Here is a 57,671-nt window from a genome sequence, read left to right as displayed (position 1 = left end):
TGGATCGGCTCAACCACAATCGCACAGGTGTGATCATCAATAACCGCTTTAACCGCTGCCAGATCGTTAAAAGGTACATGGACAATATCTGCCGGTTTAGGACCAAAACCGTCAGAGTATTTCGGCTGCCCACCGACAGATACCGTAAACAAGGTACGGCCGTGGAAAGCATTATGAAAGGCAATGATCTTGCTTTTGTACGGGCTATGTTTGGACGACGCGTAATAACGCGCCAGTTTAAACGCCGCTTCGTTGGCTTCCGCGCCGGAGTTGGCAAAAAACACGCGATCGGCAAAGGTGGCATCAATCAGCTTTTGTGCCAGACGCAGCGCAGGTTCATTGGTAAACACGTTACTTACATGCCACAGAGTCTCACCCTGCTTATGCAACGCTGCCACCAGCGCCGGATGGCAATGCCCCAGAGCCGTGACCGCAATGCCGCCAGCGAAATCAATATACTCGGTGCCCTGCTGATCCCACACGCGACTGCCTTTACCTCTGACCGGAATAAACTTGGCTGGTGAATAAACCGGCAAAATTACCCGATCAAATGCATCACGACTTACCGCTGTTTTTTCTGTCATTGCCCATCTCTCCTTTGCGCGACCGCGACTACCAGGAATTCACACTCGCCATGAATGTGAAAATATAATCACAAAATATGCATAAAAAATCACTCGCAGGCAAATGGAAATCGCCCTTTTGATGTAAGTAATTTTTAATGCGTTAAATTTTAAGGAAATTGTCGAGCAGCTGATGCCCTTGTTCACTGAGAATACTTTCCGGGTGAAACTGCACGCCATGCAGCGGCAACTGTCGATGAGCTATGCCCATGATTTCGTCAGGTCGGTCGGCGTCGCCGGTCCAGGCAGTGATGGCAAAACAGGAGGGTAACGAGTCGGGTTTGACCACCAGCGAATGATAGCGAGTGACCGTCAGCGGATGATGTAAACCGGCAAACAGCCCACTGCCATCGTGCTCAATAGCCGAGGTTTTGCCATGCATTACCTGGCGCGCGCGCACTACTTCACCACCAAAGCTCTGAGCCAGCGCCTGATGTCCCAGGCAGACCCCCAAAATAGGCAGGCTATCGGCAAAATGGGCAATGGCAGCAAGGGAGATCCCCGCCTCATTGGGCGTGCAGGGTCCGGGCGAGATAACCAGCTGCCGCGGGGCCAGCCTGGCGATGTCGCTCAGTTGCAGCTCATCGTTACGTTTTACCAATACGTCGGCACCTAACTCGCAAAAATATTGGTAAAGGTTGTAGGTGAAGGAGTCATAGTTATCGATCAACAGCAGCATGGTTTTCCGGGTCAACAAAGTTTGCATTGTGCCGGATCATGCTACCGACTTTCAGCGGCGACAAGCAGAGTTTTGCTGTCAACCCGGCTGCCCGCAAAATAACGCGAGCAGCCTTGTGGCGTCAACCTGGAGGATCGTTATGGCAGAACCTTGGCAGAGAGCAGCACAATCGGCGTTGAAGGAACGTTTTGATAAGGCCCGACGTTATCGGTTTTAACCGAAGAGATCTTATCTACCACATCCATGCCTTTGACGATTTTACCAAATACAGCATAACCAAAGTCGCGCTGACCGTGGTCAAGGAAGGCATTATCAGCCACGTTCAAAAAGAACTGGCTGGTGGCGCTGTCTTTATCTGCCGTGCGCGCCATCGAAATGGTGCCACGCAGGTTGCGCAAGCCATTATCCGCCTCATTTTTGATCGGCGCATTGGTGCTTTTTTGCTGCATATTGCCGGTAAATCCACCGCCCTGCACCATAAAACCCGGGATCACGCGATGAAAAATGGTGTTGTTATAAAAACCACTTTGCACATAATCCACAAAATTCTTAACAGAAACCGGTGCCTTCGCATTGTCGAGCTCTAACTCGATATTGCCCGCTGATGTGGTCAACAGCACATGGGTCTCTGCCTTGGCCTTGGCGGCAATAGCCGCAGGTGCCATAGCGGTGAGGGACAGTAAAGCTGTGAAGGTCACTAAAGTACGTTTAAACATGACGGTTCCTTTCTCCAATAGGCAAGCCACAAAACGCATTGATTCTAAAGACCCTCACCCCATCGCGCCACACCTTTACTGTTATTTACGTAAAATCCTCGAAACCAGTAAAATTAACGCTTAAAATCAATAATCTCCGACTTATCCATATGAATAATGGTTTGCGCCGGTTGTGTTTGGGCAATCAATCTTCCCTGACGTACAGAATATCTCAACGGCGTCTGTCGACGCAGCGCATCAAACCCGTTTTCTGCGGGCAGGATAATCAGGCTGGCGGCATAACCCGGCTTGATGCCGTATTCCGCTAAATTCAGGGTTCGCGCGCTGTGGGTGGTGATCAGATTCAGCCCTTCGTTGATCTGCTCATAGCCCATCAACTGACAAATATGCAGACCCATATGCAATACCTGCAACATATTGGCGGTGCCGAGGGGATACCAGGGATCAAAGACATCATCGTGGCCAAAGCAGACGTTAATCCCGGCCTCCAGCATCTCCTTCACCCGCGTGATACCGCGACGTTTCGGGTAGCTGTCAAATCGCCCCTGCAAATGAATATTGACCAGCGGATTAGCGACAAAATTAATGCCGGAAAGCTTCAGCAGCCGAAATAGCCTCGAGGTATAAGCACCATTGTAAGAGTGCATCGCCGTAGTATGGCTGGCCGTGACGCGGGCGCCCATACCCTCGCGATGTGCCAGTGCGGCGACGGTCTCGACAAAACGCGACTGTTCATCATCAATTTCATCGCAGTGCACATCCACCAGGCGCTGATACTTTTGCGCCAGAGCAAAGGCTTTATGCAATGACTCGACGCCATATTCGCGGGTAAATTCAAAATGCGGAATGGCTCCCACCACATCGGCCCCCAGCTGCAATGCCTGCTCCAGCAATGCTTCACCATTGGGGTAAGAGATAATCCCTTCCTGTGGAAAGGCGACAATTTGCAGATCGACCCAGGGAGCGACCTCCTGTTTGACCTCCAGCATGGCTTTTAGCGCGGTCAAGGTCGGGTCGGAGACATCAACGTGGGTCCTGACATGCTGAATGCCGTTGGCAATCTGCCACTTCAGGGTGAGCCAGGCGCGCGCCTTGACATCTTCATGGGTCAGCAGCGCCTTACGCTCGGCCCAGCGCTCTATCCCCTCAAACAGGGTGCCGGAAAGGTTCCAGGCGGGCTCCCCCGCCGTTTGCGTGGTATCCAGATGGATATGCGGCTCAACAAAGGGAGGTAACGCCAGACCGCCCTGAGCATCGAGGATCCCCTCGCCCTGCAACTCATCGCCAGGCTGACTGATAATCTGCAGGATCTTGCCCTGCTCGATATCGATCTGCCAAAGCCCCTCGCGACAAGGCAGACGTACATTTTTGATCGCCCGCAGGCTGGTTTGTGTCACTTTTACCTCTCTCGCCCTGGTGGGTATTTTCTCTCTTGGTTCAACAATAGCCGATACCGCTGCCCGACGGCCAGCACCCGCCATTGATTGTCGGTTATTTCAATGCTTACCATTAAGTGGTTAAAAAGCAGGGATAAAACCATAAAAGTAAAAAAATACAGTCAAATCAGGAAAATACCACCTAGTGGGTAGATAAATAAGAGCCTTGATTTGCATCAACACCCCATCATTGCAAGGAGATATGTTGAGCGCATAAACATCAATTTTGAGGCAAAAATGCGCAAACTCAAACTCGCGATTATTGGCAACGGTATGGTTGGCCATCGCTTTATTGAAGCAATCCTGGATAAAGCCGCCCCCGGCCAGTTCGATATTACTGTTTTTTGCGAAGAACCGCGCGTCGCCTACGACCGCGTCCATCTTTCATCCTACTTTCTGCACCATACCCCGGAAGAGCTGTCACTGGTCAGTCAAGATTTCTACGCCAAAAATCAGGTTGAAGTGCTGATTGGCGAACGTGCCATTACGCTTAATCGCCAAGAAAAAGTGATCCACTCCAGCAATGGCCGCGAGTTGCATTATGACAAACTGATTATTGCCACCGGATCCTACCCCTGGGTGCCCCCCATCAAGGGAGCCGACGGCGAAGACTGCTTTGTGTACCGGACGATTGAAGATCTCAATGCTATCCAGGCCTGTGCCCGCCGCAGCAAGCGCGGGGCGGTGGTAGGCGGCGGATTGCTGGGACTCGAGGCAGCAGGTGCCTTAAAGAACCTCGGCATGGAAACCCACGTGGTAGAGTTTGCCCCCGGTTTAATGAGTGAACAGCTCGATGAGATGGGCGCCAACCAGCTGCGTGAGAAAATCGAAGCGATGGGTGTTAAAGTCCATACCGCAAAAAATACCCGGGAAATTATCAAAGGCGGCGAATCGGCACGCAAGACTATGCAGTTTGCCGACGGCAGCGCGCTGGAAGTTGATTTTGTGGTCTTCTCTACCGGTATTCGCCCGCAGGACAAACTGGCACGGCAGTGCGGCCTTGCGCTGGCGCCACGCGGCGGCATCGCCATTAATGACCAATGCCAGACCAGTGATGCCGATATTTACGCCATTGGTGAATGCGCCGCCTGGAACGAGCGCGCCTATGGGCTGGTGGCCCCCGGCTACAAAATGGCCCAGGTGGCCGCCGATCATCTGCTCGGCAAGGAGAATGCCTTTACCGGTGCCGATATGAGCGCCAAACTCAAGCTGATGGGCGTTGACGTTGCCGGTATTGGCGATGCCCATGGCCGAACGCCGGGCGCGCGCAGCTATGTCTATCTCGACGAAAACAAGTCACTGTATAAACGTCTGATTGTCAGTGAAGATAACCAGACTCTGCTCGGTGCCGTATTGGTTGGCGATACCCGCGATTATGGCAATCTGCTGCAAATAGTGCTCAACCGTCTGCCGCTACCGGAAAACCCGGATACACTGATACTGCCAGCCCATGCCGGTAACGCCGGTGCCGCCCTCGGTACCGATGCGCTGCCCGATAGCGCGCAAATCTGCTCCTGCTTTGACGTCAGCAAGGGCGATATCATCGCCGCCGTGCAGGCCGGTTGCCATACGGTTGCCGCTATCAAATCCCATACCAAAGCGGGAACCGGCTGTGGTGGCTGTATTCCATTAGTCACCCAGGTGCTGAACGCCCAGTTGGCGCAGCAGGGCATTGAGGTGAATCATCACCTGTGCGAGCACTTTGCCTATCCGCGACAGGAGCTGTATCACCTGATCCGCGTCGAAAAGATCCACAGCTTTGAGCAACTACTGCAAAAATATGGCCAGGGCTACGGCTGTGAAGTCTGCAAACCCACCGTCGGCTCGCTGCTGGCATCCTGCTGGAATGACTATGTGCTTAGTCCGCAACATACCCAGCTCCAGGACACCAACGATATCTTTTTGGCCAATATGCAAAAAGATGGCAGTTACTCGGTGATCCCACGCTCCCCCGGCGGGGAAATTACCCCTCAGGGGTTGCAGGCGATTGGCGAGATTGCTGCCGAGTATAATCTCTACACTAAAATTACCGGTTCACAGAGAATTGGCATGTTTGGCGTGCAGAAAGACGATCTTCCGGCTATTTGGGCAAAATTAATCGCCGCCGGTTTTGAAACCGGACAGGCCTATGCCAAAGCCCTGCGTATGGCAAAAACCTGCGTCGGCAGCACCTGGTGCCGTTTTGGCGTCGGTGACAGCCTGGGCTTTGGTATTGAACTGGAAAACCGCTACAAAGGCATCCGCACGCCACACAAGATGAAATTTGGTGTCTCCGGCTGTACTCGCGAATGCGCCGAGGCACAGGGCAAAGACGTGGGCATTATCGCCACCGAAAACGGCTGGAATCTGTATGTCTGTGGCAACGGCGGCATGAAACCGCGCCATGGCGATCTGCTGGCTGCCGATCTCGATAACCAGACGCTGTTGCGCTATCTGGACCGATTTATGATGTTCTATATTCGCACCGCCGATAAATTGCAGCGCACCTCCGTCTGGCTCGAAAGCCTGGAAGGCGGTATCGATTATCTACGCAGCGTGATCGTCGATGACAAACTAAAGCTCAACGCGCAGCTTGAAGCAGAGATCCTGCGCCTGCGTGAACTCAGTGGCTGTGAATGGCAGCAGACGCTGGACAATCCCCAGGCGCAGCGCCGCTTCAGCCACTTTATCAACAGCAGCCAACGCGACCCTCTGCTGCAGTTTGTCGACGAACGTGACCAGCATCGCCCGGCCCGGCCGCAAGAACGCATCGCCGTAAAGCTTATTGACACGCCAATCTCAAGCGGAGAAAAGACTGTATGAACTCGTGGCTGACACTTTGTTCCATCGAAGATATTTTACCCGGCAGCGGCCTGTGTGCGCTGGTTGACGACCGGCAGATCGCGCTGTTTCGTCCCCACGATCAGCAGCAGGTTTTTGCCCTCAGCAATATCGACCCCTTTGCGCAGGCCAGCGTGCTGTCGCGCGGGATTATCGGCGAGCATCAGGGCGAGCTGTGGGTGGCCAGTCCGCTAAAAAAACAGCATTTCCGTCTGCAGGATGGCCTGTGTATGGAAGATGAGAGCCGAAGTATCGCCAGCTATCAGGTCAGGGTTGACCAGGGAAAAGTGCAAATTAATACTGCGCAGTTAGCAGCGCAATAATCCCGGCAACCTGCGGGGTATTACTGATAAAATCGGCACTGCCCGGCGGCGCCGATTATCGCCCCCCTTTTGAAAGTGAGTAGATCATGGATTACTTCCCGTTATTTTGTCAGCTCAAAGGCCGTGCCTGCCTGTTGGTGGGTGCCGGTGAGGTCGCCGAGCGTAAAGCGCGACTGCTGCTTGATGCTGGCGCGGCGCTGACCGTTGTCGCCCTGGAGTTTACCCCCCAGTTTCAACAGTGGGCAGCAGAGGGTCAGCTTCAGCAGGTAGCCGGGGAATTTAGCGCAGATTTACTCGATGACAAATGGCTGGTGATAGCCGCCACCGACAATGAAAGCTTAAACCAACAGGTGAGCCAGGCCGCCGAACAGCGGCGCATTTTTTGCAATCTGGTGGACGCTCCGCAAAACGCCAGCTTTATTATGCCCTCGATTATTGATCGCTCGCCGCTGATGATCGCCGTCTCCTCCGGTGGTAACGCACCGGTATTGGCCCGCCTGATGCGTGAACGCCTCGAAGCCATGCTACCACTGCATCTCGGCAAACTGGCGGAATTGGCCGGTAGCCTGCGTCAACGGGTCAAGCAGCACTACAGCAATGCCTCGACCCGCCGTCGCTGGTGGGAAAAACTGTTTAATCATCAACGGCTGGCGCAGTCGCTGGCCAATAATGACGCGCAGCAAAGCACCGATTTTATTGAACAACTGTTTGCCCAGCCGATTGAAGATCAAGGCGAAGTGGTGCTGGTGGGTGCCGGGCCGGGAGATGCCAGCCTGTTGACGCTTAAGGCGTTGCAGCAAATCCAGTTGGCGGATGTGGTGGTTTACGACCGTCTGGTGTCTGACGAGGTGTTAAATATGGTGCGCCGCGATGCCGAGCGTATCTTTGTTGGCAAACGCGCAGGCGATCACTGTGTTCCCCAGTCACAGATTAACCAGATCTTGCTGGAACAGGCGCAGCGCGGAAAACGCGTGGTACGTCTGAAAGGCGGCGATCCCTTTATCTTTGGCCGTGGCGGCGAGGAGTTGGAAGTGCTGGCGGCAGCGGGTATTGGTTTTTCGGTGGTACCGGGGATCACCGCCGCCTCTGGCTGTGCGGCCTACAGCGGTATCCCGCTGACCCATCGCGACTACGCGCAAAGCGTGCGCTTTGTCACCGGGCACGCCAAACAGGATGGAGAGCTGGACTGGAGCTGCCTGGCACAGGATAAACAAACGCTGGTGTTTTATATGGGGCTATCGCAGGCGGCAGAAATACAGCGTCAGCTTAGCGATCATGGATTAGCGCTGACTACCCCGGTGGCGCTGGTTGAAAACGGCACCAGCGTACGGCAGCGGGTAGTCACCGGGGAGCTAGCACAGCTTGGCCAACTGGCAACGCAGGTGAAAAGCCCGAGTCTGATTATTATTGGCGGTGTCGTCGGCTTACGAAAAAAACTTAACTGGTTTGCCAGTTATCCGCAAGCAGACTAATGCCAGGGCCAATAATGGCTAAATTTCAGGGAAATATCATAAAAGCGGTGGGGAAATCAGGTTAGCTTGCGAATAGCGGGTTTGAACGCTGCTGGTATTTTTATCACCTGTTTCGCTGACGTTAAGCAAAAAACCACGCCATCAAGACGTGGTTTGAGTGCAAGGCCATGGTCGTTTAAGGCAGAGACACAAAGCCAATGGCTTCGTAGACTTTCTTCAACGTCACCTGCGCGCGGCTACGGGCTTTTTCGGCACCTTCACGCATCACTTGCTGCAAGAAAGCTTCGTCAGCGCGGTAAGTATGGTAACGCGCTTGCAGCGCGGTCAGCATTTCAGAGACAGCTTCCGCCACTGCCCCCTTCAAATGACCATACATCTGGCCGCTAAACTCGGCTTCCAGTTCGGCAATGCTTTTGCCATTGATCCCGGACAGAATATCCAGCAGGTTGGAAACCCCCGGTTTGTTTGCCTGGTCGTAGCGGATCACCGGTGGCTCTTCCGAGTCAGTCAGGGCGCGTTTGATTTTTTTGGTTACCGACTTAGGATCTTCCAGCAGACCAATCACATTGTTGCGATTATCATCTGACTTGGACATCTTCTTGGTCGGATCCTGCAAAGACATAACGCGTGCGCCCGCTTTGGGAATAAAAGGTTCAGGCACGGCAAAGATATCGCCATACAGCGCGTTGAAACGACCGGCGATATCGCGGCTCAGTTCCAGATGCTGTTTCTGATCTTCACCCACCGGCACCTGGTTGGTTTGATACAGCAGAATATCTGCCGCCATCAGCACCGGGTAATCAAACAGGCCAGCGTTGATATTGTCGGCGTAACGCGCAGATTTATCTTTAAACTGCGTCATACGGCTTAGCTCACCAAAATAGGTGTAGCAGTTAAGCGCCCAACCCAGCTGAGAATGTTCAGGTACGTGAGACTGAACAAAGATGGTGCTTTTTTGCGGGTCGATGCCACAGGCAAGATACAGTGCCAGCGTATCCAGCGTCGCTTTGCGCAATTGAGCAGGATCCTGACGTGCAGTGATGGCATGCAGGTCAACGATGCAATAGATGCAGTCATAATCATCCTGCATCTTAACCCATTGACGCAGAGCACCCATGTAGTTACCAATGCTCAATTCACCAGAGGGTTGTGCGCCACTAAAGACGATGGGTTTACTCATTTTTTATGCTTCCTGATCCTTTAAAGGGGGTAGCCCGAAGGTGGGCAAAAGGTCGGCAAAGCGCTCCAGCACCCGATCGGGTTTGCTAAGCGCAATGGTTTCGCCGTAATTATAGCCATAGGTCATACCTACACAGCGACAACCCGCCGCCTGCGCAGCCTGAATATCATTACGAGAATCACCAACAAACACCAATTCACTGGCTCGCAGACCCATTCTGGCCAGCATCAGATACATTGGCGCCGGATGCGGTTTTTTCTGCACCACATCGTCACCGCCCAATATCTGAGAAAACAGACCGTCAAGGCCCAGAGACTGGAGCAAAGGGACAATAAAAGGCGTCGGCTTATTGGTGATCAACCCTAACGGCAGGCCCGAGGCGGCCAGGACGGTCAGGGTTTCTTTAACTTGCGGATAGAGCCTGCTGCCGCTGGCGGCAGTTTGTGCGTAGTAGTGATCGAATTTTTCACGGACTTGCAAAAGGAACGCCGCGCTGAGATCGCCCTCGGCCCAGCGCACGGCGCGTTCGACCATAATATCGGCACCGTTGCCAATCCAGGTGCTAAGACGTTCTACACCGGCTGCCGGCAAACCAAAATCTGCCAGCGCGTGATCGACAGCCTCAGACAAACCTGGCGCACTATCCACCAACGTGCCATCGAGATCAAATGCCGCGCCGCGCAATGCCAAAACCTCAAGCATGGGTCGCCTTAGCCAGCTCACTGCGCATTTTATCAATCACTGCCCGGTAATCAGGCTGGCCGAAAATAGCCGAACCGGCAACAAACATATCGGCTCCGGCGGCGGCAATCTCGCCGATATTATCGACTTTCACGCCACCGTCGATTTCCAGGCGAATAGCGTAACCGCTGGCATCGATACGTTGACGCACCTGACGCAGTTTATCGAGGGTGGACGGAATAAAGGACTGACCGCCAAACCCCGGGTTCACCGACATCAATAGAATAACGTCGAGTTTATCCATCACATAATCGAGGTAGCTAAGCGGCGTGGCGGGGGTAAACACCAACCCGGCTTTGCAGCCGTGTTCTTTAATCAGTTGCAGCGAACGATCAACATGCAGAGAAGCTTCGGGATGGAAAGTGATATAGGTGGCACCGGCCTGAGCAAACTGCGGGATCAGACTATCAACCGGCATCGCCATCAGATGCACGTCGATCGGTTTATCGATCCCGGCATCGCGCAGGTATTTATGCAACGACTGGCAGATATTGGGTCCCATGGTCAGATTGGGCACATAGTGGTTATCCATGACATCGAAATGCACCACGTCACCACCGGCCTGCAGTGCCTTCACGGTATCTTCGCCAAGGCGGGCAAAGTCAGCCGACAGAATAGACGGCGCAATCAAAAAATCTTTCATCCCCTTCTCCTACGAGTTATGCAAAATCCCTCAATAAAATACGGCAACTCAGCCAAACAGCGCCAATAACTCGCTCACTTTGCTGCGTAGCAATATATTACTGCTGATAGTTCGTCTCGCGGTCACTTCATAGAGTGCAGCGCTGGCATACCATTCACGAGTCAATTCGGTATCGTGATTGGATATCAGCACCGGCACTTGCTGTTGCGACGATAACTGCTGCGCCAGCCTGGCCAGATTCTGCTGGTCGGCCATGCCGAAGCTATTGGTATGGTAAGCGGTAAAATTCGCTGTGACAGAAAGCGGAACATAAGGGGGATCGCAATAGACCACCGAACCGCTTTGCGCCTTCAACAGAGTTTGCTGGTAATGCTCACAAACAAACTGTGCATTCTGTGCTTTTTCAGAGAACCAATACAACTCGTCCTCAGGGAAATAAGGTTTTTTATAGCGCCCAAAAGGCACGTTAAACGACCCTTTGAGGTTATAACGACACAGGCCATTGTAACAATGGCGGTTCAGATATAAAAAAAGCAGCGAACGGCGATAACTATCAGTACAGGCATTAAACTCGGTCCTTAACTCATAGAAGCGTTCAGACTGATTGAACTCTGGCGTAAAAAGCTCTCGCGCATCGCGAATGAATTCTTCATTGCGCAACTTGACGATGTTGTACAGGTTGATCAAATCACTGTTGATATCGGCCAGGATATAGGCGTCATAATCGGTGTTCAAAAACACCGAACCCGCGCCGACAAAAGGCTCAATCAAACAATCTCCCGCCGGCAGATAACGTTTGATGTCATCTACCAGCGGATATTTGCCACCAGCCCATTTTAAAAAAGCGCGGTTTTTCTTCATGCCGTCAGTTAGCTACTTATACAATTCACAGCCGCGGATTGTACCCTGTTTTAGACAGCACATCGCGTACAGCGCAGATTCATTTTTTAAGGTCTTGCTGTACTTGGTGTACAGGCTTAACCCACGGTTTTTTTGCTTGAACATCGGCAGGCAAACTGGCGATGGCATTTTTTGCATCAGCAGAAGTAGCATAGTTACCGCTTACCAGCACAAACCAGGGTTTGCCGTCGCGCGTAGTCTGATAAACCTGATAATTTTTCAGGCCCTGCTCATGAGCATAGGTGTTCAAACCCGTCGCTTGCGATGCGCTACTGAGTTGCAGGGTAAAGTGACTACCCGGGGCAGATTTCAGAGCGGCAGCGCTGTTCGACTCGGCGGCAGGCTTGGTGGCCGCCGGTGCCGGAGTATGCGCCACAATCGGTGTTGAAGGAGCCAGATGCACGGCTTCTTTTTTGGCTTCTTTGACTGTCGGGACCGCCGGAACTGCCGTTTTATGTGTCGGAGCAACAATCTGCGCGACCGGTGCATGCACCACCTTGGCAGGTTCAGCACGGTGTTCTGGACGATGTTCCACAACAGCAGCTTTTTCTGGCGCACGATGAGTAGCGGCAGGACGCGCTGGACGTGGCGTCGCCGATGCTGATGCACGAGGTTTCAGGCTACCGTCTACGGTGGCCGGTGCCGTTGGCAACGAGGTCAGCGACTGACTCGCGGCGTTAACTTCCCCTTGCGCAACGGCGTTAACCTGACCTTGCTGCTGAGAAAGCGCATCGGTCATATCACCAGGTAAGTCGACACGCTCTTTCTGACCACTGTCCGCCTGAGGCTGAGCCTGAGTTGGCGTGGGGGAAATGGCAGGCAGACCAATACTTTTTGGCTGTTGTCCGGCAGTAGCGCTAGCATCAGGCTGCGCGGCTGTGCCTGGCATTGGCTGTGAAGCTGTCTGCGCGGGTGTCGTTTGAGCCGGAGTTACAGGGGTGGCAGGGGTCGCATCACCACCGGCACCGGAAAGATTGATATCTTTCGCTGCTTTCGATGGGGAGCCGGCACCTTGCTGAGAAGGCGCTTTCAGCGCTGAACCAATACCCAGGATCAGCAGCAATAACACAATAATACCCACGGCAATCATTAAATATTGACGGGATACCGCAAGCTTGGGTACCGAAGTAGACGGTTTACGCGAGCGCTGTGGGCGTCGATCGCTGGTATCTGGTTTAAGATCGTCTTCCGGTATTAAATCGTCCATCTAAAATCCTCCAACCCTTCGAATGGCCCGCCCGACGCGCAACTCCAATAAGGGCAGACTATTATCCTGGCTTGTTTAAAAATAACTTCTGCTGATGCCAAGTGACCGACAGACCGCTGCCTACGCAGGCTCTTCAGTCGCTGTGCCAATACCAACTCTCTGGCTGATGCCGTGCGCACTTAACGCGTGCGACAATCCTCAATCGAGGCCAGCACCATATCGTGCTCCACGCCAGAGCGAACCTCAGACTGACCTATAGCCGTAGGCAGCACTAAGCGCAGCGCACCCGCCAATACTTTTTTATCACGCATCATATGCGGTAAATAAGACGCAGCGGTCATTTCCTGCGGGCCGTCGATCGGCAAACCGGCACGCTTGAGCAGTGCCTTGACGCGGGCAATATCTTCCAGGCTGAACTGACCCAGGCGATGGGCGGTATAACACGCCATCACAATGCCAGCAGCCACGGCTTCGCCATGCAACCAGTTGCCATAACCCATTTCTGCCTCAATGGCATGACCATAGGTGTGACCCAGATTAAGCAACGCACGCATACCCTGCTCATGCTCATCGGCCGCCACCACTTCAGCCTTCAGCTCGCAACAACGACGGATGCAGTAAGCCAGAGCGCTCATATCAAGCGCCAATAAGGCATCCATATTATTTTCAAGCCAGACAAAGAAGTCGGCATCTAAAATTATGCCGTATTTGATCACTTCAGCAAGCCCTGAAGAGAGCTCGCGAGCGGGCAAGGTACGCAGGCAATTTAAATCGACCACCACCGAAGCGGGTTGATAAAACGCCCCGATCATGTTTTTGCCCAACGGGTGATTGACAGCGGTTTTGCCGCCAACGGAAGAGTCAACCTGAGAGAGCAGCGTGGTGGGCACCTGAACAAAGCGCACACCCCGTTGATAACTGGCCGCCGCAAAGCCGGTCAAATCGCCAATAACCCCGCCGCCGAGTGCAATCAGCGTAGTATCACGACCATGAGGTTTCTCCAGCAGTGCAGAGAAAACTTCATTAAGAACAGACAGGGATTTATATTGTTCGCCATCGGGCAGGATCACCTGATCGACACGAACGCCTGCCTGCTCCAGCACTGAACGAACCGCGTCCAGATAGAGAGGGGCCAATGTCTGGTTTGTTACCAGCATGACCTGATCACCCGCCTTTACAGGCATAAAAGAAGCCGGATCAGCAAACAATCCAGCGGCAATCGTAATGGGATAACTACGTTCCCCTAACGTTACAGTAATCCTCTCCATGTCGTGCTCTATGACCTTCTTGAACTTACACTCTCAGGCGGTGATGGAATACCAAACTCAGTTGCTTTCGATCATATTAATGATTTGATTAGCAACGACTTTGGCGCTTTGGTCATCGGTGCGGATAGTCACATCCGCTATCTCTTCATACAACGGGTTACGTTCCGCCGCCAGTGCTTCAAGCACTTCACGCGGTGGAGAGCTTACCTGCAATAAAGGACGTTTTTTATCGCGTTGTGTACGAGCCAGCTGTTTTTCAATTGTAGTTTCTAAATATACGACGACGCCGCGGGCTGACAAGCGATTACGAGTTTCCCGTGATTTCACGGACCCGCCTCCAGTTGCCAGAACGATGCCTTGTTTTTCGGTGAGCTCGTTGATCACTTTCTCTTCGCGGTCGCGGAATCCTTCTTCACCTTCCAAATCAAATACCCAGCCCACATCAGCTCCGGTACGTCGCTCAATTTCGTGATCGGAGTCGAAGAACTCCATATTGAGTTGTTGAGCTAACTGTCGACCAATAGTGCTTTTGCCGGCACCCATAGGCCCAACCAGAAAGATATTGCGTTTCTCTGCCATGTTTTTCGGTATTACTAAGACAATTCGTTGATGATAACCCGCCCCGCCAATCAAATCAGCGACGGGACCTAAACTGAAACCTCATGAGCGATAGTGCGAGATCAGATAAAAATTATCTCAACACTCCTGGTAGTTTGGCAACCGAATAAATCACATAGCGCGCCGCAGGAGGGAAACCATACGTTTTTATCGGCGCGATGGCATTAAATAAAACTCTCGGTGCTCAATTCGGTAACCCTTGTAAGCTAAATCGGCCGCAGCGTCAAACTCAGAAGCCGTTAGTGACACAAAAAGTTGCATAAGCTCAACGTAATTGCACCATTTCAGGCAAACAATCTGCCGAAAGCCATTTCAATCCCACAATGCGTCCACAGCGATCGCCTTACCGCCAGGCGGTAATGGGAGACTGCCTCGCTGCCATGATTCATACAAAGGGTATAGTGTAGATTATTAGCTGCTAATAAGGGTTGGCGTGATAAAAATAACCAGCTCGCGACGCTGACCCTGATTCGATTGCTGGGTAAACAAGCTGCCAAACAAGGGAAGATTACCTAAAATCGGCACCTTGTTTTCACTCTTTATACCATGTTGCTGGAATATGCCGCCTAATACCAGCGTTTCTCCGTCTTTTACCGTCACCTGCGTTTTGATTTCCTGCTTGTCAATCGACAGCGCTTCCCCTTCTGCCTGCTTGATTTTCCGCCCGGGCATATTCTGGCTGATTTGCAGTTGCAGAGTAATGGCACCGTCGGGCAGGATCTGCGGCGTCACTTCCATCCCCAATACCGCTTCTTTAAATTCAATGGATGTGCTGCCGCTGGCACCGCTGGAGACCTGATAAGGGATCTCGGTTCCCTGTTTGATACTGGCGGTTTGCAAATTGGCGGTCAGCAGACGCGGACTGGCAATGATCTCCACCCTATCCTGTTGTTCCAGCGCCGTCAGCTCTACATCCAGCATACGGCCGCCAATGCGTACCAGATTAAATCCGGCGGTAATCATCGGTTTTTCCACTGCCGCGCCTATTTCAACGCTACCTGCCAGCCCGTTTTTCTCCTGCGTCGTAGTAGCCCGGTTAAATCCCCAGCGCACCCCGAGTTCGCGCAGGCTATCGCGGTTGATGGTAACAATATGCGCAGCCAGCTGTACCTGCCGCACAGGCCGATCGACGTTTTCGAGCCAGGCGCGTACCTGGTCCAACTCCTGGCGGGCATCGCGGATCAACAGCGTATTCCCTGCCGGATCGGCACTCACTAGCGCCCGAGGGGAGAGCAGACTGCCTTTCTGCGTATTCAAAAAACTGGCGACTTCGCTGGCCTGGGCATGTCTGAGCACCAGTGTGCGACTGATTAACGGACGCGCCAGCCTATCCTGCTCTGCCTGGGCCATTTTTTGCTGGCGTTGCTGTAGCAGTTCGGACTCGGGGAAAACCATCAGCACCTTTCCCTGCTTCTGGCTGGTCAGTTGGCCCATCCGCAAAACAACCTCCAATGCCTGCTGCCAGGGCACAGCTTGCAAACGCAGGGTCAATCGTCCTTCCACGCCTTTACCGGTGACCAGATTTAACTGCTGGTGATCGGCCAGGGCCTGCAAAATCAGTGCAATCGGTGCATCAGAAAACGTCAGGCTGATGCTTTGCTGCAATGCCTTTTCTTTACCCGGTGGCGTTCGGGGGGAATTGGCCGCCGCCAGCGGGGCACTCAATAGGCTACCGATCATCAGGCACAGGGCCATCGCCCACCTTCGCCACCCAGCTTGCTGTTGTTGCTCCATAATGATTGTTCTCCGTGATCTTTTCCCTGTAGCAATGGCTTCACTGCGCCGCGAAGGAGAGAACCTGCTGGCGGGCACCGCACTGTGGGTCATCAAGGCTAAGATAAACCTGGTGTTCCGACACCTGATCCACCCGCCATGCTTCGCTGGCCAATAGCTCACCGGCCTGCGCTTTTAACCATTGGTCTTGAGCTGATAGCAACCAGGCGGTGTAGCGCCCGGGTCCACCCACAATACCTTTCAGCTGCATCTGCCCGCTGCGCGGCTGGCACACCGGGTTGCCATGCCGCTGAAAAGGATCGCGTTGCCCTGCCGTGGTCAGCGATAAATAAGCGGGCTCTGCCTCGGCTCGGATCGCCCGCCCCTGATAGCTGGCCAGTCGCAGGGTAACCTCCAGCGGTAACGGCTGTGTATCCACCGCCGCAGATTCGTCCCGGCGGCTAACCGTCAGTTGCTCAATGGCCAGCGGCACCGCGGAGGTCAGCAGCAACCCGGTAAGAAACGGCAACAGGCGGGCAAAAGGTATTTGCAGTCGGAAGGTTCCCTGCTGCCGTAAACCGCCGCGTTTCTCGCCTTTTTCGCCGCTGCGCTCATCGGGTTGCCAGTGCAATAAGCGACCACCGGAACTATCCAGCGACGCGATAACATATTGCGGCAAGGCAGTGCTCTCCGCCGGCGGCGTGGCAATGGCCGCAAGGGCCGTTTGCCACTCGCTGCGGGCGCGCTGGCGTAGTAATATCCTCTGTTGCCCGATAATCTCGGCTTCTTGCTGCTGCAATGTCTGTTCATGCGCCGACGTGGATTGCACAAGGGCAGCAATCCCCAGCAGATAACCACCTGCCAGCAACAGCAGTAGCAAGCCTGCGATGCCAAGTGCCAACTGCCAGCCGGGTCGCTGCAACAAACGCAAGATCAGAGGGTGATACACTTTGTCCATAGTTTCCCCCGCCTATCAGGCATCCTCTTGCCCGGACAACCTGGCGCTTAGCGAGAATTGCAGGTCGGCGCTGGCAAGCTGTTTAACTTCGCGCAATTGCACCGGTGAAACCGCGCCATCCTCTGGTAACGCCGCGCTCAATGCCAGAATGTCCTGATAAGAACTCCCGCGTCCCCCCAGCGACAATTCCGCGTTATGCAAACTTAGTCGTGTTGCCCACAGGCCGTCGGGCATCGTCTGTGCAACATTCGCCAGCAGTTGGACATAGTGCAGACTGCGCTGTAAACGCTGCCGGTTTTGCTGATTTAATTGCTCCGCCTGCTGATACGCCAACTTAAGCGTATTGACCTTTGCTACCTGCCCCTGCAGCGCTACCTGATAGGCGCTCAAGGTGGACAGCCGCCAGACCAGCCGTTGTTCATGCTGCTGCAATAGCCACCCCCACAGCAGTAGCAGCGCCGTCTCGCTGGCAACGCCGACAAACAGCCAGCGTCGCCAAAAACCGTAGCGCCGGTGGCACTGCCGTTGCCGCCAGGGCAAAAGATTAACGCGCAGCATCAGCAGTCTCCCGGGCGCACAGCCAGACCTGCGGCAACCGCAAAGACGCCGGTATCGGCCGGTAAAGGCGGCGACATCTGGCTAAAGGCGGCAAAGGGGGACCAGGGCTGCATACCATCAGGAAGCGGCTGACAGCAGATACCGCTGTAGTAGATGTCGGTATTGCATAGCTTATGGGCGCGGTAATCTTCGAAGATCCGCGGGTAAAGCCGGGCGGGATCGCCAGCTTCTTCGTTGTCCAGCACGCCAAACTCAAAGGGCAGTCCGTAGGGCGAGGCCCAGATCCAGCCGTCCAACAAACGATGTAGCAGCAATGACTCGGCGGGCAAACCCGCGGCATGGGCACTCGACTGCAGCGCACAGGGCATCAACTCCACCACCTCGGGGATCAAACCGGCCTGAGCGAGGCAATCCTGCCACTGGGTCAGTTCCTGCTGGCGGGCGGCGGTCACGATCAGTTGGCGATCGTCCCCCGGTGCTGCCCGATAGTCTATGGCCAGACATTCAACTGCCAGCGGCAGCTGCCTGGCTGCGCTGGCGCGGATAAAGGCGCTACGATGTGGTTCGCACAACCGGTTGTCCGGGGTGGGTAAACGCACCTGGATCATCCGCTGGGCAGGTAAACAGATCCGCAATGAAATTCTTACGGGCAAACAGGCTCGCCAACGTGATAAAATGGCGATTAGTTGCTCAGTCTCATGTAATATTCCCTGCCGCATGATCGTCTGCGGTAACGGCTGTTGCCACCAATGACGCAATTGCCACCCGCTGCGTCGCCGCTGTACTGCGATAGCTCGGGCATAACCGTTTTGAATATCCAGGCCTACTTGCCATGCAAGTTGTCGCATTGGTATCCGACCTCCGTGTCGTTAAAGAGTGTGTTCACAACTTGAAAAATGAAGAAATTATCTACGTCTTAGGCTTGCCTTTGTACTCTGCCTTCGACTACCGTACTGCGCGCGCGGCTGTTTATAAACTGCCCACATGTCATAAAATGGGAAATCTCAGGTGAAGTTCGTAAAGTATTTATTGATCCTTGCACTTTGTTGCATTCTGCTGGGCGCTGCCTCGATATATGGCCTGTACAAATATATTGAGCCACAGCTACCCGATGTCGCTACGTTAAAAGACGTACGCTTGCAGACACCGATGCAGGTTTATAGCGCCGACGGCGAACTCATCGCCCAGTACGGTGAAAAGCGTCGTATTCCACTTAAACTCGACCAGATCCCGCCGGAGCTGGTGCACGCGTTTATTGCTACGGAAGATAGCCGCTTTTATGAACATCACGGTATCGACCCGGTTGGTATCTTCCGTGCTGCTTCTGTTGCCATGATGTCAGGCCGCGCCACTCAGGGTGCCAGTACCATTACCCAACAGTTGGCCAGAAACTTTTTCCTCAGTCCGGAACGGACGCTGACGCGCAAAATCAAAGAAGCCTTCCTGGCTATCCGCATTGAACAGATGATGACCAAGGACGAGATCCTTGAGCTTTACCTGAATAAAATCTATCTGGGTTATCGCGCTTATGGCGTGGGTGCCGCGGCACAGACCTATTTTGGTAAAAATGTCGATCAACTGACGCTACAGGAAATGGCAGTGATCGCCGGTTTGCCTAAAGCGCCATCGACCTTTAACCCGCTCTTCTCTCACGATCGCGCCCTCTCCCGCCGTAATGTGGTGCTGTCGCGTATGCTCGATGAAAAATACATTACGCAAGGGCAATATGATGCCGCCCGTGATGCACCGCTGGTCTCCAACTACCATGCACCGGAAATCGCCTTCTCGGCACCTTATCTGACCGAAATGGTGCGCCAGGAAATGGTGAAACGTTACGGCGACAATGCCTACAACGACGGCTATATGGTTTACACCACGGTGAGCCGCAAAACCCAGTTGGCCGCGCAGGAAGCATTGCGTAACAACGTTATGGCCTACGATATGCGTCATGGCTATCGCGGCCCGTCGAACCAGCTGTGGAAAGTGGGCGAAACGCCGTGGGATGAGAAAAAAATCATCAATTCGCTGAAAACGCTACCGGTGTATGGCCCCCTGGTCCCGGCCGTCGTCACGCAAATTGATGAAGCTCAGGCCACCGCCACCCTGTCCAACGGCAGCAGTATCAGCATGCCATTTAGCGGCATGCGCTGGGCTCGTCCGTTCCGTTCCGATATCAGCCAGGGTCCTAATCCCAGAAAGGTCGGCGATGCTGTACAGCCTGGCCAACAGATTTGGGTACGCAAAGTGGGCGAAGAGTGGTGGCTGGCCCAGGTGCCAGACGTCAACTCGGCGATTGTTTCGCTAAATCCACTCACCGGCGCGGTTGAAGCCCTGGTTGGCGGTTTTGACTTTAACCAGAGTAAATTTAACCGGGCAACGCAAGCGCTGCGCCAGGTCGGTTCCAATATCAAACCTTTCCTGTACACCGCGGCAATGGACAAAGGTCTGACGCTGGCGACCATTTTCAACGATGTACCCATTACCCGTTGGGATGCCGGTGCCGGTACCGAATGGCGCCCGAAAAACTCACCGCCAACCTATGATGGTCCGATTCGTCTGCGTCAGGGGTTAGGTCAGTCTAAAAACGTGGTCATGGTTCGCGCCATGCGTGCCATGGGCGTTGATTACGCGGCAGACTATTTGCAGCGTTTTGGCTTCCCGCCTGAAAACATTGTGCATTCGGAATCACTGGCGTTAGGTTCAGCGTCCTTTACCCCAATGCAAATGGCGCGTGGTTACGCAACATTGACCAACGGCGGTTACCTGATTGACCCTTACTTCATTACCAAAATTGTCGATCAGTCCGGTCAGACGCAGTTCGAAGCCAAACCGCGAATTGCCTGTGCCAGCTGCGATATTCCGGTGATTTACGGCAACTCGCAGAAGACGGCGGTACTCTCCGATGACAATGTCGAGAACGTCGCGGTCTCCAATGAGGCCAATAACAATGCCGTGCCAATGCCGCAGCTAGAACAGGTGCCGCCGGGACAAGTGCCAAACGACAAGGATCAGCAGTACGCTCCGCATGTGATCAGCACCCCGCTGTCATTCCTGATCCACGATGCCCTCAACAGCAACATCTTTGGTGAACCGGGTTGGATGGGGACCGCCTGGCGGGCAGGGAAAGATCTAAAACGTCATGATATTGGCGGCAAGACCGGGACCACAAACAGCTCGAAAGATGCCTGGTTCTCGGGTTACGGGCCGGGCGTTGTCACTTCGGTGTATATCGGCTTTGACGATCATCGTCGCGATTTGGGTCGCACTACCGCCTCGGGCGCGATTGCCGACCAAATCTCGGGTTACGAAGGCGGTGCCAAAAGCGCGCAACCGGCCTGGGACGATTACATGAAAGCGGTACTGGAAGGCGTACCGGAGCAAATGCTTAGCCCGCCGCCGGGCATTGTCACTGTCACTATCGACAAGCGTACCGGCAAATTGGCTGACGGCACGGCCGACAGTCGCGCGGAGTACTTTATCGATGGCACTCAACCGACCGAACATGCGGTGCATGAAGTCGGGACGACTATTATAGATAACGGCGAGTCAAAAGAGCTGTTCTAGCGCCAGACGGGCCATATAAAAGCCGGGCTGAAGAGATTTCAGCCCGGCTTTTTTTATCGTTCGACAAGACGCAGGTAGCTGTGGCCTAACGTTTCTGGCGCATAAGAAATTCGTGGGCCAGGAAAAGTGCGCTCACGTTTCTTGCTTCACAAAAATCAGGATGCTGTAACAGCTCCATCATGCGGGCAATTGGCCAGCGCGTTTGCGGCAAAGGCTCCGGCTCGTCACCTTCCAGACTTTGCGGATACAGGCTCTGGGCAATAACAATATTCATTCGGCTGGAAAAGTAAGAGGGGGCCATGGTCAGTTTGCGTAGAAAATCAAAATTCGCCGCACCATAGCCAACTTCTTCCATCAATTCACGATTAGCCGCTTCGAGTACTGTCTCGCCAGGATCGATTAATCCTTTCGGAAAACCAAGCTCATAGCTTTCGATCCCTACCGCATATTCGTGGATTAGCAGCAGATCGTCGCCGATCACCGGCACAATCATCACCGCCTCACGTTCCGATGGCCGCATCCGTTCATAGATGCGTTCTGCACCATTGCTAAACGTCAGATCCACAGACTCGATAGTAAACAAACGGGAGCGGGCTACAGTTTCAACTTTCAGGATTTTAGGTTTTTGCAGGTGCTTATCCATATCGTCCCCAATTATATTTATCCCCTTTATACCCAGAATGATGTCAAATTGCAGGTGCATCTGCTGCAAGGTCACATACGGCAGGTATGATGCATTGTGCGTTAATGCTGGCCCTGACCGCAATCGTTGAACGTCGATCTTTACGCAACAGCGGGTTGCCACTGGTCTCGGTATACATCGGGCACGCCGGGATCAGGCCGTAACAGGCAATAACAAATTCAAGAGAGATTAAAAATAGGATTATACCGATACCCACTGAGGGGTGAAGATTGTTATGATTCAAAATGGCTCGGTATAGCGAAGATGTGCAGATATTATGTTGATTAGCATAACAAAAATTTAAAACAACAGCACAGACAGGCTTTGGGAAATAATAGTTTTTGATTTTCGGAATTTTATTATGTTTAAACTTTTCAATCAGATGACTCATATCGTCTGGGTCTGAACGGGGATCGGATGAGTATAGTCGTCGAGACGCTGATTTTACTGGGTGCAGTTGTCATTATCGCGGGCATTGGCCTGAGGTTTGCGCTGCGCCAGCGACGGTTAGCTGCTTCCAATATGAATTTTTCCAAGCCTAGCCAACGTAAGCTCAGCCAGCAGGAGCGCGACGCGGTAGAGAAATATCTGCGCCAGAGCGATCCACTGAGTCAGCCGCCGCTGGCCCAGCGCAGTAATTTAATGGTGCAACGCGATAAACTGGCGCTGACGGCTAAAAGTGAACAGGTGTTCTGCGCAACACGAGCGATTACCCGCTACGGCGTGGCCAGCGATGACCCTAATAAATGGCGCTATTTTCTTGAAACCACGGAGATCCATCTGCCGTTGTTTTGGGAACAATATATCGCGCAAGAAAATCATGTCGAACTGATCAGAACACAAACCATCCCCCTGGTTATCTCCCTTAATGGTCACACTCTGGTTGATCATGTCTACGATCGCTCTGCCGTCTCTTCTGCCGTGATCAGCGCCCCGCCCCAGAATGCCTCTATCCGCCCGGAAGAGAACGATCATATTTCGCTGCTCAGCATCCGCAAGGAAACCAAAGAAGAGCGCCAACTGACACGCTCCAATGGCATTCGCGAATATTCGGCACTGTCAGTGGTGATGCTGCTGGCGTTGATTATGCTGGTTGGCCCGGCCATCCTCTTGCCGTGGATATTGGCAGTCACCTTATTGCTGCTGGCCTGGCTGGGCTGGCGGTTACTGGCCGAAAAACTGGGGCGCAATCGCAAAGAGATCCACTGCCTGCATGGCATGCCCAAACGCTGGGGCCTGTTTGGCGAATCCAAACAGGGTGATATCAGTAATATCTCACTCGGCGCCGTCGATCTGGTCTATCCGCCGCACTGGCAACCCTTTATTGCTCGCGAGCTGGGGCAAAAAACCGATATTGATGTCTATCTCAATAGTCAGGTGGTTCGCCAGGGACACTACCTTTCTCTGCACGATGAGGTGAAAAACTTCCCGGTGCAGCATTGGGGAAAAAACCTGGTGCTCACCGCCAGCTCCCTGCTGCTGCTGTTGATTATGCTGATTTATGTGCCACTGAGTCTGCCGCTAAAACTGAGTATGGCCTGGCTGCAGGGGGCACAAAGCACCCAGGTCAGCAGCGTCGCCGCGTTGGAGAAAACGCCGCTGCGGGTGGGGGATACCCTGAAAGTGCATGGCACCGGCATGTGTTACGTGCCTCCGCGCTTAAGCGCGGCCTCTCCGTCGGCGTTTATGCCCTTTGATTGCTCGGCCATTTACTGGAACGAGGCGGCACCGCTGCCGATGCCGGAATCGGATACCATCGAAGCGGCAAACAGCCTGTTGGCCACCGTGCATACGCAGTTACATCCGGGTAACGTCAACGCCGAGCAAAATGTCAATCCGCAGCTGGCAACAGCCATTGAGAAGTCCGGCATGATTTTGCTCGATGATTTCTCCGATATCGTATTGAAAACCGATGCACTGTGTAGCAACAGCGAAGACTGTGTCCGCCTGAAAAATGCCCTGGTCAATCTGGGTAATGCCGATAACTGGGGGATCCTGGTCAAACGTGCGCGTTCAGGGACGCTGAAAGGCATGAACGTGCTGCTACGTCCGGTAAGCGCGGAATCATTAAGTGAATTGGTCAATAGCGCCGCTACCGCCTTCTTCTCTCATGAAACTATCCGCGCCGCCGAGGCGCTAAACAGCCCGCCACCGGGTGGTTTTCTGATCAATAACGATGAAGGCAAGCAGTTAGTCTCGCAGGCGCAACCGCCGGTTTCTCTGTTTGCCTACAATCCTCTTGAGCAATGGAAGCAGTTGCAAAATCTGTCGTCAATGTTGTTGCACACCCCGTTCTCGGCGCAGGGAGTGATCACCAATATCAGCATTGATGCCAACGGTACCCGCCATATCTCTTTGCACAGTGAACCAGATATCTCCACGCTGTGGCGCTATCTGGGCACCACCATTCTGCTGATGGTGGTGATCATCACCCTGCTGGTGAATGGCCTGCTATTGATTAAGCGCTATCTTGCCGATCAGCAACGTCTTAAAAAAATCCAGGCTTACTATAACAACTGTTTTCATTCAGGCTTTACTGCCCAGGCCTCTGCCATACATGGCTAGGGCCGGGTAGCAATCTATGCTTTCCCCTCGCTGTTGTGCTGGCGGCCCCCCGCCACCGGCGACAGAATATGTTAATCTATAATCTTTACCCTTGGCTGTGTCCCACGATACGCCGTTGAAAATGGGATAAGCCGCCATGACCCCAGATATCGACTGGAAAAATATTGATACCATCCTGTTGGATATGGACGGCACTCTGCTGGATTTGGCGTTTGACAGTGGTTTTTGGCTACAGCAGGTACCCCAGGCATTAAGCGAAAAACGGCAAATCCCCCTTGCCGAGGCCAGACAATTAATTCATCGCGAATATCTGGCAGTGCGTCATACCATGAACTGGTATTGCTTTGATTACTGGTGTGAAAGGCTGGATCTGGATATTTATCAGATGACCACCGACATCGGCAACACTGCGCGTCTGCGCGACGATACTACGCCGTTTTTGCAGCAATTACGCCACAGTGGCCGCCGCACGATTTTGCTGACCAATGCCCATCCGCACAGCCTGTCGGTAAAAGTTAAGCACACCGGTTTAGACCAGCACCTTGATTTATTACTTTCCACCCATACATTTGGTTATCCGAAAGAAGATCAGCGTCTGTGGGCGGCGGTACAGCAGCAGACCGGGTTTGATCCGGCACGGACGCTATTTGTTGATGATGGTGAAGCGATCCTCGATGCGGCAAAAACCTACGGGATCCGCTACTGTCTGGGCATAGAAAACCCGGATTCCACCATGGCAAGCCAATCATTTCAGGGACATCCTTCAATCAGCGACTACCGCAGCCTGTTACCAGTTGGGTAACCCGCACGGCGTCAGCGGATAGCGTCTCTGTTCGCGACAGGAGGAACGATGAAAGGAAAAACGCAGCAACAGGACGAAACCGGGATTCGTCTCGATAAATGGCTATGGGCCGCCCGTTTTTATAAAACTCGCGCCATGGCACGAGAGATGATCGAAGGCGGTAAAGTCCACTACAACGGCCAGCGCGGCAAGCCCAGCAAACTGGTGGAGCCGAATGCTGAAATAAAACTGCGTCAGGGCAATGACGAAAGGACCATCGTGATCCTGGCGATCACCGATCAGCGGCGCAGCGCAGAACAGGCACAGACGCTTTATCAGGAAACGGATGCCAGTGTGGCTAACCGGGAAAAAATCTCCCAGGCCCGCAAGATGAACGCCTTGACCATGCCACACCCCGATCGACGGCCGGATAAAAAAGAACGGCGCAGTCTGATAAAATTTAAATATGGCGAGTCGGACTAACCGGCCGTTTCAGCGAGAGAAGATTATGTCTAACCATGACCAGTTACACCGTTATCTGTTTAACCATCACGCCGTGCGTGGCGAACTGGTATCGCTTAGCGAAACCTATCAGCAAATCGTTGCTGGCCATGATTATCCGGCTGAAGTCCGCAATCTGCTGGGTGAAATGTTAGTGGCAACCAGCCTGCTGACGGCGACGCTGAAATTTGACGGTGATATCACTGTGCAACTGCAGGGCGATGGTCCGCTGAAACTGGCGGTGATCAACGGTAATAACCTGCAGGAAATGCGCGGCGTGGCCCGTTTGCAGGGCGAAATTGCCCCTGACAGCAGCCTGAAACAGATGATTGGCAGCGGCTATATGGTGATCACCATTTCACCTACCGAAGGCGAACGCTATCAGGGCGTGGTTGGGCTGGAAGGAGAAACGCTGGCCGAGTGTCTGGAAGATTACTTTATGCGTTCCGAACAGTTGCCAACGCGCATATTTATCCGTACCGGCGAATCGCAAGGCAAACCGGCGGCGGGCGGTATGCTATTACAGGTGCTGCCAGCCCAGGAAACCGATGGTGAAGAGTTTAGCCATCTGACACAGCTGACCACTACCATCAAGGCGGAAGAGCTGTTTACCCTGCCGGCCAATGAAGTGCTGTATCGCTTGTATCATCAGGAAGAGGTGACGCTGTATGAACCTCAGGACGTCAGCTTTAAATGCACCTGTTCACGTCAACGTTGTGCCGATGCGTTACTGACCTTACCAGATGCAGAAGTGACCGAAATGCTGGAAGAAGACGGCAAAATCGACATGCATTGTGATTACTGTGGCAGTGATTACAGCTTTGATGCCATGGATATGGCGGCGATCCGCTCCGGTGCCAGCGAAGGCAACGACAGCGTACATTAATCCTGTTGCTGCCAATAAATAAAAAACCCGCAGATTTGCGGGTTTTTTGCGTTTGATGACCAAGTCGTCTTGATGATCGAGATACCCGGGCATAGCACACCTAGGGGCGCTCCGGCGGGCAAGCCCGCTACGACCCCAACGGTGCACTCTCCCTAATAACGGACTTTGTCAGCCGTCTGAAAAAAACCGCAGATTTGCGGTTTTTTTGCGTAAGAAAGCCACCATCTGTCAACTGGCTGCGGCAATATTGTCTTTGCCGCAGCAGTCTTTAACTTAAAACGAACTCCAGTTGCCTTCTGACAATGCCGGGGTCTTAGCCGCCGGTGGCAGAGCTTTTCCGCTCCTCAGTGGCTTAGAAACCAGGGCGGCATTTGGCGCACGTACTCTAAAGGTACCAACCAGATTGCTTAGCGTCATTGCCTGTTCTTGCAGTGATTGTGCGGCGGCAGACGCCTCCTCAACCAACGCGGCGTTCTGCTGAGTCACACTGTCCATCTGACCAACGGCCAAGTGCACCTGATCAATACCCTGGCTCTGTTCGCTGGTGGCCGCGGCGATTTCACCGACGATATCGGCAACCTGGCGGATCGAGCTCTGTACCTTCACCATATTGCCACCAACATCCGCAGCCTGTGCAGCACCGTTTTCCACCAGTTGTGCTGAAGTGGAAATCAGATCTTTAATTTCCTTGGCAGCCGTAGAGGAGCGTTGTGCCAGACTGCGCACTTCGCTGGCCACCACCGCAAATCCGCGACCTTGTTCACCGGCACGGGCTGCTTCTACTGCGGCATTCAGTGCCAGGATATTGGTCTGGAAAGCAATACCTTCAATCAGGCCGGTGATCTCGGTAATTTTGTTGGAGCTGGCTTTGATATCGTCCATGGTTTTCACCATCGCAGAGACGGAGCCACCACTGAGTTCTGCCATTTCGTTGGCATTACCGGCCAGGGTACTGGCTTGTCTGGCGTTTTCGGCGTTCTGTTTCACGGTATCGCTCAGGGTCGCCATACTGGCTGAGGTCTGTTCCAGCGATGCCGCCTGTTCTTCGGTACGCGCTGACAAGTCTTCGTTGCCCGCCGCAATCTGGGTAGACGCCGAGCTGACTGAGTTCGCGGAATCCGTTACCGCACTCAGCGCACTGGCTACCTTGGCCATCAAGGTATTAAACGCCAACGAGGTTTTGCCAATTTCATCGTGACGGGCATCATCAGCCTTAAGAGTCAAATCTAATGTTTCACTGACGTTAACCATCACTTTTTGAATATTGTTCAGACTACCGCGCACACCCAGAATGGTTTTACCCACCAGGCCACCAACCAGAATAATCACAACTACCGAAGATCCCAGCAGTCCCCAAAATACGCGGGTATAGGTCACGCCATTTTCTGCGCGAAAACCGTTGCCAATATCAATATTGAGCTGGGTCTGCGCCTGTAAGCTTTTCGCCAATTTATGCATGGCAGCGCCGATCCCCTGGTCGCCCTGCAGCATTGCCATAGTGACCGCATCCTGATGTTCGCGGGAAGCTGCTAAAAATGGCGGAATAAGGCTTTCAATAGAGGCAATAATATTTAAATGATTCTGAGTTAGTGCTTTATCTTCATCATTGGAAATATCATTAGCCATATAATCAGCGGTTAATGCTTTCAGCTTGCTCAGCTGATCGCCAATATTTTTTTCTATTGCCTGTTGCTGACCGCTATCCGTCTGGCTGCGATACTCATACAGCGCCAGGTTAAGATTCTTGCTGGCATTACCACTATTACTCAGATTGATTATACTCGGGATGGTATTTTCCTGAACATATTCAAACCGTGTCTGAAACCCAGTGATTACTTTAAGTGAAATACCAACCAGCACGCAGAGTACTACGGCCAGCAAGGTAAAAATAAAAAACAGCCTTTTCGTTATTGTCATGGTGATACCTCGGTAGCGTGCTAAGTTGCATGCAAATAAACGGTCGACAGTCGCTGATGCTCGCTACGGGAAGCGGGCGGCGGGCTGTAGACGGTGTTGTCAGTCAGGGGGTCCTCCAGTAGTGTTATCGAAGGAAAAGCGAGGAAACTTTAATTTAACTTTTTAACTTTGTGAGCAATGAGAGGTTTTAACAGACTTAAAACATCGTTCTGATCAATTCTTTATTGATAAATTCATGATAAATCTATACAAAATAATTCAAAATATTTCTACTGCCTGGCCAATTATTTTTTCACTATTGTCGACATACACCTTGTGCTACGCCTCGCAAATTTGCCAAAAATTCGCGGGCAATCTCGATAATTTGCTGACTCTGGTATTAAAGCGCCCATCTTCTTTCTACACTATCCGCAGGCTGACTTATAAATAAGGAGCAGGGATATGTCTATTACACCTATTTTGGCAGCTAGTCTTAGCCGATACGGGATCTCGCAGGCCAATGATATTATTTATAATCCAAGTTATGAATTGCTGTTTCAGGAAGAACAGGATCCCCAGCTGCAAGGTTTTGAACGAGGTCAACTTACCGAGTTAGGGGCAATAAACGTTGATACCGGCATTTTTACCGGCCGCTCGCCAAAAGATAAATATATCGTCCGCGATGACACCACCCGTAATACCATTTGGTGGTCAGATGAGGGCACAGGGAAAAACGACAATCACCCGATGAGTCAGCAAACCTGGCAGGCGCTGAAAACGCTGGTCGCGGAACAACTGTCAGGAAAACGCCTGTTTGTCGTCGATGCCTTTTGTGGTGCCAACGCTAACTCCCGGCTGAAGGTGCGCTTTATCACCGAGGTCGCCTGGCAGGCCCATTTTGTCAAAAATATGTTTATCCGCCCCTCTGAACAAGAGCTGGTCGATTTCATTCCCGACTTTGTGGTGATGAACGGTGCCAAATGCACCAATCCGCATTGGCAGCAGCAAGGACTGAATTCCGAAAACTTTGTCGCTTTTAACCTGAGCGAGGGCATGCAGCTGATCGGCGGCACCTGGTACGGCGGAGAAATGAAAAAGGGCCTGTTTTCAGTCATGAACTACCTGCTGCCGCTGAAAGGTATCGCCTCGATGCACTGTTCGGCCAACGTCGGCGAACAAGGCGATGTCGCGGTGTTCTTTGGTTTGTCGGGAACCGGTAAAACCACCCTGTCCACCGATCCCAAACGTCAGTTGATTGGCGATGATGAACACGGCTGGGACAGTGAGGGGGTATTTAACTTTGAAGGCGGCTGCTACGCCAAAACCATCAAACTGAGTCGCGACGCTGAACCGGATATTTTTGCCGCCATCAAGCGTGATGCCTTGCTGGAAAACGTGGTAGTCAATGCCCAGGGCGTGATTGACTTCGACGACGGCTCAAAAACGGAAAACACTCGCGTTTCCTACCCCATCTACCATATTCACAATATCGTCAAGCCGGTGTCGAAAGCGGGCCATGCCACCAAAGTGATCTTTTTGACCGCGGATGCCTTTGGCGTACTGCCGCCGGTCTCCTGTCTGACCCACGAGCAGACCCAGTATCACTTTCTTTCCGGCTTTACTGCAAAACTGGCCGGTACCGAACGCGGCATTGTCGTGCCGACGCCGACCTTCTCCGCCTGTTTTGGTGCCGCCTTTCTGACGCTCCACCCTACGCAATATGCCGAGGTGCTGGTCAAGCGCATGCAGGATGCAGGCGCGGAAGCCTATCTGGTCAACACCGGCTGGAACGGCAGCGGCAAGCGTATCTCCATTAAAAATACCCGGGCAATTATCGATGCCATCCTCAGCGGTGAAATAGACCATCAATCCACCTTTCAACTGCCGATTTTCGATCTGGCAGTGCCATTGACGCTGTCTGGCGTCGATACGGAGATCCTCGACCCGCGCCAGACGTACGCCACTGACGAAGAATGGCAAAGCAAAGCAGAAGATCTGGCAACGCGGTTTATCGACAACTTTGCACAATATACCGATAACCCGGCCGGTGCAGCGCTGGTCAACGCCGGGCCAAAACGCTAAGCACGCCCCCTCGGCTGCGTAACGGCAGCAGAGGGGGTATCAGGCAGGACGGTGAGGTTACTTCTCTGGCGTGACTGGCGCTACGCTAGCAACATCTTTAATTAAATGCGGCAGGTAGGCGCGAAAACGCAGGCCGCCGCGTGGACTCTTGCCGATATCCAGCGTGCCGCCATGGGCATCGATAATTCGCTGGACAATCGCCAGACCAAGGCCGGTACCACTGGTGCTGCGGGCGCTATCGCCGCGTACAAAAGGCTGAAACAGATGGGCTAACTGATCCGGGGCAATACCGGGTCCGTCGTCTTCAACCTGGAACCAGCAGCGATAGAGTTCACGACCGCTACTCACTTTGATCCAGCCGTTGCCGTAGCGCGCGGCATTCACCACCATATTCACCACCGCGCGTTTAATCGACAGCGGATGAACATTGGCCAGCACTTCGCCTTCCACCAGATCGGTCTCAATTTCGCGCTCATAGCCACTTTCGGTGGCCACTACTTCGGCGAGAATGGCATTAAGATCGCTGACTTCGGTCTGCATCTCCTGCCCGGTGCGCAGATAATCGATAAACTGCTCGATAATCGCATTGCACTCTTCAATATCTTTATTGATCGACTCGGCAAGATAGCCGTCTTCGTTATTCATCATTTCGGTAGCAAGACGAATACGAGTCAGCGGCGTGCGCAAATCGTGGCTAACGCCAGCCATCAACAGGGTGCGGTCATCGGCCAACTGCTTGACCCCGGAAGCCATCTGATTAAACGCCCGGGTCACCGAACGCACCTCAGAAGCGCCGTATTCACGTAATGGTGGCGGGATAATGCCTTTACCCACCTGCAAGGCAGCGTGCTCCAGCTCAACCAGCGGACGGTTCTGAATGCGGATAAACAGCCAGGCACCGCCAATCGCCAGCAACATAATGGCCAGGGTATAGCGGAACAGCGGGGAGAAATCGCCCTGATGAATTTCGGTCAAGGGAACGCGTACCCAGATGTCCGGGGACAGCCAGGTTTTTAACCATACTACCGGGGTATTTTTATTGACCTCGACGCGGACATCGGTAGGGCCACCAAGCTGCTGAGCCATCTGCTGACTCAGAAACTCATAGTGTTGTGCCCAGCGTAAACCACTCTCTTCGGCAGCAGAGTTGGTATACAGCGAGATACCCAGCTCGCGGTATATTTCACGGCGAAACGCCGGAGGCACTTCCAGCAGTGTGCCATCCTCAAGTTGCAGCTTGTCGGTCATCAGCATACGGACTTCGTAAGCGAGGACTTTATTGAACTGCTGCAGACTTGGCAGGATCGCGAAATTCAGCACGACCAGATAGGTAGTCACCAGGCTGACAAACAGCAAGGTGACAATCAACAGCAACGTTCGGGCAAAGGAGCTACGCGGTGAAAAGCGTATTCGCCTCATGCCTTACTGCCGTCCGGTACAAATACGTAGCCCAGGCCCCAAACGGTCTGGATATAGCGTGGATGCGCCGGATCTTCTTCTACCATGCGGCGAAGACGAGAAATCTGTACGTCGATAGAACGCTCCATGGCGCTGTATTCACGGCCACGCGCCAGGTTCATCAGTTTGTCGCGGGACAAAGGCTCGCGCGGATGGCTGACCAGGGCTTTTAACACCGCAAATTCACCGCTGGTTAACGGCATAGGTTCGTCTTCGCGGAACATTTCGCGGGTGCCGAGATTCAGTTTGAATTTGCCAAAGGAGATCACCGCTTCTTCTTGTGACGGTGCGCCCGGCAGTTCGTTGGCCTGACGACGCAGTACCGCACGAATGCGGGCCAGCAGTTCACGCGGGTTGAACGGCTTGGGAATATAGTCATCCGCACCGATTTCCAAACCGACAATGCGATCGACTTCTTCACCCTTGGCGGTGACCATAATGATCGGCATCGGGTTGCTTTGACTGCGCAGGCGGCGGCAAATCGACAGGCCGTCTTCCCCTGGCAACATCAGGTCAAGAACCATCAAATGGAAGGATTCACGAGTTAATAAACGATCCATTTGTTCAGCATTAGCGACACTACGTACCTGGAAACCCTGCTCGGTCAGATAGCGTTCTAAAAGTGCGCGCAAACGCATATCATCATCAACCACCAGAATCTTGTGATTCTCTTGCATTTTATTACTCCCAAAGGTACTCATACCCGAATGCGGGTATTGTTAAAAAAGCGGGCGAGAACCGACAGCTTTTAATGGTATATATTCTAGTCGAAATTGTAACAATGCTTATGCTTTTCCTAATTTATCAACAATATCAGAGGAGTCTCTCGCTACCTACTTTTGCTTTGTTACGCAATGTCGCAGGGAAAAATTCCGATTCCATCCCCTTAACCGCTAATTCACAATCTCAATACTGATTAAACGACTATCTGCCCGACCGCGATCGTCGACGGCACGGATGCGATATTGCCCGTTATTGATCGGCCGCCAGTCGATAACGGCTTTGCTGGCGGAGCTGCCGAGGTAGATATCATCGACAAACCAGTACAGAGTTTTACTGTCGGCATCGGTCACCGCGTTAAATGAAATCCGATCTTGCCCCTGCTGTGATTGCCGCAGGGTATAGGTGGTATTTTTGGTTGGCGAGGTAATGCGCGGCGGATTACCGCCGACGTCCACCAGTCCCTCCTTGCAATGATTCACCGGTGGTTTACGCTTGGGTAAACCGGCCTGGGCAAAGACGTTCGCCAGGTCCGATGGCCAGAACTCAAACACTTCAATGCGGGTTTCATCTGGCTTATAAGGCGGGCAAGCCACTTCACCGGTCACTTTATCCAGCCGCACCGGACGATAAACCGTATCGACCTTGATTGGCGACTTACCGGGAATAAACCAGGTTTTGCCGGTCTGCTGGCACCAGGGCGTTGGCAAGTTGCCGCTGGCAAGGCAGATCTCCACCCGTTTTAGCTGTTTGGGTAACGGATATTTCGGCTCCTGCAGGTCGGGGTAGCTGGCACCCATGCTGTCGATAATATTGAAAAACAGCGGCGCGGCGGCGTCTGCGCCAACAAACACGTTATTACCCTTGCTGTCGAAGTTGCCTTCCCACACCACCAGCACATAGGGACCAAAAATACCGACGCTCCAGGCATCACGAAATCCCCATGAGGTGCCCGTTTTCCAGTATACCGGTAATGAAGACGGCGCCTGAGCCAGGGTATCCCCGGGACGACGGTGCTGACGCAGCATATCCAGGGTCATAAAACTGGCTTCTTCACTAAGCAACCTTACCGGCGTCGGGCGCGGATCCTGCTGCTGCATGCGCAAGGGTTGCAGAACGCCGCGATTGGCCAGCAAAGCATACAGCCTGGCCAGCTCCTGCATGGTCACTTCGCCCCCGCCCAGCACCAGTGACAGGCCGTAGTGGTTCTCGCTGGACATATTGGCAATGCCAGCCAGCCGCAGAAACTGGTAAAAGGTCGGCTGCCGCAGTTGAGAGGCTACATAGACGGCGGGAATATTGCGGCTAAAGTTCAGAGCATTGGTCGCCGTTACTGGTCCGAGAAAACGACGGTCAAAATTCTCCGGTGCGTAGGCACCAAAGGCCGAAGGCACATCCTTGAGAATGGTCATTGGGTGCAGCACCCCCTGCTCCATACCCAAGGCGTAAATAAACGGCTTGAGCGCCGAGCCCGGCGAACGTTTGGCGTTGGTGCCGTTCACCTGCCCCTGAATATCGTGGTTATAATAATCAGCCGACCCCACCAGCGCCCGCACCCCCATATCACGGCTATCCACCAGCAGCACGGCGGCGTTGTGAATACCGCGACTTTGGTTGCGAGCGATAAAGGCATTGACCTGTCGCGCCACCAGCCGCTGTAAATTGGCATCCAGCGTGGTGTCAATACGGGTATCGGTGCGGATAATCTGCTGGTTCTGCTGACGCAGTTGCTCAACAAAATGCGGCGCAATATAGGGCATCAGCTCCGGCTGGCGCAGTGCCAGCGGCAGTTTGAATAGCGCTATCTGACTGCTGTCAGTGGCGTATTTTCGCTGCCAGGACTGGAACAGCCGATTTCGCGCCTGAGTCAGCGCTGTACCCACCACTCCGGTTTTGGCATTAATGCGCAAACTGGGCGACTGCGGCAAAACTGCCAGCGTCAGCGCTTCCGGCAGCGTCAAATCTTGCGGTGCCTTATTAAAATAGATCAGACTGGCCGCGCCAATGCTCTCGATATTGCGGCCATAGGGCGCGTAGTTCAGATAGGCTTCGAGAATGTCATGTTTGGAATAACTCAGCTCCAACTGCACCGCACGCAGCACCTGTATCACCTTGCCCGAGGGGGTGCGGGTATTCAGATGCCAGTGCATGCGCGCCAGTTGCATGCTGATGGTCGAACCGCCCTGCATCTTCCCCCCTGCCACATAACTGCGCCAAAAACCGCGCAGCAGGCTAAAGGGGTTAAAACCGGGATTAATATAAAACCAGCGATCCTCATGCAGCAACAGTCCGCGCACCGCCAATGGCGACACCTGCGCCAACGGTGTCCATAGCCGATAGCGATCGTCGTTGGCCAGGCTGATGCGCATCAGCGTGCCCTGGCGGTCATAATAGACAGAGGAGAACGGTTGCCCCTGCGAAAGCGGCGGATGCGGCCACAGGCGGCAGGTCAGCACGACCAGCGCCAGTAAAAACACCGCCATGGCGATATTTTGCAGCAGCCGCTTCGCTACCCTGGAAAATGCGGAAAAGGTGATCATCTGGCTACTCGGGACAGGTTACGCCCCGCCGGCAATGGCGGGGCGCGAACTTCGATGATTATTTTACTTTATCAGCCGGTACCACCACCAGTTTCTGGTCGCTGACCGACAGCGCCTGAACTTCACGGTCATACATCGCCTCGCCATACGCCGGCGGGATAATAAAGCTACCGGTATTGGTGGCTTTGATCTGATAAACAAACTCCTGCACATTGCTAGTGGCACTGCCGTAAATCACCACCCGATCTTCGCGAATATCACTATAATCCGCCGCCCAGGTAGAACCGGAGACCGCCAGCGGCGATTGCCACGACGCCGAGGCGTCTGCATCGCTGTTATCATCGCTGCCGTCAGACGCTGGTGGCGGTGGCGTTTGCTGCACCACTTCAAACCCGCCCGGCAGTAAATCGACAATCGCCAGATTGCTTTGCCCCTCTTTCGAATTGGCGCGAATTTTCAGGTGGACATTCACTTTCTGCCCCAAAGTGACTTGCGTCACCGCTTTACCCTGTTCATCGGTGTAATCACGGGTGATCTCCAGGCCGCGCGCAATGGCTTTTTTCGGTGCCGCCAGATCGTAACCAGCCTGCGTTACCACATACCAGGCGGGAGCATCGTTAGCGTTTTCAAAGCGCAGTGCCTGGGCCTCTGCACTGAAATCGGCGGTCGCCAGCAGCCCCTGAATACGCGAAATCAGCTGCGGAACAACCTGCTTATTGTTGCCGATCTCGGTGATTTTCAGCCCATCCGCCGTGGCCTGTGCGGCAACCTGCGTGGAATAACTCTCCAGTGCCAAAATGCTCATCGCCGATGAATAGGTGGTGTAACGTTCCTCTTTCAGCGCTTTGACCATATTTTCCAGCACCTGCGGCGGGATGGATGACACTTTTTCCGGGAAGTGACGGGTGATCAGATAGAGACGCGTGGCGTCCTGCACCAGCGGATCAAAGTAACTCTGTGTCCACCAGGCTTTATCATAGGCTCGACTCATCTCCTTCCAGGTGGGCTGCAACAGCTTGTTGGCTTCCGTATCCATTTTCAGCAGATGATAAGAGGACGCCAGATAGAGCGCGCTGAGATCCGTTTGCCAGCGATCCGCATAGCGTTGCTGCAGGCTGTTTTGTACCGCCGCCAGCGCGCCGGTGGTGATCTCACCCTGACGCGTCAGCAAATAGACTGCCCATGCCCGCAGACGCAGCTGGTAGAGATTGTCATTTTGATTAGTAGCCAGCTCACGCAGTGCGTCATTGGCTTCGTCGAGCATACCGTCCGGCAAGGCAACCCCCGCCGCCCTGGCTTCCAGCAAATACTGCACCACGTAAGGGGTAACAAAGGGATCGCTGTCCGGTGACGAGCGCCACAGGCCAATCGCGCCGCTGTCGTTCTGCCGTGAACGCAGTATGGCCAGCATATCTTTCAGCTTTTTATCGATTTGCGTCTGATTCAGTGCGCCTCTTAGCTCCGGATGCAAGCCTTCCAGAACCATCGGCAGCGAACGGCTGACAATCTGCTCTGAACAGTAATAGGGATAATCCGCCAGGTACTGCGACAACCCGCGGGTCAGCACCAGCGGCGAGTTGGACACCGCCGCCTTTTGCACCGCATAAGCAGCAAACATCTGTCGCAGATTATCAATATTCTGGCTGCTACCACTCATGCGCCCCATGATTGACTGGGTGCGGAATGGCATTGCCGGACGTACCGAGGTGCTAATGGTGCGGCGGCTGGTTTTATCCGCATACCTGGCGTCAAAGGTCAGCGGCGCATCACCCAGTACAGCATTGGCCCGTAAGCGGAAGTTAATCACCCCTTCACGTTTTTCAGCCAGCGACAGGTTTTGATCGGCGCTGCCGACCACGTCCAACTGAGGCGGGACGCTGAGATGCACGGCGATATCGACACTTTGTCCATTCAGCCCCTCGAGGTTATTACTGACACCAACGCTGACGTCAAACTCATCCCCCGGAGCCACCATCGACGGTACGTTAGGGGTCATAATAAAGTCGTCGCGCACCGTGGCAGAAGTTTGCGCGTTACCGATTTTGTCCGGCGTAACGGAAATCGCCATCACGCGGATTTTGCCGTTAAAGTACCCCGGCACCGGATAATCAAACTGCTTCTCGCCGTTGACTTCGGTAATACCGGACCAGTAAGCCACCGGCTTGTCACGCTTGCGTTTAAACGGATTGACGTTGAGATCCAGGCCGCCGCCGCCGTCACCGCCGGGTGCTGCCGCCAGTTTCATTAATTTACTAAACTCTGGCAGGATCAGATCGAGGATTTGCGAGCTCTCTACGCCTAGCTCACGTTTGCGGAAGAAGTACTCGAGGGGATCTTTCAGGCGATAACGCGCCACCTGCAAAATTCCTTCGTCGACGGCGAACAGCGCGACCTGCTGCGGGCCGGTGGTTTTAACGGTCATCCTCAGGTTTTCGCCCGGTTTAATCACCTCCGGCGCACTGACCTGCAGCGCGTTTTGCCGCCCTTTGGTACTGATTTTGAACGGCATGACACCATAGCTTAGCGGGCTCATAAAGATTTCATCGGAATTGACATCACGGACAAACTGCACGTTGATATAACCGTTACCTTCCATGCCCGCCGGGATACGGATTTTTTGCACTGAACTGGTGGTGTCGGTATGGAACCACTGCCAGCCGTAGACTTTGTCTTTCTCAATGGTGATCAGCCCGCTGCCGGTATAAGGCGCATTGATCGATACCTCGATTTCATCCCCCGGCAGGTATTCGCCCTGATTCAGTTTCAGCTTCAGCTCGGCATTTCTGTCCAGCGAGCGACTGAGGTTGGCATTACCGGCAACGCTATAGGCGATGCGATTAAGCACCCGGCCTTGCGCGTCTTCGACCACCAGCACAAAATCACCGGGTTTGTCGGTGGCCAGCGTCAGCGCATTGCCTTGTGCGCTTAGCGACAGCGGCTGTTCCGACAGCGGCACTTCCTTCAGTTTTGACTGATATTTATAGATGCCGGAATCCTGTTTGGTCAGCACCGAGATATATTTCTGTTCAATCAGCGCAACTTTCAGGTCAGGCAGCGCGATTTGTGCCAGGGTAGGGTCAACGGCAATCAGTTGCAGATGACGTATGGCACCGCGATTGATATACCCCAGATCGCCATCCGGTTTTACACCAACCAGATAATCATAGGGCGATACCAGCACATGGGCGGTGGCAGCCACCGAGCGCCCGCCGCCAGCCACAAAGGCTTCGGACAGCAGTTGCAGCTGATAGGTGGCATCGGCGTAAGAATGCAGATCCAGCGGAATATTTGCCGCGCCCTTGTCATCGGTGGTGCGGTCTTCCAGTGCCGTTTCAAAGCCGTCATTGTTCTGACGATCTTCGTAGAAGCGATAGTCGGCAAATTTATCGAAACTCGGATACATCGGGCGCAGCGTCAGTTTCGATGCTACGCGGCGATCCTGGGCCGGGGTACCAAACAAATTCTGCACATCGATATTGGCCTGCAGTTGCGACGGTTTTACCCAGCCCTGTTTGCGCTCCGGCGTCAGTTGCAGTTTTACTTTCAGTTGGTCTGGTTCAAACTCTTTCACGTTTACCGCGGTATAACCCAGCAACGTGGAAGATTCATTGTTCTTGCCGATTAGATACAGATAGACGTTCCATTCACCGGTGGGTGAATTTTCATCGGTGGTATAACTCAGTTCATTAAAACCACTGGACCCCAGCGTTAGCGGGATGGTGCTCATCAGCTTGTCGCGCGGATCGTGGATCTCAGCGCGTACCGGCACACCGCCAAGGGCCATACTCCAGTCGGCGGCACGGGTGATTAGCCCGATATTAAAGGTGTCGCCGGGGCGATAAACCCCGCGATCGGAGAACAGATAGCTGCTCAGGGTACGCGGATCGTCCGGTGTTTGTTCACCCGCCACATCAAAACGCGAGAAATCGAGACCACGATCGTTATTGCGATCGGCTGGCAGGAAAGAGACATCGCCCTCTTTTTCCACCAGGAACATCACCGGCTGGCGTTCGTTGGTGTAAACATCCAGCGCCGGAAAGTGCACATGGCCGTCAGCGCCGGTCATTTCGCTCAGCAGCGTGACGCCGTTTTTGGCGATCACCGAAACCCTGGCATTGCCGACCGGTGTACCCTGCTGAATTGACTGTACAAATACGTCGCGGGTTTTATCCTGCGAACGTTTGGCGATAATCCCCAGATCGGTAACCACCACAAAGCGCGAATCGCCCACCGGCGCCTCGTCTGCGTTCTGCTCCTGCTGATCCTGCGCCTCATCATCATTGCTGACGGTCGATTCGGCTTTTTTCTGCGGATCCCATGACGACAGCGTCAACAGGAACACACCGCGGTGCGAACGGGGATCGGTAGATAAATAGCGGGAGAGATCGACGCCCTGGTAATTGACCTCACCCGGCTTATCGTTCTTTACTGCGGTCTGATAGCTGAAGTGCTCAGTAAAATACTCATCATTCAGACGATTAAAATCTGCCGAGGAATATTGCCGACTCTTGAAGGAAACGATGTGTTGCAGCTGGCTCGGGATCACCCGTTTGATATCCAGACGCAAACCCGGCACATTGCGCGCGGCGATGCTGATTTGCTTGTCACCCTTCACCGACAGCAGCGAACCCTGCGACATAAATTGCAGGGTTTTGGGATAATCCGGAACCTGCACAATGCGATAGATTTTTTCCGGCATTTTATAGCCACCGAATGAGGTCAGCACATTGTCTATCTCTACCAGCATGGAACGATGTGCTGGCGCATCGAAGCGGAAACTGAACTGCGGCTGGTAGTCACTTTCGGCATCATTTAATTGCACGTCCAATGGCGTGGACTGGGCAAGCACGTTATTTTCGACGCGGTCCACCTGCCAGCTGGCGTAGTCATCCTCGCCCTTGGCCGCGTCTTCATCGTTGGGATCGTGCTGCGGCAACAGCCAGACTTTTACCGCACGGCGGATATCTTTATCTTTTACCGCATCGCTAAAAGCGAGGATCAACGCACGTTCACCCTTGGCAGCTTCAGCATCCACCACCTGCGCGCTGGCATCCTTGACCGTCAGGCTGTAGAGCGTCGGTACGGCCACCGTGGCGCTACGCGTCTGGCTGGTAGCATTCGACGCCACCGAGGCCTTGATCCCTTCGGCAACAGTCACAGAGACCATCCCGCCGTGATCGAGGGATTTCAGCGGTTCGGAGTGCACCCAGGCGTTGAGTTTTTTCTGGTCATAGACCACGGAGTAATTGAGTTTGCTTTGCGACTTGTTTTCCCCTTCGCTCAAAGCCAGGGAAATCTGTTTTTCAAAACTGGCGACATCCACCGGCGCGTTAAATTTAACGTTAAAAACGGCGCTGCGTTTTTGCGCATCCTGTGGGTCCTGATAATACTCGGCCTGGCCAAGTTGATAATCAAAAGCCGGCGCGCTGAATTCATAGTGGGTTACTGACAGCTTGCTTTGCGGTGCCAGCAACAGGTCAGGGATAATATCCACTTCATATTTGCTCCCCATAGGCAGCGGGTTTTTGGGGGTAAACACCAGCCGATCGCCGCTTTGCCACTTCCACTCCCCGGCGACTGCCGGTTTCAGGGTAATACCGGTTTCAATCACTTTGCCCACGTCGACCAGCGGCGCGGCGGCGTTGCTAAAATTAAAAGTGACCGGCTGCGGCAGCGGTTTCTGCGCACTATAATTGACCGCATCAGGGCCGCTGATCCGTACGCTGGTGGCCCGATAGACTATAGGAGCCGGTTGAATAGGTTGCGGTCGGTTCAACCACCAGTGCCAACCGTAAACGCCGGCACCGGCGGCGCAAAGCAGGACTAAAATCGTTGCCGCAACGGTTTTCGGGTAGGTATCAACCCCGCGTTCAAGGCAGATAAAGCCTCGTTTGAGCCAGCCAGACAGAACGGTCCACCAGCCGGGCGCCCGCCAGTCGATATTACCCACCAGTGGTTTGAAAATACGACCCAGCAAAGACAGAATAAAGGCCAGTGTTCGGAAGAGGCCTTTTAGCAAGGTAAAAGGCAGGCGAAGTAAGAATCTCAATAAATCCATTTGCAGTTGTCTCCTCCGATCCTGGTGACCGATAAACTGAAGCGCTTTTTTATTAAACTAAAAGGTTTAAATAATTCATATTATTACACAGAATTTCCAACGGTAAAAAACCGCAAGAATTGTAGCGAAGGATAATCACTCTCTGGCTAAAAAGCCATCAGATAAAGCGTAGTCGGCAGCAGGTTTTTTCAGCTGATTTCTGCGCTGTCAGCGACGCCATTGTGTGAAACAATGGCGTCAGGATTTTGTGGATAAGCGACAAATGACATGAAGACTAAACTGATTACCCGTGAAGGTTATAACAAGCTGAAAACCGAGCTGGATTTTCTCTGGCGCGAAGAGCGTCCTGAAGTCACCAAAAAAGTGACCTGGGCTGCCAGCCTGGGCGACAGAAGCGAAAATGCCGATTATCAGTACAACAAAAAACGCCTGCGCGAGATCGACCGCCGCATAAGATACCTGACCAAATGCATGGAACAGCTGCGTATTGTTGACTATTCACCGCAGCAGGATGGCAAAGTGTTCTTTGGCGCCTGGGTCGAGATTGAAAATGCTGACGGCGAGAGCAAGCGTTTCCGCATCGTCGGTTACGATGAGATCTTTGGCCGTAAAGACTATATTTCCATCGACTCGCCGATGGCGCGCGCACTGCTGAAAAAAGAGGTCGGAGACAGTGCGGTGGTCAATACCCCGGTTGGCGACGCGCTCTGGTATGTCAACGAGATCACTTATAATTGCTGATCGCGGTTCCAACTATCTCAAAACGCCAGTCACAACGTGCAGATGACTGGCATTTTTGGCGTTCAAAACGTATAACTGTCCCCCTGTTTTCACGTCCTCTATTAACGAAAAACTGATACCCGACTTATGAATGATCAACTGAGCCGCATTATCGCGACAGAATTGCAGGTACGTCCGGAGCAGGTCGCTTCTGTCGTCCGCTTACTGGATGAAGGTAATACCGTGCCTTTTATTGCACGGTATCGTAAGGAAGTCACCGGCGGGTTGGATGATACCCAACTGCGTCAGTTGGACAGCCGACTCGGCTATCTGCGTGAACTGGAGGATCGTCGCCAGACCATTCTCAAATCCATTGAGGAACAGGGCAAGTTAAGCGAGGAACTGTCCACGGCCATTAATGGCACGCTGAGCAAAACCGAGCTGGAAGACCTCTACCTGCCTTATAAACCGAAACGCCGTACCCGGGGCCAGATCGCTATTGAAGCCGGTCTGCAACCGCTGGCCGAGCTGTTATGGCAAGATGCGCAGCAACAGCCGGAACTGGCTGCCGCCGTCTACGTCGATGCCGATAAAGGCGTCGGCGATGTCAAAGCCGCCCTCGATGGCGCACGCTATATTCTGATGGAACGCTTTGCCGAAGACGCCGCACTGTTGGCTAAAGTGCGTGAGTATCTGTGGAAGAACGCCCATCTGACGTCTCACCTGGTCGAAGGCAAAGAGCAGGAAGGGGCCAAATTTCGCGACTACTTCGATCATCACGAACCTATTGCCCAGGTACCTTCCCACCGGGCGCTGGCCATGTTCCGTGGCCGTAACGAAGGTATCTTGCAACTGGCGCTAAATGCCGATCCGCAAAGTGACGAACCGCCACGGGAAAGCTACGCCGAACTGATCATCATCGATCACCTCGGTCTCAAGCTCAACAACGCCCCTGCCGATGTCTGGCGTCGCGCGGTGGTAAACTGGACCTGGCGCATCAAGGTGTTGATGCATCTGGAAACCGAGCTGATGAGTACCCTGCGTGAGCGCGCCGAAGACGAAGCCATTAACGTCTTTGCCCGCAATATGCAGGATCTGCTAATGGCCGCTCCTGCCGGGATGCGCGCCACCATGGGGCTGGATCCGGGACTGCGTACCGGGGTTAAAGTGGCGGTGGTCGATAACACCGGCAAACTGGTCGCTACCGACACCGTCTATCCGCACACCGGTCAGGCGGCGAAAGCGGCGCAGCAGGTTGCCGCGCTGTGCATCAAGCACCAGGTTGAACTGGTGGCCATCGGCAACGGTACCGCCTCACGGGAAACCGAACGCTTCTTTATTGAGCTGCAAAAACAGTTCCCGGCGGTGATTGCGCAAAAAGTCATTGTCAGCGAAGCCGGGGCCTCGGTCTATTCTGCTTCCGAACTGGCGGCACTGGAGTTCCCGGATCTTGACGTTTCTATTCGCGGTGCGGTGTCTATCGCCCGCCGTTTACAGGATCCGCTGGCCGAGCTGGTAAAAATCGACCCGAAATCAATCGGTGTCGGCCAGTATCAGCACGATGTCAGCCAGAGCCTGTTGGCAAAAAAACTCGACGCCGTGGTCGAAGACTGCGTGAATGCCGTGGGCGTCGATCTCAATACCGCCTCGGTGCCGCTGCTTACCCGCGTCGCCGGCTTAACGCGCATGATGGCGCAGAATATCGTTAACTGGCGCGACGAAAACGGCCAGTTCCGCAATCGCGAACAGTTGCTGAAAGTCAGCCGCCTGGGGCCAAAAGCCTTTGAACAATGCGCTGGCTTCCTGCGCATCAATCATGGCGACAACCCGCTGGATGCCTCGACCGTCCACCCGGAAACTTACCCGGTGGTGGAACGTATTCTCGCCGCGACCGAGTTGGCGCTGAAAGAGCTGATGGGTGACTCAAACGTGCTGCGCGGACTGAAAGTCAGCGAATTTACCGACGAGCGCTTTGGTGTACCGACGGTGACCGATATTATCAAAGAGCTGGAAAAACCGGGCCATGACCCGCGTCCTGAATTTAAAACGGCAACCTTTGCCGAGGGCGTGGAAACCATGAACGACCTGACGCTGGGGATGATCCTCGAAGGTACGGTAACCAACGTCACCAACTTTGGTGCTTTTGTCGATATCGGCGTACATCAGGACGGTCTGGTGCATATCTCCTCGCTGGCCAACAAGTTCGTCGAAGACCCGCATACGGTGGTGAAAACCGGCGATATCGTGAAAGTCAAAGTGATGGAAGTCGATCTGCAACGCAAGCGTATTGCCTTGACCATGCGTCTGGATGAGCAACCGGGCGAAGCCCCTGCCCGCCGCAGTGGACCGGCTACGCCGGTAGCCAGCAAAGGCCGTGAAGCACCGGCAAAACGCAGCAACGCTCCCGCGGCGCGCAGTGGTGGCGGTGGCAGTGCCGGTAACAGTGCGATGAGTGATGCACTGGCGGCAGCGTTAGGCAAAAAACGCTAACCTACATAATTATTGCCTGCTTAAGGTTCACTGCCGGATTTTCGGTGGTGAACCTTTTCACCGCCAAAGCGGTTATTGACAATGATTCCTGTTTATTTCGTGCGCTACATCAATAAATCCCGCCAGCCTCCGGCATAGGATAGTCACGCAACGGACACATCTAACAACTGAAAATCGTTTGTTTAACTTCCATCTATTAGAATCTATTTTGATAAAGATTATCATTATCATTTGTATTCAGTAAGCTAAATAGCACCTTTTCAGGGTATGTCACTTCCAGGCCTGCGGGCAAAATGAGGTTCTCTATGCAATTTCAAACTCAGCGATCCTACAAAATCACTGGTTTTTCTCGTGACATCAGTCCTGCCTATCGTCAGAAATTGCTTTCACTCGGCATGCTGCCCGGTTCTCAATTCAGCGTACTTCGCGTCGCCCCTTTAGGTGACCCGCTGCAAATTGAAACCCGCCGCACCAGTCTGGTTGTGCGCAAAAAGGATCTGCAGTTGCTGACGCTTGAGTTGCAGGAAAAATAAGCTTGCTGATGATAATTTTTGCCGAGATAACACAATGAAAAAAATGACAATTGGGTTGATTGGTAACCCAAACTCAGGGAAAACTACCCTTTTTAACCAGTTAACCGGCTCCCGCCAGCGCGTCGGCAACTGGGCCGGGGTCACCGTCGAGCGTAAAGAAGGCACCTTCTCTACCGCAGAAAACCAGGTGACACTGGTAGATTTACCAGGGACTTACTCCCTGACCACTATCTCGCAGCAAACCTCGCTGGATGAGCAAATTGCCTGCCACTATATACTCAGCGGCGAAGCCGATCTGCTGATCAACGTGATCGATGCCTCCAATCTTGAGCGTAATCTCTATCTCACGTTGCAACTGCTGGAACTCGGCGTCCCCTGCGTGGTAGCCCTCAATATGCTCGATATTGCCAAAGCCCAGCATATTGATATTGATATTCCCGCCCTGTCCGCCCAATTGGGCTGCCCGGTGGTTGCGCTGATTTCTACCCGCGGCAACGGTATCGAAGAACTGAAAAGTGCGGTGGATAGCTGCCCGGCCCCTCAGGACTTCCAGCGGGTGATCTATCCGCAGGTGATGATGCAGGAAGTGGCCACGCTGGCAGCAGCGATGCCGGCCGATACCACGGCGTTGCGCAGAAACTGGCTGGCCCTGCAAATGCTGGAAGGTGACATCTATAGCGCCACCCACGCCGGTAATGCCAACGCCCTGCTGCCGCAAGTGCAAAGACGTCTGGCACAGCAGCAAATTGACGATCCGGCGCTGACCATTGCCGATTGCCGCTACCAGGCGATTGCCGCACTGTGTGCCAAGATCAGTAACTCACATCTCACCCTGCCAAACAAACTCACCCAGGCACTGGATAAAGTGATCCTCAATCGCTTTCTCGGCGTGCCTATTTTTCTGCTGGTGATGTATTTGATGTTTGTGATGGCGATTAATATCGGTGGTGCACTGCAACCACTGTTTGATGTCGGCTCGGCCACACTCTTTATTCAGGGTACCCAGTGGGTTGGCTATATGCTGCACTTCCCGAACTGGCTAACCCTGTTCCTTGCTCAGGGTATTGGCGGCGGGATTAACACCGTGCTGCCATTGGTGCCGCAAATCGGCATGATGTACCTGTTTTTATCCTTTCTGGAAGATTCGGGCTATATGGCCCGTGCCGCTTTTGTTATGGACCGACTGATGCAGTCGTTGGGTCTGCCCGGTAAATCCTTTGTGCCGCTGATCGTCGGTTTCGGCTGTAATGTACCGTCCATTATGGGGTCGCGCACCCTGGATGCACCACGCGAACGCCTGATGACCATCATGATGGCCCCCTTTATGTCCTGCGGCGCACGTCTGGCAATATTTGCCGTTTTTTCGGCTGCCTTTTTTGGCCAGCAAGGTGCATCCATTGTCTTCTCGCTGTATATGCTGGGTATTGTGGTTGCCATTCTTACCGGATTGGTGATGAAGCACACCATTATGCGCGGTGAAGCCTCGCCCTTTATTATGGAACTGCCGGTTTACCATATTCCGCATATGAAAAGCCTGCTGCTGCAAACCTGGCAACGCCTGAAAGGCTTTGTACTGCGCGCGGGCCGAGTGATCATCATCGCCAGCGTGTTTATCGGTGCACTCAACAGTTTTTCTTTTAATGGTAAAGCCGTCGACAGCATCAATGACTCGGCATTGGCCAGCGTCAGTAAAGTACTGACTCCGCTGCTGACGCCAATGGGCATCCATCCGGATAACTGGCAGGCGACCGTCGGTCTGGTTACCGGGGCAATGGCCAAAGAGGTGGTAGTAGGTACTCTTAATACCTTGTATACCGCCGAAAAAATCACTACCGCCCCCTTTGATCCGGCAAGCTTTGACCTGTGGGGAGCGTTGACAGGTGCAGTCGGCACCACCTGGAGCAACTTGCAGAGCACCTTTAGCGTCAGCGTACTGTCTAACCCGATTGAAGCGAGCAAGGGCGACGGCAATATGTCCGCCAGTTCAATGGGTGTGATGAGCACCCAGTTTGGTACCGCTATTTCCGCCTACAGCTATCTGATTTTTGTCTTGCTGTATGTACCCTGCGTGTCGGTGATGGGGGCAATTGCCCGTGAAACCAATCGCAACTGGATGACCTTCTCGATCCTCTGGGGATTAAACGTCGCCTATTCTCTGGCCACACTGTTTTACCAGGCCGCCACCTTCACTGATCATCCAACACACAGTGCAGTAATTATCGTCACGGTACTGATCGTTAACGCGCTGATCCTGACCGGGCTGCGTCGCTCACGCAGTCGGGTCACCGGCACACTGGTCAGCCGTGATCCGGTCTCCTGTTGTAAAGTCAGCTCCGGCGATTGCCACTAGCCATGGCGAATCCGTGCAGCCTGACTGATGTCAGGGATCAACTGGCATTCGCGGGCGTCAGCAACGCCCGCGAGCTAAGCCATAAGTTGCAGGCCTCGGAGCCTCTGGTGCAGGCAATGCTTGAGCGTCTGGTGCTGATGCAAAAAGCCGAGCAGGTTCAACAACCGGTTACCCTCAGCGGTCAATGCAAAACTTGTCTGCAAGGTAAAAAATGCCAGAGTGTTCCCTACTATCGATTGCGGGATCAGTCAAACGTCTGACCTTGCGAGCCAGCCTCTGATGTTGCCCGGAGCTGGCCTGTTACTTGCCAGATCAAAGGTATATCATCCCCCGGGCAAGCAAACCGCCTGGAGCCTTGAATGATCGACAGTGAAATCACCTTCCGCAAGCTTGAAGTTTTTCTCGCCTATATGGAAAAACTGAATATTAGCCGTACCGCAGAACATTTGGGATTAAGCAGCGTCAGCGTCCATCGCGCATTACACTCCCTTGAAGAGGGATTGCGCTGTCCGCTGTTTATTCATAAAGGACGCAACCTGCTGCCCTTGCCCGCCGCGCAAACACTGCTCGAGCATGCCAGCCAGGTGATTGAACAGATGGAGTTGGGGGTACAGGCCACCCAGCGCACCGCAGGCTTTGGCGAAAAACGCCTGAAACTGGGCACCCTGTATTCGCTGACGCTGGAAACCATTCCCCGTTTGATTATGGGGCTAAAGCTGCGCCGCCCCGAACTGGAGCTGGAGCTGGTGATGGGCTCCAATCAAGTGTTGATCGACCGTCTCGGCAACCAGCAACTCGATGCCATTCTGATTTCCACCAGCGACTCGGAAATTGACGATCACTATTATGATCAACTGCCGCTGTTTCAGGATGATATCTACCTGGCAGCTCCCGCCAATAGCGAGCTGAGCACCGAAGGCACCGCTGATCTGCGCGATTTCCGTCAGAAAAAATTCATCTCGCTGGCGGAAGGGTTTGCCACTTATCACGGTTTTCAGGAGGCTTTTCAGGTGGCCGGTTTTGAACCTGATATTGTCACTCGGGTGAACGATATCTTCTCTATGCTCAGCCTGGTTCAGGCCGGCGTAGGCTATACCTTGATCCCCGGGCGTATGAAGGGAGTGTATGCCAATACCGTGAAGATGATCCCGCTGGCTGAACCTTACCAAATGCGGCAAACCATTTCCCTGGTGTTTGCCCGCAGCCGCGGACACGATCCCAATCTGCTGGCGCTGGCGGCCGAGAGTCGAATGTTCGCCCTCGGCCATCTGCCGCAAAGCCGTTAATGGCCTTGCTCACACCGGTCAGCGTCTGGCCAGACGTCGGGACAGGGTTTGCGCTACCTCAATGCTGGACTGGCTCAGGGACAGGGCGTCGCCTTCGGCCATCACCCGCTTGGTCAGGCCAGTCAATACCGCGCCCGGCGGCATTTCGATAGCCAGACGCACTTCGCGCTGGTAAGCCGCCACCATGGCATCATGCCAGTTCACCCGTCGCGCCATATTAAATGCCAGATCGTCGGCAATTTGCTGCGGCTGCCAGTAGACCCGCGCACTGCTGCCACTGAGATAGCCGCAGGTCGGACGCTGTAAGGTGACCCGGCTAAAGGCGGCGGCCAATTCTGCTGCCGGTTTATCCAGCAGAGCGCAATGGGAAGGTACGCTGACTGCCAGCAAATGCGTTTTATGCGCCCCCATCGCCGCCGCCCGTTCACGCACCTGTTGCATCGCCTCATTACTACCGGCAATCACCATTTGATCTTCGGCATTGATATTAGCCAAAAACACCGGCATCTGCGGCGAATTAACCTGTTGCAGCAGAATTTCCAGCTGTTGCTGGCGTAGACCGATAATCGCCGACAGGCCAAAGCCCTGCGGATAGGCGTGCTGCATAAGCTCACCGCGCAGTGCCACCAACTGTACCGCCTGTTCAAAATCCAGCGCTCCGGCGATCACCGCCGCAGGAAAGGCGCCAATGGATAAACCGCTGACAAAATCCGGCATTACCCCGTCGCCACGCAGATGCTCGGCCCATATCACGCCGCAAATCAGTAAACACAGTTGTACTGCCCGCGTAGCACGCAGCGCCTCGGCACTATCAAGCAGTAACACATCTTCGCTTAATGCCCGACTGGCACGCTGGATAAAATCTCGCGTCAAGGAAGTGTCAGGCAATTGATGCAGCATGCCGACCACCTGAGGCCCCTGTCCCGGAAAGGTAAAGATGATTTTCATTGCGCTCCGTCGTCCTCGCTGTTGGGCTGCCAGGGGTTACGCACCAGGCAGGGTCCAAAGTCGGTTTTTAACATGACATCGCCGCCGCGCAGCCATTCGCTCAAAGCGAAACCGCCCTGCGGGGAGTTGATTTGCACATCGGTACGGCAGGGAAGATACGCCAGGGCGCGGTGAAAATCGGCAAACATCTCTGCCTGACAAGGGGTATCGCAGCGGATCATCAGATCGAGATCGCTGCTGGCATGCATCACCGGGATATCCGTCGCCAGCGCATAGCCACAGCTGCCGGTCACGCCCCACGACCAGGGCAACGCCATACCCACCAGAGCGATCAGCGCCTGTACCGGCGGCTGCGAAACAAACGCCGAACTTAGCAGCAGGTTAACGTCCGCCACCAGCGATTGCGGTGTGACCACCCGGACAATATGCGCCGGGTCGAGCCAGGCGGCCGCGCGTTGGCTACGGCTGATACCACGAATACCCACCGCCAGACGATGTGCCTGCTGGCGATCGCGACGCACCACCAGCGGTAAATGCGTTTGCCAACCGAGGCTCACCCAGTCGGGCAACACATCGCCTTGACCGGCAAGCGGCCGCTGCGAGCACCAGACCAAATCATGGGGGCGGGGCAAACTCATAAAGACTCCTTACATTGCAGGCAATTCCACATTTTGGGTAGTGCAGCGAACCCAATCCAGGCCGCTGCACCCCCAGAGATTAGTGAATACTTGCCGTTAAGGAAATAAACAGCGGCAAGGTAACAATACATAACACCGAGCTAATCAGTAATGCCGCTTCGGCATCCGGAGACTGAACGCCAAACCGGTTACCAAACACAATACCGAAGAAGCCGGCAGACAGCGCAATCATCAGAATTGCCGTCACCGCAACCGGGCCGCTGATACCAAAGGCCATCACCAGACCCCAGGCGATAAAGGGTTGGATCAGATTCTTGGCAACACAAGAGACCAATACCGGTCCGTTAATTTTCAGTTTGCGCGCTGACAGGATCACGCCGGTCAAAAACAGCGCCGATGCCGTCGCCGCCAGGCCCAAAGGCTTGATGGAGGCCAGCACCATATCCGGCATTTTAATACCGACAGCGGACAGTATCACCCCCAGCAAGGGTCCCCAGACGATGGGTTTTTTCACTGAACGCCACATCAATATTGGCAACATGGTCAATACCGAACCACGAGTTTCACCGCTAAGGCGCGCTTTTTCTCTTTCGAGGATCAGCAGACAAAACGGCGTCATCAATACTGAACCGCAGGCGATGGAAACCGCCACCGACAATGACGTGCCGGCACTTTCACCGACCACACTGCCAAGGATCGGCAGACCCAGCGCAGCATAGTTCGGCAATGCGACGGTTAGCGTCAGCACCGCCGCGTCCTGCGCCGATTTTTTAAACACCTTGGTGCATATCAAATAGATGGCAGCATAGGTGATCCACATGGCCAGCGTCAGTACCAGAATCAACGGGCTTTGGCCGATAATCCCCGCCCAGGGGGTCTGCACCGTCGCGGTAAACAGCGCGGCGGGTAACGCAAAGTCCATCACTAAGACGTTTAGCAAAGAGACATTCTGGTTATCAACCATCTTCGCTTTACCGGCAAAATAGCCGAGGATCATAATGACGAAAATCGGTGCAAGTGCGTGCAATATTACATATGTCATAACGTGGTACCTGAGGTCAGAATAAATAAGTAATTCCCCGGTCCACCGGTTGCGATGTTTTTTTTATATATCCAGTCATGTTTTAGGCAAAACCCGTGCCCGGCCCACAAAATACGTGAGCCGAACACCTGCCTGGTCGAAGCGGCATGCTGTTGCAGGTGCGTACCGGTCAAACAACAGGAAAGCTGTGCATTACCACTGTTGACGCATAAGTTCCCGAACCTTGCGTGAACTGGCGCGGTTATCGGCACCGAGACGGTTACCGAGGTAGACGCCCTGGGTGGCGATCTCATTGATGGCAGTCGCCACCGCGGCTTGGACGCGTGCGATATCTTCCGCACTGGCGTTTTCCGGGTTGGCAATGTCCATCAGCTGCGATAACAGCCCCAGGGTGGCGTAGTTTTCAATGTCGTAGGCCATTGGCGGAATGGTTGCCGCCAGCTTTTCCAGCGATTCGACTGAACGCAGGGTGATGCGCGCCGCCGACTCTTTGCCCATGGCATGGATCATCACGCCGCTGTCGTTAAAAGCGATCAGCTTGTTGGCCTGATAACCGTGGGCCAAAAAGGCACCGGACATCGCTTTGCCCACAATCAAACCGACAATCGGGTGACCGGCCAGACGCGCTTTGGCATAGGCACCGGCAGCTCCGGCCAATGCCTGATGAATACCAAAGGCCTCTTCACGACGGCCATAGGCCTGGCTGGGAACATCAATAATCGCCACAATCGCCCGTTTGCGACTTTTGCCCGCATCCTGGTCAATCACCCGATTAACCACTTTGGCCAGCGTCCAGCCTTCAAGCAGTCCGACTTCGCCACGGGCCGCACGCGGATAGCGGTTATCGGCATCCGGCACTACGGCGATATAGCGTACGTCGTGTTGTTGCAAACGACCGTCGGCAGCCAGCACCGATGGGCAGAGTCCGCTAACCGGCGTAGCGCCGGCGGTCAACTGACGAAACCAATAGTCGCCGCGGCTGAAACTGTTGTCTGATGTGCTCATTGTGGGTCCTCCAGGTTGGCAGCGGAACGGGTAAACAGCGCCTGCGTAACCTCACGACTGGCCTGCTTGCTGGTGTCGAAACCGGCCAGCTTCGGCAGGTAAAAGGCATAGTTATCAGAACGATGCTGCGCCGGAACCCCTTGCTTAATAAACGACAGCATGCTGTTTTTCACTTCCAGCAGGGAGTCGCTGACCAGTGCATCGACAAAACCGCTGGCATAACGCACTTCACCGCCGGTAATGCTCCAGATAAACGGACGATCGCGGGAGTCGTATTCGGCAATCCCCGCTTCCTGTTCAATAACCTGCGGGCCATTCAGCCCCAGACGCGCTTCGCGGGTAACAATTAACCTGGTGCACAAGGCAGCGGCAATCGACATGCCACCAAAGCAGCCGACGGTGCCGGCCACAACGCCAATCACCGGGGTATAGCGACGTAAATCGACAATCGCCGCATGAATATCGGCAATCGCCGCCAGTCCCAGATTGGCTTCCTGCAGACGAACGCCGCCGGTTTCCAGCAGTAACACCGCTTGCGTCGGTATGCCGTTGCGGTTGTCTTCTGCCGCCAGCTCCAGCGCCGCCGCCATTTTGGCACCGGACACTTCACCCATGCTGCCGCCCTGGAATGCGCCTTCAATTGCAACGATCACCGCTGGTTGACCGGCGATGGTGCCTTTCGCCACCACCATGCCGTCATCGGCCTGCGGGACAATGCCCTGCGGTGCCAGCCATGGGGAAGATACGCGCTGGAAAGGGTCGAGCAGTTCACGAAAGCTGCCTTGATCCAACAATTTGCGCGCACGCTGACGTGCGGTCAGTTCAATAAAGCTTTGATCCGCAACCTGAGCTCCGGGAGTCATATCAATAGACATCAGACGCCTCCTCAAAAACTTGTTCGATACGCAGACGGGCTACGCCGGGCGTGGCTCCGAAATCGTTGATATCCAGTTGACCGGCGGGCAGTTGGCGAACACCCGCCAGATGGTCAAAGAAACGCTGCCACAATCCGTGGCTGCCATCGACAGAGGTCGCTACGCGAATGGTCAGCATAGTGCCCGCTTTTGGTTCATACAGGGCTTCGAGATCCCCGGAACCGACCACGCCAGCCTGGGCGTGTCCCGGCAGGCTGTCCTGTGCCGGATAGGTAAATTCAAAACGTTCCATAACACCTCTTCATCAAATCATGATGTTAACTATTGGCTCGGGTGACGCCGTCGAGAAACAGCGTGGCGGCCAGCAGATCGGCCGCGCCACCGGGTGACGCGTTATCGGCCAGCATGCGTTGTTCCAGTTGATATAGCTGGTACTGACCGGCGCTGGTCTGCACGCCACCGGCTTGCAATACGGCGTCGGCCCCTTGCTGCATGGCCAACAGCGCCGACATGCCACCGCGTGACAACACGCAGGTATCAGTCAGGGTGGTCATTACCGCCAGCAGCGCATTAAGCTGCGCCTGGTTTTCGCTGGCACCGCGTTGGCGGCTGGCACGCAGTTCCGGCAACCCACGCTCAATGATGTGGGGGAAACCGCGCTGCGCTTCCTCTTTTGCCCCAGGCACCCGATAACGCTGTACTGCATGTGAACCTTTGCTAAAGGTTATCGGGCTAAAGGCATCCGGCAGTCGCGCCAGCTCGGCGGCACACTGGGCAATATCAGCGGCCTGACTCAGCGCCGGTTGCATTGCCACCGCGCTGACCAGCAAGCCCATTGCCCAGATCGCGCCACGGTGGGTATTTACCCCGCCGGTGGCGGTCATCATCTGCCGTTCACCCAGACGCCCAAGACGTCCGACTTCCTGGCGCAGTGCGATATCCACCGGGCGCAGCCAGCAATGTTGTGCCAGAGCATAAAAAGTGGCGGTCAGGCTGTGGGCCGAACGCTCCATCAGCGCCAGATTAAGATCCTGATGAGCCCCCGATCCTCGGCTATCAACCAGCCCCGGTTTTGGACTCAGCCGCGCTTCATCGATCAACGCCTGCGTTGCCCTTTCTGCCAGTTTCGCGGCCAGAACATCGGCCTGCCGGGTGTTCGATAAAGTCAGCGGCATAATTACCAGCTCCGGAATTTAGCCGGTGGGTTGTACAAACCTCCGGACCAGTCGACCAGTTCGCCCACACTGCTGGCGGCCAGCAGCGAACGGGTGGCGTCGGTGCGGCGAATACCCATATCTTCCGGGAATACCACCAGCTCCTGACGGCGCAGTTCGGCAATGCGTTTGGCATCGACACCCAAACCAACATCGGTGATCCCGGCGACGGCGGCGACCATGGCACGGCGTTCTTCCAGAGAACGAGCACGATGCAGGTGCGCAATGCCCTCTTCGGTCAACACGTGGGTCACGTCATCGCCATAAATCATTACCGGTGCCAATGGCATACCGGATGCTTTGGCGACATCGATAGCTTCAAGTTTTTCCACAAAAGTCGGTTTGCCACCAGCCTGGAAGGTTTCCACCATCTGCACCACCAGCTTGCGACCGCGGGCCATCGGATCCGGCTCTTCAATCATATCCAGCCAGGCCGGGGTCGGGTGACGACGGCCGTGCGGGTCATGGCCCATATTGGGCGCGCCACCGAAACCGGCCAGACGGCCACGGGTTACGGTTGAAGAGTTGGCCAGACCGTCAACCTGCAGGGTTGAACCGATAAACATATCGACGGCGTACTGTCCGGCAAGTTGACAGAAGGCGCGGTTGGAGCGCATAGAGCCGTCAGAGCCGGTAAAGAACACGTCCGGACGGGCGGCAATATACTCTTCCATCCCCAGCTCACCGCCGAAGCAGTGAACGGTATCGACCCAACCGCTTTCGATAGCCGGGATCAGCGTCGGATGCGGATTAAGGGTCCAGTGTTTACAAATTTTGCCCTTCAGACCCAGTTGCTCGCCGTAGGTCGGCAGCAACAGTTCAATGGCGGCGGTATTAAAACCGATGCCGTGGTTAAGGGACTGCACCTGGTGTTTGGCGTAAATACCTTTGATAGCCATCATGCCCATCAGCACATGCACGGGTTTAATCAGACGGGGATCGCGGGTGAAAAGTGGTTCAATAAAGAAAGGCTTATCGGCAACAACGACAAAATCGATCCATGAGCCGGGGATATCCACTCGTGGCAGATCGTTTTCATCATCCACCAGCTCATTGACCTGGGCGATAACAATGCCGTTTTTAAAGGCAGCGGCTTCAACCAGTGCCGGGGTATCTTCGGTGCTGGCACCGGTATACAGATTGCCTTTACGATCAGCTTTAAAACCGGCAATCAGGGCGATATTCGGCACCAGGTCGACGTAAAGGCGCGAATAAAGTTCGATATAGGTATGGATCGCGCCGATTTCCATCATGCCGTCTTCAAGCAGTTGCGCAATACGCAAGCTCTGCGGGCCTGAGAAAGCAAAATCCAGCTTGCGGGCAATACCGTGCTCAAACAGGTCGAGGTGCTCGGCCCGGCTGACGCTCGGCATAATCATATGCAGATCGTGTAACTTTTCAGGATTGGCTTTCGCCAACATCCGTGACAGAAAATCGGCCTGTTTCTGGTTATTGCCTTCCATCACCACCCGATCGCCTGGCGCAATCAGGGTTTCTAAAATCGCGGTGATCTGTTCGGTGGGTAAGACTTTACCCTGAGCCACAGCCTGCACACTCTCAATGCGTCGTTGTTTTTCGCGACGATGAGTGTCCCAGACTTTCGTGGTCGGTGAATGTTGCTGCATGCCTAAACCTCCGGGTTTGACTTGCCAAACGTTTCTCTGCACGCCGTTGAGTAAAGCGCAACGTCACACGTAGAAAAAGGTTCCAACAAGGGGCGATTGCATCATAAATGACCTGTTTAAATAACCTGTTCAGTGTAGAAAGCCTGCCCGGTGCCATCAATCAAGGACAAACGCACATCGTTAGCCTAAGAGTAACGATTATGAAAAATCATTTTAAATCATTAGGATGAATAAATTAAAAGGCGAGATCACGCACAAAATATCGGGCAGCAGTCTGGAGGTGTAAATCAGTTGTCTACAGTTTGTAGAAACAAAACAGGGGATGGGATAATCAAAGGTTACAGCAGGTGCAGGGCAAGAGGGTAGCGACCTACCCTCTGGAGAAAACCGAGCCGCTCGGTTATTTAAACACTTCAGCGGTGGCGCTGATCTTGTTGTCATTTTTGGCTTCAATGACTACGTAATATTTGCCACCCTTTTCATCAGCCAATTTGGAAATAGCCTTTTTCGCATCCATTGGCGCGGTTTGCTTATTGGAAATAGAAACCGTCCCCAGGCTGTGATAATTCATTTTCTTTGCTTCTTCTCTGCTGATTTCTTTGGCTGCCATTGCGCCGGTAGAGAAAGTCGCAACTAACAGTGCAGCAACAACCATTTTGCCGTAGTTCATAACATAACCTCTTTATGGAATGATTTATTTTAAACTCGCTAACTTCAGAAGCCCGGCGTCGGTAGTGAACGTCCTGCTCAAATACCGCAATCTCTCCCCAGAGACGCCGAGGGGATGACAAAAGCTGTCATCTGATTTCTGATGTTCCCTTTGAGTATTGACCACTTTTGTGAATTAGCCATTCCACCGCTTCATTTGGTGCAATTTAATCTCGACAATTTGAAGTCGTACAGTATTTTCCACCATAAAATGAGCCGGTTACATTATCTCTTAGGGAGAAGAAAATTTGTCAGTAACTGGCAAAAGGCATCGGGATGAGAAATAAACGGCGCATGGGAAGCTTTGTCGACAATGGCCGAGGAGGAATTCGGCCACTGCGCATCCAGCAAGGGGGCGATTTTGCGCGGTACCAGACCGTCGAGCGCGCCGTAAATACGTAAAAAGGGCTGGGTCAGCTGTTGCATAGGTAACCGCAGATCCTGCTGTTCCAGGATGGTCAGCCCACCGTTAAGCACCTCGACCGGCGGCATTGGCAAATCCAGCACCATCGATTTCAGCAGCCTGGCATCCTGGCGAGCGCTTTCGCTGCCCAGCGTTTGCAAGGCCAAAAACCGCTCCACCGTGCGCTGAAAATCGTCACTCAGTTGTTGCTGAAAACCTTGCAATACTTCCGGACGGATCCCCGGC

The 57,671-nt window shown here is 53.9% G+C and carries 47 protein-coding genes (2 of these 47 only partly in view); 15 read left to right on the top strand and 32 right to left on the bottom strand.

Going from position 1 to position 57,671, the window contains the following annotated elements; all coding sequences use genetic code 11:
* From argD to GW590_RS16595, 4 genes are all read right to left on the bottom strand, one after another.
* Positions 1-584, bottom strand: partial view of a bifunctional acetylornithine/succinyldiaminopimelate transaminase gene (gene argD / locus GW590_RS16610; protein ID WP_169404181.1) — the 5' portion only. The gene continues 628 nt to the left of window position 1, outside the view; 584 of the gene's 1,212 nt are visible here — the first part of the coding sequence; the start codon lies at positions 582-584; its stop codon lies beyond the left edge, outside the window.
* Between the two features lie 142 nt (positions 585-726).
* Complete coding sequence (locus tag GW590_RS16605; protein ID WP_169404201.1) at positions 727-1,302, bottom strand: aminodeoxychorismate synthase component II; 576 nt, start codon at positions 1,300-1,302, stop codon at positions 727-729.
* A gap of 137 nt (positions 1,303-1,439) precedes the next feature.
* On the bottom strand, positions 1,440-2,018 hold the full coding sequence (gene ppiA, locus GW590_RS16600; protein ID WP_169404180.1) for a peptidylprolyl isomerase A: 579 nt from the start codon (positions 2,016-2,018) through the stop codon (positions 1,440-1,442).
* 113 nt (positions 2,019-2,131) lie between these two features.
* Complete coding sequence (locus GW590_RS16595; protein ID WP_169404178.1) at positions 2,132-3,415, bottom strand: cytosine deaminase; 1,284 nt, start codon at positions 3,413-3,415, stop codon at positions 2,132-2,134.
* Positions 3,416-3,691: 276 nt separating this feature from the next.
* On the opposite strand from GW590_RS16595, the gene nirB reads away from it, so the two are divergent.
* The 3 genes from nirB (at position 3,692) to cysG (ending at position 8,069) form a co-directional block, all read left to right on the top strand.
* The gene (gene nirB, locus GW590_RS16590; protein WP_169404177.1) at positions 3,692-6,256 is read left to right on the top strand and encodes a nitrite reductase large subunit NirB; all 2,565 of its coding nucleotides are present in this window, start codon (positions 3,692-3,694) and stop codon (positions 6,254-6,256) included.
* Positions 6,253-6,597: a nitrite reductase small subunit NirD gene (gene nirD, locus GW590_RS16585; protein ID WP_169404175.1), complete on the top strand. Its 345-nt coding sequence runs from the start codon at positions 6,253-6,255 to the stop codon at positions 6,595-6,597. Before nirB ends, nirD begins: the two co-directional genes overlap by 4 nt.
* An 86-nt stretch (positions 6,598-6,683) precedes the next feature.
* A complete protein-coding gene (gene cysG, locus GW590_RS16580) occupies positions 6,684-8,069 on the top strand; it encodes a siroheme synthase CysG (protein WP_169404174.1) in 1,386 nt (461 codons plus the stop codon).
* Positions 8,070-8,244: 175 nt separating this feature from the next.
* On the opposite strand, the gene trpS is transcribed toward cysG, so the two are convergent.
* The 11 genes from trpS to pilM all read right to left on the bottom strand — a co-directional run bounded on the left by trpS (position 8,245) and on the right by pilM (position 18,703).
* Entirely contained in the window at positions 8,245-9,249 is a 1,005-nt protein-coding gene (trpS, locus tag GW590_RS16575; protein WP_169404172.1) for a tryptophan--tRNA ligase, read from the bottom strand.
* A 3-nt stretch (positions 9,250-9,252) separates the two neighbouring features.
* Positions 9,253-9,951 (bottom strand): phosphoglycolate phosphatase, encoded by a 699-nt coding sequence (locus GW590_RS16570; RefSeq protein WP_169404171.1) that lies wholly within the window; start codon positions 9,949-9,951, stop codon positions 9,253-9,255.
* Positions 9,944-10,633 (bottom strand): ribulose-phosphate 3-epimerase, encoded by a 690-nt coding sequence (gene rpe, locus GW590_RS16565; RefSeq protein WP_169404170.1) that lies wholly within the window; start codon positions 10,631-10,633, stop codon positions 9,944-9,946. The genes GW590_RS16570 and rpe overlap by 8 nt, the downstream gene beginning before the upstream one ends.
* A 48-nt stretch (positions 10,634-10,681) precedes the next feature.
* Positions 10,682-11,494 carry an adenine-specific DNA-methyltransferase gene (dam, locus tag GW590_RS16560; protein ID WP_169404168.1) on the bottom strand — a complete coding sequence of 271 codons (813 nt, stop codon included), beginning with the start codon at positions 11,492-11,494 and terminating at the stop codon, positions 10,682-10,684.
* Between the two features lie 79 nt (positions 11,495-11,573).
* A complete protein-coding gene (locus tag GW590_RS16555; RefSeq protein ID WP_169404167.1) occupies positions 11,574-12,740 on the bottom strand; it encodes an SPOR domain-containing protein in 1,167 nt (388 codons plus the stop codon).
* Between the two features lie 179 nt (positions 12,741-12,919).
* Positions 12,920-14,008, bottom strand: a complete 1,089-nt coding sequence (gene aroB, locus GW590_RS16550; protein ID WP_169404166.1) for a 3-dehydroquinate synthase — start codon at positions 14,006-14,008, stop codon at positions 12,920-12,922.
* A gap of 57 nt (positions 14,009-14,065) precedes the next feature.
* A complete protein-coding gene (gene aroK, locus GW590_RS16545) occupies positions 14,066-14,587 on the bottom strand; it encodes a shikimate kinase AroK (protein WP_055776120.1) in 522 nt (173 codons plus the stop codon).
* Positions 14,588-15,037: 450 nt separating this feature from the next.
* The gene (gene hofQ / locus GW590_RS16540; protein WP_235955966.1) at positions 15,038-16,321 is read right to left on the bottom strand and encodes a DNA uptake porin HofQ; all 1,284 of its coding nucleotides are present in this window, start codon (positions 16,319-16,321) and stop codon (positions 15,038-15,040) included.
* 79 nt (positions 16,322-16,400) lie between these two features.
* Positions 16,401-17,297: a hypothetical protein gene (locus GW590_RS16535; RefSeq protein ID WP_169404164.1), complete on the bottom strand. Its 897-nt coding sequence runs from the start codon at positions 17,295-17,297 to the stop codon at positions 16,401-16,403.
* A gap of 15 nt (positions 17,298-17,312) precedes the next feature.
* Positions 17,313-17,855: a PilN domain-containing protein gene (locus tag GW590_RS16530; RefSeq protein WP_169404162.1), complete on the bottom strand. Its 543-nt coding sequence runs from the start codon at positions 17,853-17,855 to the stop codon at positions 17,313-17,315.
* Positions 17,855-18,703: a pilus assembly protein PilM gene (gene pilM, locus GW590_RS16525; RefSeq protein ID WP_169404161.1), complete on the bottom strand. Its 849-nt coding sequence runs from the start codon at positions 18,701-18,703 to the stop codon at positions 17,855-17,857. The genes GW590_RS16530 and pilM overlap by 1 nt, the downstream gene beginning before the upstream one ends.
* Before the next feature lie 160 nt (positions 18,704-18,863).
* Here pilM and mrcA point away from each other — a divergent pair, with 160 nt between their 5' ends.
* Positions 18,864-21,419, top strand: a complete 2,556-nt coding sequence (mrcA, locus tag GW590_RS16520) for a peptidoglycan glycosyltransferase/peptidoglycan DD-transpeptidase MrcA (protein ID WP_169404159.1) — start codon at positions 18,864-18,866, stop codon at positions 21,417-21,419.
* A gap of 85 nt (positions 21,420-21,504) precedes the next feature.
* Here mrcA and nudE read toward each other — a convergent pair whose 3' ends face one another.
* Both nudE and GW590_RS16510 read right to left on the bottom strand, forming a co-directional pair.
* Positions 21,505-22,062 carry an ADP compounds hydrolase NudE gene (gene nudE, locus GW590_RS16515; RefSeq protein ID WP_169404158.1) on the bottom strand — a complete coding sequence of 186 codons (558 nt, stop codon included), beginning with the start codon at positions 22,060-22,062 and terminating at the stop codon, positions 21,505-21,507.
* Positions 22,063-22,105: 43 nt separating this feature from the next.
* Positions 22,106-22,492 carry a hypothetical protein gene (locus GW590_RS16510; protein WP_169404156.1) on the bottom strand — a complete coding sequence of 129 codons (387 nt, stop codon included), beginning with the start codon at positions 22,490-22,492 and terminating at the stop codon, positions 22,106-22,108.
* Positions 22,493-22,518: 26 nt separating this feature from the next.
* Here GW590_RS16510 and GW590_RS16505 point away from each other — a divergent pair, with 26 nt between their 5' ends.
* From GW590_RS16505 to hslO, 4 genes are all read left to right on the top strand, one after another.
* A complete protein-coding gene (locus GW590_RS16505; protein ID WP_169404155.1) occupies positions 22,519-24,666 on the top strand; it encodes an IgaA/UmoB family intracellular growth attenuator in 2,148 nt (715 codons plus the stop codon).
* A gap of 136 nt (positions 24,667-24,802) precedes the next feature.
* Positions 24,803-25,468 (top strand): GMP/IMP nucleotidase, encoded by a 666-nt coding sequence (gene yrfG, locus GW590_RS16500; protein ID WP_169404153.1) that lies wholly within the window; start codon positions 24,803-24,805, stop codon positions 25,466-25,468.
* Positions 25,469-25,516: 48 nt separating this feature from the next.
* Positions 25,517-25,930: a ribosome-associated heat shock protein Hsp15 gene (gene hslR, locus GW590_RS16495; protein ID WP_169404152.1), complete on the top strand. Its 414-nt coding sequence runs from the start codon at positions 25,517-25,519 to the stop codon at positions 25,928-25,930.
* A 25-nt stretch (positions 25,931-25,955) separates the two neighbouring features.
* Positions 25,956-26,834, top strand: a complete 879-nt coding sequence (gene hslO, locus GW590_RS16490; RefSeq protein ID WP_169404151.1) for an Hsp33 family molecular chaperone HslO — start codon at positions 25,956-25,958, stop codon at positions 26,832-26,834.
* 273 nt (positions 26,835-27,107) lie between these two features.
* Here the strand turns inward: hslO and GW590_RS16485 are convergent, their stop codons facing one another.
* The gene (locus GW590_RS16485) at positions 27,108-28,751 is read right to left on the bottom strand and encodes a methyl-accepting chemotaxis protein (protein ID WP_169404149.1); all 1,644 of its coding nucleotides are present in this window, start codon (positions 28,749-28,751) and stop codon (positions 27,108-27,110) included.
* Between the two features lie 441 nt (positions 28,752-29,192).
* Here GW590_RS16485 and pckA point away from each other — a divergent pair, with 441 nt between their 5' ends.
* Positions 29,193-30,812, top strand: coding sequence for a phosphoenolpyruvate carboxykinase (ATP) (gene pckA / locus GW590_RS16480; protein ID WP_169404148.1), 1,620 nt, complete (start codon positions 29,193-29,195; stop codon positions 30,810-30,812).
* 57 nt (positions 30,813-30,869) lie between these two features.
* On the opposite strand, the gene envZ is transcribed toward pckA, so the two are convergent.
* From envZ to GW590_RS16460, 4 genes are all read right to left on the bottom strand, one after another.
* Entirely contained in the window at positions 30,870-32,231 is a 1,362-nt protein-coding gene (envZ, locus tag GW590_RS16475; protein WP_169404147.1) for a two-component system sensor histidine kinase EnvZ, read from the bottom strand.
* Positions 32,228-32,947, bottom strand: a complete 720-nt coding sequence (gene ompR / locus GW590_RS16470) for an osmolarity response regulator transcription factor OmpR (protein ID WP_009635740.1) — start codon at positions 32,945-32,947, stop codon at positions 32,228-32,230. Before ompR ends, envZ begins: the two co-directional genes overlap by 4 nt.
* 216 nt (positions 32,948-33,163) lie before the next feature.
* Positions 33,164-35,530, bottom strand: a complete 2,367-nt coding sequence (gene pbpC, locus GW590_RS16465) for a penicillin-binding protein 1C (protein WP_169404144.1) — start codon at positions 35,528-35,530, stop codon at positions 33,164-33,166.
* Positions 35,531-35,588: 58 nt separating this feature from the next.
* Complete coding sequence (locus GW590_RS16460) at positions 35,589-41,588, bottom strand: alpha-2-macroglobulin family protein (RefSeq protein ID WP_169404143.1); 6,000 nt, start codon at positions 41,586-41,588, stop codon at positions 35,589-35,591.
* Positions 41,589-41,855: 267 nt separating this feature from the next.
* Between GW590_RS16460 and greB the strand changes: the two genes are divergently transcribed.
* The 6 genes from greB (at position 41,856) to GW590_RS16430 (ending at position 48,967) form a co-directional block, all read left to right on the top strand.
* Positions 41,856-42,329, top strand: a complete 474-nt coding sequence (greB, locus tag GW590_RS16455) for a transcription elongation factor GreB (protein WP_169404142.1) — start codon at positions 41,856-41,858, stop codon at positions 42,327-42,329.
* A gap of 126 nt (positions 42,330-42,455) precedes the next feature.
* Complete coding sequence (locus GW590_RS16450) at positions 42,456-44,798, top strand: Tex family protein (protein WP_169404141.1); 2,343 nt, start codon at positions 42,456-42,458, stop codon at positions 44,796-44,798.
* Positions 44,799-45,103: 305 nt separating this feature from the next.
* The gene (gene feoA, locus GW590_RS16445) at positions 45,104-45,331 is read left to right on the top strand and encodes a ferrous iron transporter A (protein WP_169404140.1); all 228 of its coding nucleotides are present in this window, start codon (positions 45,104-45,106) and stop codon (positions 45,329-45,331) included.
* Between the two features lie 34 nt (positions 45,332-45,365).
* Positions 45,366-47,681, top strand: coding sequence for a Fe(2+) transporter permease subunit FeoB (feoB, locus tag GW590_RS16440; RefSeq protein WP_169404139.1), 2,316 nt, complete (start codon positions 45,366-45,368; stop codon positions 47,679-47,681).
* Between the two features lie 2 nt (positions 47,682-47,683).
* Positions 47,684-47,941, top strand: coding sequence for a FeoC-like transcriptional regulator (locus GW590_RS16435; RefSeq protein WP_169404138.1), 258 nt, complete (start codon positions 47,684-47,686; stop codon positions 47,939-47,941).
* Between the two features lie 99 nt (positions 47,942-48,040).
* Positions 48,041-48,967 (top strand): LysR family transcriptional regulator, encoded by a 927-nt coding sequence (locus tag GW590_RS16430; RefSeq protein ID WP_169404137.1) that lies wholly within the window; start codon positions 48,041-48,043, stop codon positions 48,965-48,967.
* An 18-nt stretch (positions 48,968-48,985) separates the two neighbouring features.
* Here the strand turns inward: GW590_RS16430 and mdcH are convergent, their stop codons facing one another.
* The 10 genes from mdcH to bioH form a co-directional block, all read right to left on the bottom strand.
* On the bottom strand, positions 48,986-49,915 hold the full coding sequence (gene mdcH, locus GW590_RS16425) for a malonate decarboxylase subunit epsilon (RefSeq protein ID WP_169404136.1): 930 nt from the start codon (positions 49,913-49,915) through the stop codon (positions 48,986-48,988).
* Positions 49,912-50,553: a malonate decarboxylase holo-ACP synthase gene (locus tag GW590_RS16420; RefSeq protein WP_169404135.1), complete on the bottom strand. Its 642-nt coding sequence runs from the start codon at positions 50,551-50,553 to the stop codon at positions 49,912-49,914. Before GW590_RS16420 ends, mdcH begins: the two co-directional genes overlap by 4 nt.
* A gap of 79 nt (positions 50,554-50,632) precedes the next feature.
* Entirely contained in the window at positions 50,633-51,595 is a 963-nt protein-coding gene (locus GW590_RS16415) for an AEC family transporter (RefSeq protein WP_169404134.1), read from the bottom strand.
* Between the two features lie 192 nt (positions 51,596-51,787).
* Positions 51,788-52,600, bottom strand: coding sequence for a biotin-independent malonate decarboxylase subunit gamma (gene mdcE / locus GW590_RS16410; RefSeq protein ID WP_169404133.1), 813 nt, complete (start codon positions 52,598-52,600; stop codon positions 51,788-51,790).
* Positions 52,597-53,463, bottom strand: a complete 867-nt coding sequence (locus tag GW590_RS16405) for a biotin-independent malonate decarboxylase subunit beta (RefSeq protein ID WP_169404199.1) — start codon at positions 53,461-53,463, stop codon at positions 52,597-52,599. Before GW590_RS16405 ends, mdcE begins: the two co-directional genes overlap by 4 nt.
* A 1-nt stretch (position 53,464) precedes the next feature.
* Complete coding sequence (gene mdcC / locus GW590_RS16400) at positions 53,465-53,767, bottom strand: malonate decarboxylase acyl carrier protein (protein WP_169404132.1); 303 nt, start codon at positions 53,765-53,767, stop codon at positions 53,465-53,467.
* A gap of 25 nt (positions 53,768-53,792) precedes the next feature.
* Positions 53,793-54,650 carry a triphosphoribosyl-dephospho-CoA synthase gene (locus tag GW590_RS16395; protein WP_169404131.1) on the bottom strand — a complete coding sequence of 286 codons (858 nt, stop codon included), beginning with the start codon at positions 54,648-54,650 and terminating at the stop codon, positions 53,793-53,795.
* Between the two features lie 2 nt (positions 54,651-54,652).
* A complete protein-coding gene (gene mdcA / locus GW590_RS16390) occupies positions 54,653-56,314 on the bottom strand; it encodes a malonate decarboxylase subunit alpha (protein WP_169404130.1) in 1,662 nt (553 codons plus the stop codon).
* A gap of 400 nt (positions 56,315-56,714) precedes the next feature.
* Entirely contained in the window at positions 56,715-56,984 is a 270-nt protein-coding gene (locus GW590_RS16385; protein WP_169404129.1) for a YdgH/BhsA/McbA-like domain containing protein, read from the bottom strand.
* Positions 56,985-57,247: 263 nt separating this feature from the next.
* Positions 57,248-57,671, bottom strand: the 3' portion of a protein-coding gene (gene bioH, locus GW590_RS16380) for a pimeloyl-ACP methyl ester esterase BioH (protein ID WP_169404128.1). 350 nt of this gene lie beyond the right edge of the window; only the last 424 of its 774 coding nucleotides appear in the window; the start codon falls outside the window, past its right edge; it ends in the stop codon at positions 57,248-57,250.

Origin of the sequence: Rouxiella aceris, assembly GCF_012933545.1 — a bacterium.
Classification (GTDB): domain Bacteria; phylum Pseudomonadota; class Gammaproteobacteria; order Enterobacterales; family Enterobacteriaceae; genus Rouxiella; species Rouxiella aceris.
This window is presented reverse-complemented; position numbering and strand designations above follow the sequence as displayed.

What these genes read in the sequence shown, in the direction of transcription:
- GW590_RS16605 (WP_169404201.1), bottom strand. Translation starts at nt 1,302, where the DNA reads ATGCTGCTGTTGATCGATAACTATGACTCCTTCACCTACAACCTTTAC.
- ppiA (WP_169404180.1), bottom strand. Translation starts at nt 2,018, where the DNA reads ATGTTTAAACGTACTTTAGTGACCTTCACAGCTTTACTGTCCCTCACC.
- nirB (WP_169404177.1), top strand. Translation starts at nt 3,692, where the DNA reads ATGCGCAAACTCAAACTCGCGATTATTGGCAACGGTATGGTTGGCCAT.
- nirD (WP_169404175.1), top strand. Translation starts at nt 6,253, where the DNA reads ATGAACTCGTGGCTGACACTTTGTTCCATCGAAGATATTTTACCCGGC.
- cysG (WP_169404174.1), top strand. Translation starts at nt 6,684, where the DNA reads ATGGATTACTTCCCGTTATTTTGTCAGCTCAAAGGCCGTGCCTGCCTG.
- trpS (WP_169404172.1), bottom strand. Translation starts at nt 9,249, where the DNA reads ATGAGTAAACCCATCGTCTTTAGTGGCGCACAACCCTCTGGTGAATTG.
- GW590_RS16570 (WP_169404171.1), bottom strand. Translation starts at nt 9,951, where the DNA reads ATGCTTGAGGTTTTGGCATTGCGCGGCGCGGCATTTGATCTCGATGGC.
- rpe (WP_169404170.1), bottom strand. Translation starts at nt 10,633, where the DNA reads ATGAAAGATTTTTTGATTGCGCCGTCTATTCTGTCGGCTGACTTTGCC.
- dam (WP_169404168.1), bottom strand. Translation starts at nt 11,494, where the DNA reads ATGAAGAAAAACCGCGCTTTTTTAAAATGGGCTGGTGGCAAATATCCG.
- GW590_RS16555 (WP_169404167.1), bottom strand. Translation starts at nt 12,740, where the DNA reads ATGGACGATTTAATACCGGAAGACGATCTTAAACCAGATACCAGCGAT.
- aroB (WP_169404166.1), bottom strand. Translation starts at nt 14,008, where the DNA reads ATGGAGAGGATTACTGTAACGTTAGGGGAACGTAGTTATCCCATTACG.
- aroK (WP_055776120.1), bottom strand. Translation starts at nt 14,587, where the DNA reads ATGGCAGAGAAACGCAATATCTTTCTGGTTGGGCCTATGGGTGCCGGC.
- hofQ (WP_235955966.1), bottom strand. Translation starts at nt 16,321, where the DNA reads ATGGCCCTGTGCCTGATGATCGGTAGCCTATTGAGTGCCCCGCTGGCG.
- GW590_RS16535 (WP_169404164.1), bottom strand. Translation starts at nt 17,297, where the DNA reads ATGGACAAAGTGTATCACCCTCTGATCTTGCGTTTGTTGCAGCGACCC.
- GW590_RS16530 (WP_169404162.1), bottom strand. Translation starts at nt 17,855, where the DNA reads ATGCTGCGCGTTAATCTTTTGCCCTGGCGGCAACGGCAGTGCCACCGG.
- pilM (WP_169404161.1), bottom strand. Translation starts at nt 18,703, where the DNA reads ATGCGACAACTTGCATGGCAAGTAGGCCTGGATATTCAAAACGGTTAT.
- nudE (WP_169404158.1), bottom strand. Translation starts at nt 22,062, where the DNA reads ATGGATAAGCACCTGCAAAAACCTAAAATCCTGAAAGTTGAAACTGTA.
- GW590_RS16510 (WP_169404156.1), bottom strand. Translation starts at nt 22,492, where the DNA reads ATGAGTCATCTGATTGAAAAGTTTAAACATAATAAAATTCCGAAAATC.
- GW590_RS16505 (WP_169404155.1), top strand. Translation starts at nt 22,519, where the DNA reads ATGAGTATAGTCGTCGAGACGCTGATTTTACTGGGTGCAGTTGTCATT.
- yrfG (WP_169404153.1), top strand. Translation starts at nt 24,803, where the DNA reads ATGACCCCAGATATCGACTGGAAAAATATTGATACCATCCTGTTGGAT.
- hslR (WP_169404152.1), top strand. Translation starts at nt 25,517, where the DNA reads ATGAAAGGAAAAACGCAGCAACAGGACGAAACCGGGATTCGTCTCGAT.
- hslO (WP_169404151.1), top strand. Translation starts at nt 25,956, where the DNA reads ATGTCTAACCATGACCAGTTACACCGTTATCTGTTTAACCATCACGCC.
- GW590_RS16485 (WP_169404149.1), bottom strand. Translation starts at nt 28,751, where the DNA reads ATGACAATAACGAAAAGGCTGTTTTTTATTTTTACCTTGCTGGCCGTA.
- pckA (WP_169404148.1), top strand. Translation starts at nt 29,193, where the DNA reads ATGTCTATTACACCTATTTTGGCAGCTAGTCTTAGCCGATACGGGATC.
- envZ (WP_169404147.1), bottom strand. Translation starts at nt 32,231, where the DNA reads ATGAGGCGAATACGCTTTTCACCGCGTAGCTCCTTTGCCCGAACGTTG.
- ompR (WP_009635740.1), bottom strand. Translation starts at nt 32,947, where the DNA reads ATGCAAGAGAATCACAAGATTCTGGTGGTTGATGATGATATGCGTTTG.
- pbpC (WP_169404144.1), bottom strand. Translation starts at nt 35,530, where the DNA reads ATGATCACCTTTTCCGCATTTTCCAGGGTAGCGAAGCGGCTGCTGCAA.
- GW590_RS16460 (WP_169404143.1), bottom strand. Translation starts at nt 41,588, where the DNA reads ATGGATTTATTGAGATTCTTACTTCGCCTGCCTTTTACCTTGCTAAAA.
- greB (WP_169404142.1), top strand. Translation starts at nt 41,856, where the DNA reads ATGAAGACTAAACTGATTACCCGTGAAGGTTATAACAAGCTGAAAACC.
- GW590_RS16450 (WP_169404141.1), top strand. Translation starts at nt 42,456, where the DNA reads ATGAATGATCAACTGAGCCGCATTATCGCGACAGAATTGCAGGTACGT.
- feoA (WP_169404140.1), top strand. Translation starts at nt 45,104, where the DNA reads ATGCAATTTCAAACTCAGCGATCCTACAAAATCACTGGTTTTTCTCGT.
- feoB (WP_169404139.1), top strand. Translation starts at nt 45,366, where the DNA reads ATGAAAAAAATGACAATTGGGTTGATTGGTAACCCAAACTCAGGGAAA.
- GW590_RS16435 (WP_169404138.1), top strand. Translation starts at nt 47,684, where the DNA reads ATGGCGAATCCGTGCAGCCTGACTGATGTCAGGGATCAACTGGCATTC.
- GW590_RS16430 (WP_169404137.1), top strand. Translation starts at nt 48,041, where the DNA reads ATGATCGACAGTGAAATCACCTTCCGCAAGCTTGAAGTTTTTCTCGCC.
- mdcH (WP_169404136.1), bottom strand. Translation starts at nt 49,915, where the DNA reads ATGAAAATCATCTTTACCTTTCCGGGACAGGGGCCTCAGGTGGTCGGC.
- GW590_RS16420 (WP_169404135.1), bottom strand. Translation starts at nt 50,553, where the DNA reads ATGAGTTTGCCCCGCCCCCATGATTTGGTCTGGTGCTCGCAGCGGCCG.
- GW590_RS16415 (WP_169404134.1), bottom strand. Translation starts at nt 51,595, where the DNA reads ATGACATATGTAATATTGCACGCACTTGCACCGATTTTCGTCATTATG.
- mdcE (WP_169404133.1), bottom strand. Translation starts at nt 52,600, where the DNA reads ATGAGCACATCAGACAACAGTTTCAGCCGCGGCGACTATTGGTTTCGT.
- GW590_RS16405 (WP_169404199.1), bottom strand. Translation starts at nt 53,463, where the DNA reads ATGACTCCCGGAGCTCAGGTTGCGGATCAAAGCTTTATTGAACTGACC.
- mdcC (WP_169404132.1), bottom strand. Translation starts at nt 53,767, where the DNA reads ATGGAACGTTTTGAATTTACCTATCCGGCACAGGACAGCCTGCCGGGA.
- GW590_RS16395 (WP_169404131.1), bottom strand. Translation starts at nt 54,650, where the DNA reads ATGCCGCTGACTTTATCGAACACCCGGCAGGCCGATGTTCTGGCCGCG.
- mdcA (WP_169404130.1), bottom strand. Translation starts at nt 56,314, where the DNA reads ATGCAGCAACATTCACCGACCACGAAAGTCTGGGACACTCATCGTCGC.
- GW590_RS16385 (WP_169404129.1), bottom strand. Translation starts at nt 56,984, where the DNA reads ATGAACTACGGCAAAATGGTTGTTGCTGCACTGTTAGTTGCGACTTTC.